Consider the following 57,671-nt stretch of genomic DNA (forward strand, 5'->3'; position numbering starts at 1 on the left):
TACTAGAGAAGATCATTTAACTGCTGCGAATAGAATTTTTGAAGTATCAAGATATATAAAAGGTGATTATTATATTCAAATTAATGGTGATGAACCCTTGGTGGATGCGAATTTGATTGATTTGGTTATTCCAAAAGATATACCACAAGATATTGAATTTGGAACAAATATTATAGCTAGGATGATGAATCCCGTGGAAGTTGTAGATCCTAGTAATATTAAAGTTGTTTGCGATACTCACGATAATATAGTGTATATGTCTCGTACCCCAATTCCGTATCCTTATAAGTATTTACAATTTGATTACTATAAACACATTGGTATTATAGGTTTTAATGAGAAAATGTTAAGTTTTTATAACAATTCAAAGCCCTTGATTTTAGAGAGTATAGAAGGTATTGATATGTTAAGATTTACCGAATATAATAAAATATTCAAGGCGATATTGGTGAAGAAAAATATTCATACGCTTTCAGTAGATACAAAAAATGACTTGGAAAAGGTATTAAAAATTATAGAAAAGAAATTTAAAACCAATAAACTTGATTATATTAGAAGGGTATTATGAGAATTGGTGTGTTAGATTGTACTCTTAGAGATGGCGGATATTTAAATAATTGGAAATTTGGAAAAGGTGTTATTGCTAATATTGTAGAAAGACTAGGATTGTCTAAAGTTGATTACATAGAACTCGGTTTTTTAAAAAATGATTCCTATTTAGATCTTGATAGTAGTCATATTACAGATATTAGGAATATTATGTTAAAACCGAATAATTCTTTATTTGTCGCTATGATAGAAATAGGCGAATACGATATATCAAATATTCCTCAACGTGATAATAATATCTTAATTTTTGGATTTAGATTGATGTTTAGAAAAAAACAATTGATGGAAGCGGGAGGGATCGCAGAAAAATTGCAAAGATTGGGATATAATGTTCTTTTGCAACCAGTTAATATTATGGATTATAATTTACAAGAGTTGACAATGCTGATTCAGCTTTCTAATAAAATTAATCCTTATGCTGTTTATATCGTTGATACATATGGCTTTATGAATAAATACGATTTAATGGAAAAATTTTTTATCTTGGATAGTAACTTAAATAAAAATATAAAGTTAGGTTATCATTCGCATAATAATCTACAATTAGCTTATTCAAATTGTGTTGAGCTGATTGAGCATAATACCCAAAGAGAAATTATACTAGATTCGTCTGTGTTTGGAATGGGAAAAGGTGCGGGTAACGCTAATACAGAATTAATACTATCGTATCTAAATGAAAAATTTGAAGCCAATTATGATATTGATCAAATATTAGAGATTATTGATATTTATATCTCAAAAGAAAAAGAACTAAATCCTTGGGGATATTCGTTATTGTATTATTTGGCTGCTATAACTAAGACCCATCATTCTTATGTGAGATTTTTACTCAATAAAAAAACATTGTCAATTAAATCTGTTAAAGAAATTCTTATATCGCTTGCAGAAGATAAGAAAATGGTTTATGATGAAGAATATATTAGTCAGAAGTATTTTCAATATCAATCTAAAAATATTAATAGCGAAGAAGATTTGAAAAAATTAAAAAAAGAAATTGAAGGTTTTGAAATCTTGCTGTTAGGATTGGGATTAAGTACGCAAGAAGAAAAAAGCAAAATAGTAAAACTAAAAAAACAAAATTGTAAATTTAAAATCATTGCAATTAATTATATACCAGAAGATATAAAAGTTGATTGCGTATTTATTAGCAATGCGAAAAGATATGGTCAAATAATAAGTCCTGTAAGTGATATTAAAATTATTTTAACATCAAATATAAATCCCGGAGTTTTAAAACCAGATTTTGTTTTAAATTATAGTAGTATAGTTGATGAAGTAATTTTGTCTGATTTTGGCGGTATTATGATGCTTAAATTATTGGTGCAAATGGGTGTGAAAAAATGTTTTATAGTTGGTTTTGATGGTTTTAAAGGTAGAAATCTTTATATAGACAAAGCATATGATTTTAATAATCATGATAATAATATTGAAAGTAAATTTGAGACTTCGTTTAAAGAAATTGCCAAGCAAATTAATATTATAAATATTGCAGAATTAAATGAGAATAATTTATGATTGTAATTTTTGATTCAGATAAAACATTAAATTAATTCTAATGAATTAGAAGTTAGATGTAAGGAATAAGTTACTTTCTAAATTATTTCACAAAATCAAATTTAATTTCTAAGGTAAGGTTTATAATCTTTTGTAAATTAGACTAATAAAACTTGATATAAGGATGAATATGTTAAATTTTTATCTAAAGTTTGGAAGCAAGAAAATATAATATATTAATTTATATTAAAAATATTGCAGTGTGAGTAAGTATGTTAAAAATAGCCTTAATTGCTGATGAATTAACCTATGCTTCTTTAAAAGTAGAGGATGGGGTAATTATAAAAAATATCACTCCATTAAATTATAAATTAGTATTTTATTTTTGGAAACCTGATTTTTTATTTGTTGAGTCAGCTTGGCATGGTTTTAAAAATAAATGGAAATATAAAATTGCTTCATATCCTGATTATCCAAAGAGAAATAACAGAAAATTACAAAAGCTTGTTAATTCTGCAAAAATGTTAAATATTCCTACGGTATTTTGGAATAAAGAAGATTATGTGCATTTTGATAGATTTATCAATAGTGCAAAATTGTTTGATTTTATATTTACTGTTGATGAAAATTGTATATCAAAATATAAATCTTATGTAGGAAAAAATTCTTATGTAGGTGTTTTACCTTTTGCTGTTCAATCTAAATTTCATAATTTTACTGGATTTAATTTTATATCAACTAAGGCGAATTTTGTTGGAAGTTATTCAAAGCATATACATGAAAAAAGAAGATTTTATCAAGATATGATGTTTAAATTATCATCCAAGATAAATAACCTTGATGTTTATGATAGAAATTCAAATAGAAAATCTATAAATTATAGATATCCAAATTTTAAAGGTATGCAAATTTATCCTTCAGTTGAGTATGAAAAAACTGCAGAAATATATAAAAAATATCTAATTTCTTTAAATGTTAATACTATAGAAAATTCCCCTACCATGTTTTCAAGAAGACTTATAGAGATTATAGCTTGTGGAGGTGTAGCTATTACTAATCATACGCCAGCTGTTGAAAAATATTTCAAAGACTATTGCTATTCATTTCAAACCGAGGAAGAATTAAAAGATTTACTATATAGGTTTAAAAAAGATGGTTTAAATGAAGATGATAAGATAAGGTTGAAAAAAGGAGTAGAATTTATTGTAAAAAATCATACGTGGAAACAAAGATTAGAACAAATTATAGATGCTATAGGTATAAAAAAGTGCTAAATGGTTATTGTTTTTATATAAACAATTTTATTCAAATATTTTATAAAAAAAAATTCACAGGATGGGGAAGAAAACGCACTGGCAGATGGGCTTCTTTTTTATATAAAAAATTTAATGGTTCTTTGATTTTGCTAGAGGACGGCTTTTTGCGCTCATTAAATTTAGGTGTAGAAAAAAGTCCAAGTTTTTCTATCGTCAAAGATGATGTAGGAATTTATTACGATGCAACTGCACCATCTAAGCTTGAAAATATTTTAAATACCTATGAATTCAGCTATGAGGAGTTAGAGCAAGCAAAAAAGACCATAGAGCTTATAAAAAAAGAAAAGCTTAGCAAATATAATAATAACCTTTGCATACCAAAAGAGCTTTTTGGTACTAATGAAGAACGCGTATTGATCATCACTCAAGTAGCAAATGATGCTTCGTTAAAATTTGGTTTAGCTGGTAGTTTTTCAACTCAAGATATGATAAATGAAGCTATTAAGGAAAACCCAAATACTAAAATATATATTAAAATTCATCCCGATGTATTAAGTGGTAAAAAACAAAGTGATTTTGATGTGCAAGATTTGCCAAATAATTGTGTAGTTATAAAAGAAAATTATAATCCCATAGAACTATTAAGTTATTTTAAAAAAGTCTATACTAAGACTTCTGGTATGGGTTTTGAAGCTTTGATGTTGGGATGCGAATGTGTGTGTTATGGCATGCCATTTTATGCAGGTTGGGGTTTAACGCAAGATAAACAAATATGCAAAAGAAGGCTTAAAAAAAGAACTTTAGAAGAGGTTTTTTATGCTGCTTATATTTTATATAGCGAGTATTTTAATCCTTATTTAAATCAAAAAAGTGATATTTTTGATACTATTTATACCCTAGCAAAATATAAAAAGATAGAGCAAGCTAATTCAAATACTTTGTATTTTTTAGGTTTTTCTAAATGGAAAAGAGAGTTTGTAAAACCTTTTTTTAAAGCTAAAAATAATAAAGTCATTTTTTTAAACTCACTTGATGAGCTTTATAAAGCTAAGTTAAATTTTGAAGATAAAATTTTCATTTGGGGTAAAAAGTATGATAAAACTTCACTGGCTAAAGATTTTAATAATGAAATTTTCTTAGTAGAAGATGGCTTTTTACGCTCTGTTTTTTTAGGTTCAGATCTTACACGTCCTTTTTCTTTGATAGTAGATAGCAAGGGTTTGTATGTAGATCCAAGCAAGCCAAGTGATTTAGAAGATATTTTACAAAATTATGTTTTTGATGAAAATCTAAAACAAAGAGCCGAAAAACTCATTACTACCATTACACAAAATAAATTTTCAAAGTATAATGGTTTAAAACATGAAACATTAAATTTTAATACCAATAAAAAAATCATCTTAATCCCAGCTCAAGTAGAAGATGATGCTTCTATGATCTTAGGTGGTGCAGGTTATGATACTTTAAAACTTTTACAAAGTGTAAGAAAGGCCAATGAAAACGCCTTTATAGTTTTTAAACCCCATCCTGATGTTTTAAGCGGTAACCGTAAGGGTTTAAAAGATAAAAGCATTATTTTAAAATACTGCGATGAGATTATAGAAAATGTTAGCATAGATAGCGCTATAAATGCATGCGATGAAGTGCATACTATAACTTCTACAAGTGGTTTTGACGCTCTTTTGCGTGGTAAAAAAGTAGTGGTATATGGTAAACCTTTTTATGCTGGCTGGGGCTTGACAAGCGATTTATATGAAATTCCAAGACGCACAAGAGTGCTTAGTTTAGAAGAGCTTGTTACGGGGGTTTTGATCCTTTATCCAAGATACATCCATCCAAAAAGTAAAAATTTATGTGAAGTTGAGCTTGCTTTAGATATAATGTTAAAAATGCAAAAAGATTATTTTTCTAAATTTTATTTACGTTGGTTTATAGATATAAGAATTTATATATTAAGAAAAATAAGAAGATTAATAGAATTTATTTTGATTAGATGAATTTAAGTAAGAAATTAAAAAAATTTTCTGGTAAAAATGTTTTATTGCTCCAAGGGCCCGTGGGTGGATTTTTTCGTAAAATTGCTACAAAAATCCCAAAAGCTAAGGTTTATAAAGTAAATTTTAATGGAGGAGATTTTTTATTTTATCCTTTTAAAAGTATTAATTATACCAAAAGCTTAGCCGAGCTTGAAGACTTTTATAAAAAGCTTTTTGAAGAAAAGCAAATTCAAGTTATTTTGATGTATAATGATTGTAGAAAAGTTCATGAGATAGCCATCAGTGTAGCCAAGCAAATGGGTATTGAAGTATGGATTTTTGAAGAAGGTTACATAAGACCAAACTTCATTACTTTTGAAAAAGATGGAGTGAATGCAAACTCGACCCTACCAAGAGAAAAAGAATTTTATCTAAGTCAGAAAAAATTTGATAAAGATTTTAAATTTAAAACTTTTTCAAGTACTTTTAAAAATATGGCTTTTGCTTCATTTTTGTATTGGTTTTTTGCTTTTTTATTTTCTTGGTATTTTAATAATTCTTTACACCATAGAAGTTTAAAATTATTTGACTTTTTGCCTTGGTTTTGCTCAGTATATAGAAAAAACAAATACAAAATCACAGAAAAAAGTTTAAACGAGAAAATTCTTTCTTTAAAACAAAAGTATTTTTTAGCTATTTTGCAAGTGCATAATGATACTCAACTATCCCATCACTATAAAAAAAGTACAGAAAAATTTATAGAAGAAGTGATTGTTTCTTTTGCTAATCATGCTAAAGCAAAATCCTATCTAGTTTTTAAGCATCATCCTATGGATCGTGGTTATAGGGATTACACAAAACTTATAGAAGATTTGAGCTTAAAATACAATGTTGAGGGTAGAATTTTATATGTACATGACTTACACTTACCTACACTCTTAATCAATGCAAGAGGTACTATAGTCATAAATAGCACAGTAGGACTTTCTGCTTTATATCACAACAGCCCTTTAAAAGTTATGGGAAAAGCCTTTTATGATATAGAAGGTTTAACTTATCAAAAAAGCTTGCATACTTTTTGGAAAGAGTGTAGAGCATATAAGCCTGATGCGGTTTTGCACGCTAAATTTAGAAATTATGTGATATATAAAACCCAAGTCAATGGAAATTTCTTCAAAAATACTAGTTTAGATTAAAACTTCTTTTTATAATTTTTTGCAATTTTTTTAAGTTTAAAAGGCAGGGTGAGATAACCTAATTTAAAAGGAGTCTTTGAAGCTTGCAAAAGAGCATTGCCTAAAAGATAAGGTAAGTGTGTTTTGGCTATTTGAGCGTGCTTATAGTCTGCATAAGCTTTTAGCGGTGGTAAATTTTTTTGATCTTTTTGATTTTTAAAATGCTCTTTTTTGACTTTTCTTAATTCAAAAGGTATTTTAAAATATCCTAGATAACTTTTACTATTTTTCATGATAGCTTCTCCAAGCTTATAGCTTAATCTTTCTTTTATCCTTAAACTAGCTCCATAAAGTTGATTGTTTTCATGGATAAAAATTTCATATTCATTTTTTAAGCCTTTGTGATTTAAAAAACGCAAAAGATTATGATTTTGACTTTGTAAAAATGTTTGTGTGTCAAGTTTTACTAGTTCATGATATTCTAGTGCTAATTCTTTATAAAATGCTATAGGTGGTATTAAAAGTTCATGGGTATTTATAAGATGATTTTTGTATTCTATTCTTTTGTCGCTATCATTTTCTAAAAGCAAAATTCCTATTAAATCTACATAATTAAGCCTTAATGTTTTTTCATTTGCCATGTTTAAGCCCGAACTTTCCTCACTTTGTTTGATAATTTGTGTATTAACATACAAAAAGGTTTGCTCATCACAAATTGCTTTTTCATTTTGTATATCTTGAAAAGTATTGATAAGTCCAAAATTTTTTACTAATTTAAAAGATGAGTTTTCAATGCTTATAGATGATATAGCATGGGTTGATGAGCTAGTGTGATTCCAGGTGTGTATACCTAAAATTTGACAGCCTTTTAGCTCTTTTGGAAAAATGATTTTTTCTCCGACTTTAATCTTTGTGATTTTTTCACAAAAAAATGAGTTTTTATGCTCTATTTTAGTTAAATTTGAAGGTGCAAAGATGTGATATTTTCTTTTTGAACAAATAATATTTTCTTTAGATTTTTTGAAGCTGTGTAAATTTTTAATGATATTTTTACCAAGCTCTTGCATGGCTAGTGGCATAGGGTGGAATTTGTAATTTTGATCAAAATTATAAAGATTATTTTTTTGGTAGTAAAGATCTACATCAATTAGATTAAAACCATAATAAGCACAATTTTTCCTATGAGCTTCATTGATAGCTTTTGATTTATCATTACAAGCTGGTATAGGGAGTGTAAGTACTATGGTGGTTTTATTTGCTTTGTAAAGTTCTTCGTAAAAATAATCAATATTTCTAAGTATAATATTTAAACTCATAGGGCTTAAATAATCATTGATATTTGATTCACTAATGATAAAATCACTTTTATTTATAGTATTTTCATGGCGCATTAGCTCATAAAGATTTTGCAAAGAAGTGCTAAGTCCTAAAGCATAATTATGTAGCGTAATGTCTTTATTTTCAAGACCTATTCTAAGACCATTTTTAACTACACTATTGCTGCCACCTAGTAAGATTACATCCATAAGCTCTTTCTTGATTTTATAATTTTTTATTTATTTTATAAAATATTTTTTAATGAATAATTTCAGAGTAAAAACCCCTCATTTTGCCTTTAAATAAGTATTTGACAAAGATAGCAACTTTAGCTATATTTTTAAATTCATTTTGAGTTTATTTGGGATTTTAATGGATAAATTGTGTCAAAAAAGAGATGTTTTTTATATAGCTGGTTATGATCCTAGGGGATATAGGCATTATTATGCTATGTTTAAAAAAAATTTAGCCGAGCAAAATACACTTTTAAATTATGATTATACTTTATCAAAAGCTCAAGTTAACACTTATCCTTTTTGGCAAATTCAAACTATGCATACAAACACCACTTATACTTTTTTAAATTGGAATGATATAGTTAAAAAAAACTGGTCAGAGGGTATAAAAGATGCATTGAGTGATTGCTATAGTTTTTTTAGAATTTATACTATCACAGGACTTTTTTTAAAATTTGGTAAAGAATCCCCACATCAGCTCATTACAGGCTATTATCCATTTTTTTATGTACTTTTGAGTTTGATTTTTACTTTATTTTGTGCTTTTGGAAGCTTATTTTATTTGCAAAATTTTCATATTGTTTTAGGAACTTTAGCTTTTATTTTATCTTTAGTATTTTTACCAAAAATGTTTTATAAATTAGGCAAGAAATTAGCTGTTTTTTGGATAGCTAGAATTTGTTCTTTTTGTGCAAACTGGGAGAAAAATTCTCAGGGCGAGCTTGAATTAAGAATGGATGATTTTGCTAGGGTTATTTTTGAAAAACTAAAAGAAAATACAAATGATAAAAATTATGAGCTCATCTTAAGCGCACATAGCGTAGGAACAGTACTTTGTATAAATGTTTTAGCAAAAGTGCTTAGAAAATGTGAAAAAGAAAATATATCTTTTGAAAATTTAAAGGTTTTAACTTTGGGTGAATGCATACCTTTAGTAAGCTATCAAAAAAGATCTTTTGAGTTTAGAAAAGACTTAGAGTATTTAGGAAGTAAAAATTTAATATGGTATGATTTTACTTCTATTATTGATGGAGCTTGTTTTGCACAAGTTGATTTCATACGCACAAGTGGAGTAAAAGCACAATTTAATCCAAAATACCTTTCAGCTAAATTTCATACCTTATATAAAAGTAAAGATTATAAAAAAATCAAAAAAGACAAATATAAAGCACATTTTTTATATTTATTTGCCACACAAATTCAAGGGGTATATAACTTTTTTGAATTTATCATAGGTAAAAATAGATTAGAAGAAAAAATCAAATAGGAGAAAAACATGGGTCAGTGTCCTTTTCATCCAAAGCCTTATAAAAATAAAGCTTCTACATTAACTACTTTTTTACTAAAAAGAAGATCATGGCTTGATGGACTTTATGAGCGAAGTTATAAGATGATGATGGGTAGAGTAAAAATGCCCGGATTTGATCTATATGTGGTAAATGATCCAAAAGAAGTTAGACGCATTATGGTAGATGAGGTTAGAGAATACCCAAAAAGCCAACTTTTACACGAGCTTTTAGAGCCACTTTTAGGTATAAGCATTTTTACAACTAATGATAGAGTATGGGAAAAGCAAAGAGAGCTTTTAAGACCTTCTTTTGAAATGACAAGGATTTCTAAGGTTTTTAATTTAATGAGTGAAGCAGCTTCGGATATGATGGCAAGATTTGCAAAGTATGAAGATAAAGCGATTGTAGAAGTAGATGAAGCTATGACTTTTGTAACTGCAGATGTGATTTTTAGAACTATCATGTCATCAAAACTTGATGAGCAAAAAGGTAAACTTGTTTTAGATGCTTTTGTAACTGTGCAAGAAGAAACAGTTAAAACAGCTATGCGAAGAATGTTTCGTTTCCCAACTTGGCTGTCAAATCTTTTAGGTGAGAGAAAAAGACTTAAAGCAGGTGGAGTTATACGCAAGGTTTTATCAGATATTATAAAGCCAAGATATGATAATGCTACAAATGATCAAGGAAAATATGAAGATATTTTATCATCATTGCTTATGGTAGTAGATGCAGATACTAATGAGAGATTTTCTTTTAATGAAATTTTAGATCAAGTTGCCATGCTTTTCTTAGCAGGACATGAAACTACTGCAAGCTCGCTAACTTGGACACTATATATTTTAAGTATTTCTCCAAATGAGCAACAAAAAGCTTATGAAGAAATCATGCAAGTTGCGGGTGATGAGGAGTTTAAAATAGAGCATATTAGAGCGATGAAATATCTTACCAATGTGTTTAAAGAAAGTTTAAGACTTTATCCACCGGTTGGTTTTTTTGCTAGAGAAGCAAGAAATGAAAGTAAAATGAGAGATAAGCTTATCAAAAAAGGTTCAGGCGTAGTTGTAGCTCCATGGCTTATCCATAGACATGATAGTTTTTGGGAAAATCCACATGAGTTTGATCCAAGTCGCCATGAAGATAAAAGCAAGATTAAAAAAGACACTTACATGCCTTTTGGTATGGGAGAGCGTGTGTGTATAGGGCAGGGCTTTGCCATGCAAGAGGCTGTTTTGATTTTAGCTAATATTTTAAGGACTTATAAGTTAGAATTAGAAGAAAATTTTGTGCCTGATATTGTAGGAAGATTAACTATAAGATCAGCAAATGGTATGAATATAAGATTTATAAAAAGGCAAAAATGAAAGAAAAATTAGCAGGAACTATACTACTTTGTGCTATTGTTCCTTTAGCGGTGATTAGTTATCTTTTTATTGTTATAGTGGGTACTTTTGGTAATCCTGCTAGGGTAAGACAAGGCGTGAGAGCACTTGATCATTTTGTCAATGCAACTTTGTTTAATGGTTATGCTTGGGAGTCTTTATCATCTCATGCTTGGAGAGAGCGCGATAAAAGATGGGCTAAAATAGTTATTAAAATCACAGATTTTTTTGATAAAAATCATTGCCAAAAGGCAAATAAAAGAGAACAACCTATAGTAGATTTGGTTTTAGAAAGAAAGCTTACCGAACAAACTGTCGGTAAGCAGCTTTAATTTTCTCCAAATAAAGCTTTAAGGTTTTTAAATGCTTCTTCTTGGTTGCTAGTTTTATCTTCATTATTTACTTCATTAAGTTCTATTTCATATCCAAGAAGCATGCTAGCTAAACGTATATTAATACCACTTTTTCCTATGGCTTTACTTTTTTGCTCACTATTTAGCGTTACAATAGCTTTTTTATCTTCAATACTAACTGAGTTTATAATGGCTGGAGCTAAGCTTCTAGTGATTAAAATTGCTATTTCATTAGAATACTCAATACAGTCAATATTTTCATTTTTTAATTCTTTGCTTACAGCATTGATTCTGACTCCTTTTATACCTACGGTTGCTCCTACTGCATCAACACTTGGGCTATTAGCTTGTAAGATGATTTTTGCTCTCTCGCCCGGAATTCTTGCACTTGCATAAATATTTATAAGACCATCTTTGATTTCAGGAACTTCAGCTTTTAATAAAGCTTCTAAAAATTTAGGGCTAGTTCTACTAAGCTCCATTCTCATGCCTGATTTATCAATATATACATGTCTAATAACAGATTTAATCACATCGCCTACTTTAAATTTTTCACCTTTGATACGGTTTTTTCTAGGTAAATATGCACGAAACTCATCAATTTCCACATAAGTGTTTTCTTCACTATCTACTCTTACGACGCTACCAAAAACCATATGTCCTACCATTTTTTGGTATTTTTCATAGATTTTTTCTTCTAAGAGTTTTTGTATATTGTACTCTAATTCTTTATGTAAGATATTTACAGCGGTGCGGCCTAAATTTTCCAAAGAACATTCATAAGTTAGCTCATCACCAATTTCTACATCTTTAGCTTCAGCTCTTGCTTTACTTAAAGCAATAAAATGCTCATTTTCATTTTCTAATCTTTCATCATTATCAGCTACTACGATGATTTTTTGATAAAGTTGCAAATTTTTACCTGAATCAACAAAAAATTCATACTTATCGCCGTAAATTTTCTTAGCAGTATTAATAAGTGCTTTTTTAACTCTTTCTCTGACATCTTCTATTTGTAAATTTTTCTCATTAGCAATGGATTCAATTATATCTGTGATTTTTTCCATAATGACAATACAACCTTAATTTTGGATTTTAAAAGTTTGAAGAATAAAATTATATCTTTAATAAGTTTAATTAAAAGTAAAATTTGCTATAATTTCAGATTAAAAAAAACTTGAGGATGATGATATGGATTTAAAAATAGCAAGAACCTCTGTTGATGAAAAGCCAAAAAGTATAAGTTTAGAAAGTATTGAAAAGGCTGTGGATAAAGAAGGTCAAAAATTTTTCTATTTTGATAAAGATAATGCACATAAGCAATTAATTGCTTTAGTAGAGCATTTTGAAAAAAAAGGAAAATGTGTTTATCATAGAACGATCAAATATGGTTTAGATGATACAGATTTTATGTATGAGGTACACATTCTTTGAGTAAAAAACTTTTTATACAAACTTTAGGTTGTGCTATGAATGTGAGAGATTCAGAGCATATGATAGCCGAACTTAAAGAAAAAGAAAATTACGAATTAACTCAAGATGCAAAAGAAGCAGATTTGATTTTAATCAATACTTGCTCGGTGCGTGAAAAGCCTGTACATAAGCTTTTTTCAGAAGTTGGAAGTTTTGAAAAAATCAAAAAAAATGGAGCTAAGATAGGAGTTTGCGGTTGCACTGCTTCGCATTTAGGAGATGAAATTTTTAAGCGCGCTCCTAATGTGGATTTTGTTTTGGGTGCTAGAAATGTTTCTAAAATCACAAAGGCTGTAAATACTCCAAAATTTTTAGGTAATGATATAGATTTTGATGAGAGTAATTATGCTTTTGCAGATTTTAGAAATAGCCTTTATAAAACCTATATTAATATTTCTATAGGTTGTGATAAACATTGTACTTATTGTATAGTGCCTCATACAAGAGGGGATGAAATTTCTATACCTTTTGAGATTATTAAAAATGAAGCATTAAAAGCTGTTTCTAAAGGTGCTAAAGAGATTTTTTTACTAGGACAAAATGTTAATAATTATGGTAAAAGATTTTCTAATGCACATGAAAAGATTAATTTTTCAGATCTTTTGGAAAGACTAAGTGAAATTGAAGGTTTAGAGCGTATCCGTTTTACAAGCCCACATCCATTACATATGGATGATAGATTTTTAGAGGTTTTTTCTAAAAATCCTAAAGTATGTAAGTCTATGCATATGCCTTTACAGAGCGGTTCAAGTGAAATTTTAAAGGCTATGAAACGCGGTTATACTAAAGAGTGGTATTTGGATAGGGCATTGAAACTTCGTTCTATGTGTAAAGAAGTGAGTATTTCCACTGATGTGATTGTAGCTTTCCCAGGTGAGAGCGATAAAGACTTTGAAGATACTATGGATGTGCTTGAAAAAGTGCGTTTTGAGCAAATGTTTTCTTTTAAATACTCTAAAAGACCACTAACTAAAGCTGCAACTATGCCAAATCAAATTCCTGATGATATAGCTTCAAAACGCTTGAGTATTTTACAAGCTAGACATACAGAAATTTTAGATGAAATTGTTGCAAAACAAAAAGATAAAGAATTTGAAGTTTTATTTGAAGAATTAAGAAATGAAGGTTTTGTAGCAGGTAGAAGTGATAATAACTTTTTGATTCAAGTTAAAGGTAGTGAAGAGTTATTAGGACAAATGAAAAAAGTAAAAATCACCAATCCTAGGCGTATGGTGTTAAATGGCGAAATCCTTTAAGATTAATCTTTTAGCTTTTGGAATTTTTTTACTACAATGGCTGATTTTTCTAACTTGTAGAAAGGTTTATTTAGGGCAAAAGCTTCCAAAAAGATCATGTGTAATACTTTTTTGGCATGGGCGTCTTGCTCTAATGCCTTTTGCATATCGTAAAATGGGTATTAAAGGAAAAAGAGCCTATGTGATGATTTCACATCATAAAGATGGAGAAATCATTGCTAGGAATATTGCTTTTTTTGGTTTGGATACTTTAAGAGGTAGTACAAGTAAAGGTGCTTTGGCTTTATTAAAACAATCTTTTAAAATTTTAGACCAAGGCGATGATGTGATTATTACTCCAGATGGACCAAGAGGACCTTATCATAGTGTTTCAGACGGTTCTGTGATGATAGCTTTGAAAAAAAATACTCCACTTTTTTTGCTAAATTATGAAGCAAGTTCTTTTTGGGAATTTAAAAGTTGGGATAAAATGATCTTACCTAAACCTTTTTCTAAGATTACTTATAGACTAAGTGAAGAAATCAAAATACAAAATTTAAATTTAGAAGAAGCTAAAGTATTGATAAAAGAAAAATTTGATATGATAAGTCAAATAGACAAAGGATAAACACTATGTTATCTTTTTTTAGAAAGTATATTTTACAACTTTTAGTTTGTATTTGCTATGATGAAAAACAATATATCATAAGATGTCATACTTGGAAAAAATCCCAAGCTGTTGATACTTTTGAAAAAAGTTTTGAAGATAAAGAAAAAGCTATAGAATATGTGAAAAATTTGACTAAAGATTTTCAAATTTATTATATATGTACTTTTTTCACTCCTATTGCTCAAGGTGTTGTGCCAAGCTCAAATTTTAAAGATCTTTCCAATTTTGGTGTCGATGTAAGTAGTGTTAAGTGTATTTCTTTTAATAATGGTTTATTGTATGCTTCTAATCATTCTTTAAGTTCATATGAGCAAGATTATGAGGCTTTTGGTGGTTTAGATTTGCTTTATTCACCTTTTTCTTTACTTTATCATTGTATGACAAATAGAGGTTTTGAAGAAAAAATCGGCCTTTATGTATATAGATACCATGATTTTGTTGCGATGTTAATTTGCAAAAATGAGGCTATATTATTTGGAAGTTATTTTAATATAGCTAGTCAAAATTATGATGAAGATGATTTTTTTGATGATATTAAAGAAGAATTTGACTTACAAATTGATGATGAAAATCAAGAAGAAGAAAATGAACAAAATTATGATTTAAAAAGTTTAGAAGAAATGAGTCAAGAGCTTGATAAACTTGAGGAATTAGATGAAGAAAAAGAAGAGCTTCCTATTGAGTCTTTAGAAAATTTTAGCTCAGATATGAAAATGATAGAATACATCATCTCAAGCGTAAAAGAGTTTTATCAAAATCCTTTGTATGATAATAGTTTTTTAGAAGAAATTGTGATTTTTGATGAGGAAAGTTTTAGTCCGACCTCGCTTGATTATTTAGAAAATGAGCTTTTTATAAAGCCTAAAATAGAACTTATAGATACTTTAAATTTGATGAATGAACTTATGGTGAAGGACTTAAAATTATGAGATATAGTCTAATCAAACCTAAGATAAAGCCTGTTTTTAATCTTTTTACTAGAATTTGGATTTATTTTACTAGCATTAGTGTTGCTTTGATTTTTGTAGTATTTATTGTGGTAGTTTTTAAAAGCTATTATGCTTCTGTGCAACTTGATAATAAAAAAGAAGAGTTAGCTCAAATTACCGCACAAATTAATGCCAATAAGCTTAAATATCAAGAATTAGTAAGACAAAATGATAAAGCAGAGTTGATTTTGGGAGATTTAGAGCAGGAGCAAGAAAATGGTAAAAATAAAGTTTTATTAAAAAGTATTCAAAATCTTTTTACCTTAGTACCTAAAAATATATCTTTAGATGAGGTTTTAATGGAAGATAGATCTCTTATTTTAAGAGGCATTACACCTACTAAAGAGATGTTTGCATTGTTATTAGAGGCTCCATTAAGAAGTATTTTTTCCAATTCTCAAACAAGTTATTATCAATTAGAAAATGGGTGGTATCGCTTTGTAAGTGTAAATATCACTATACCAGAGGAAATGTATGAGCAAAAACGATAAGAGTTTAGAAGAAGCTGATGTATTAAAGATATTGATTTATTCTTTTTCATTTGTTGCACTTTGTGCAATTTTGATTTTATTTTTAATCGTACCTTTTTTGAAAGATTATAAAATCGAACACTCAAAATTAGCAACCCAGCAAATTCAAAACACTAAAGCAATAAATGAGTTACAAGCTTTAGAAAAAGTTATTGATGAGTTTCAAAAGGTGAATGCGCAAAATTTAGCTCAAATCAATACAGAATTTTCACAAAAAGAATTACTAGAATTTATGAAAAATTACTTTGATGATGTTAAAATTAATCTCATTCCTATTAAAAAACAGCAAGAATATTTAAAATACCAATTTGAAGCTAACGTAAAGATGAAAAATCCTCAAGCTTTTTATTCTTTTTTAAATGATTTGCAAAGATATAAAAATTTAATAGAAATTAGTACTCCTGTAGAGTTTAAATCCGAAGAAAAACACATCAATCTTAAATTTAAGATCAAAGTGTTTTATGCGCAAGCTATTCAAAAATAATTACTTCATTATTTTGATAAGGAGTAATTTTTTCTTCTTTTTTATCATCTTGTTTTACATCTTGAACTTCTGAGTTTTCTTGTGTTTTTGTTTCTTCTTTGATTTCTTTTATACTAGTTTTTAAACTAGATGTGATTTCTTTATAAAAAGCAACAAAAACTTTATCAATTTCTAAAGCACTAGCTGCAAGAGTTTCATTAACTTGAGTTGGAACAGCGCTATAAACTTGTCTAAAACTTTCTATGCTTGCTTGTCCTTTTATAGGATAATTTAAAATAATAGGATCGTTTAATTTTGCCGAGCTTGTTGCACTTTGGAAGGTATCTTCTTGGTGTAAATTATTTAAATGACTTTGAGCTTCTAAAATGATCATAAAAGAAGATTCCACACTATCGCCTCCAAGACTTGAATTTCTTGTAACCTTATCTTCATATAAACTAGCATTGATGACTATATTAAAAGCATAATCAGGATTTTCATTATCTATAATATACCCTTTACTTTGAAGCAATGCTTTGCTATCTTCTAAAAGTTGTTTTTTGAGTAATTCTAAACTTTTATTAATTCTTTGATTTAGAGTAGATTGCTCAAAATATGAACTATAAAAAGTACTTTTTATAATTTCTACATCATTGATTTTAACTTTAGGGTTGTTAGTGTTTGTGTGGTTGTATTCTTCAAAAGTACTTTTAAAATTTGGCATAGAAATATAATAAGTTTTTTGATTACCAGTACAAGCACTTAAAAATAAAATTATGCTAAAAAATAATAGTATTTTTTTCATTTTCTCTCCTTGCGATTTTTATAATTATAACAATTTTTTGCTATATTATATGTTTTATAATAAGGGCTTTTTATGGAATTTTGGCAAAATATTTATGCAAATTTTGATGTGGTAGCTTTTGAAATTTTTGGTTTAAAAGTGCATTGGTATGGTATTATGTATGTGCTAGCTTTGCTTGTTGCCTTAATGGTTGCAAAATACTATGCGATTAAAGACAATATGGGAATTTCTAAAGCTATGCTTGATAGTTATTTTATATGGGTAGAAATAGGGGTGATTTTAGGCGCAAGAATAGGTTATATTTTAATTTATGATGCACATACTTTATGGTATATTACTCATCCTTGGCAAATTTTTAATCCCTTTTATAATGGAGAATTTGTGGGGATTAGAGGTATGAGTTACCATGGAGCTGTTGTGGGATTTTTAATAGCAACTTATGCTTTTTGTAAAAAAAATAAGCAAAATTTATGGAAATATTTAGATTTGGTTGCTATTAGTGTGCCATGTGGATATATTTTTGGTCGTATTGGAAATTTTTTAAACCAAGAATTATTTGGTAGAGCTACAGAAGTACCTTGGGGTATTTATGTAGATGGGATATTGCGTCATCCATCACAGCTTTATGAAGCATTTTTAGAAGGTTTTGTAGTTTTTGTTATTTTATTACTAATAAAAAAATATAAAAAATACAATGGAGAATTGATTGCTTATTATACGATTTTGTATGCTCTAGCGCGCTTTGTATGCGAGTTTTTTAGAGAGCCTGATTTTGGCATAGGCTTTGTTGCTTTTGGTATGAGTATGGGTCAGATATTAAGCTTATTAATGTTTTTATTAGGACTATTTTTATCTTTTTATTTAAGAAATATTAAAAAAAATTTATAAATTTTTATTTATTTTAAGAATAAAAGTTCTATAATTGCTCCGATATTAAAACTTATCAACTTTTAAAAGGAGTAAATATGAGCCAACTCATTGAAGGTTTTTTAGGCAAGAGTATTGATGGCAAAAAAAGCAAAATGCCAGCAAAACTTGACTATATTCAAAGTGCAACAGGCTTAATTTTAGGCTTGTTTATGTGGGCACATATGTTGTTCGTTTCTACCATTTTGGTTAGTGATGATTTTTTTGATTCAGTAGTTCACTTTTTGGAACTAAAATTTATCATTAATAGCCCTATGATGAGCTACATCACTTCTTTCTTAGCTGCCTGTGTTTTAGTTATTTTCTTTGTGCATGCGGGTCTTGCAATGAGAAAATTCCCTATTAACTTCAGACAATATCAACTTTGTAGAACGCACTTAAAATATATGAATCATGGTGATTCTTCTTTATGGTGGGTTCAAGCTGCAACTGGTTTTGTAATGTTTTTCTTGGGTTCTGCACACTTAATTTTTATCATTACTAATGCAGATAAAATCAGTGCTGATATGTCAGGTGATAGAGTAGTGAGCCATTTTATGTGGTTATTTTACATTGCCTTACTAATCTGTGTTGAGTTGCATGGTAGTATTGGTCTTTATAGATTATGTGTAAAATGGGGTTGGTTTGAAGGTAAAGATGCAAAAGAAAGTCGTAAAAAACTTAAAAAAGCAAAATGGTTTATTAGTATTTTCTTCTTAGTTTTGGGTGTATTAAGTTTGGCTGCTTTTGCAAAAATAGGCTTTAATAATTACCAAAACAACTCTGTAGCGCAAATAGTAAAAACTTATGATGGAGCTAAATATGAACATACAATATAGTGATGCTTTAGTTATCGGTGGTGGTCTTGCAGGTTTAAGAGCTGCTATTGAAGTTGCAAAAAGTGGTCAAAGTGTAACTTTATTAAGTATTTGTCCGGTTAAAAGATCTCACTCAGCTGCTGTACAAGGTGGTATGCAAGCGAGTTTAGGAAATAGCGTTAAAGGTGAGGGAGATAATGAAGATGTACATTTTGCTGATACAGTAAAAGGATCTGACTGGGGCTGTGATCAAGAAGTTGCAAGAATGTTTGCACAAACTGCTCCAAAAGCTGTGCGTGAGCTTGCTGCTTGGGGTGTACCTTGGACTAGGGTTACAAAAGGACCTAGAACTGTAGTTATCAATGCTCAAAAAACTACTATTGAAGAAAAAGAAGAAGCACATGGTCTTATAAATGCAAGAGATTTTGGTGGTACTAAAAAATGGAGAACATGTTATATTGCTGATGCAACAGGGCATTGTATGCTTTATGGTGTAGCAAATGAAGCGATTAAACATCAAGTTAAAATCATCGATAGAATGGAAGCGGTAAGAATTATTCATGATGGTAAAAAATGCTTAGGAGCTATTGCTAGAGATTTAACCAATGGAGAATTAATCGCTTATGTTGCTAGAGGAACTATGATTGCAACAGGTGGTTATGGTAGAATTTATAAACAAACTACAAATGCTGTTATTTGTGAAGGTACAGGAGCTGCTATTGCTTTAGAAACTGGACTTTGCAGACTTTCAAATATGGAGGCAGTGCAATTTCACCCAACTCCAATCGTACCAAGTGGTATCTTATTAACTGAAGGCTGTAGAGGCGATGGCGGTATCTTAAGAGATGTTGATGGATATCGCTTTATGCCTGATTATGAGCCTGAGAAAAAAGAACTTGCAAGTAGGGATGTTGTAAGTCGTAGAATGATGGAGCATATTAGAAAAGGAAAAGGTGTAAAAAGCCCTTATGGAGATCATTTATGGCTTGATATTTCTATCCTTGGTCGTGCTCATGTTGAAAAAAATCTTCGTGATGTTCAAGATATTTGTAAAACATTTAATGGTATTGATCCTGCTGATGAGGGTCCAAAAGGTTGGGCACCAGTTTTACCTATGCAACATTACTCAATGGGTGGTATTAGAACTAAACCAACCGGTGAAAGCCAATGGCTAAATGGTCTTTTTGCATGTGGTGAAGCGGCTTGTTGGGATATGCACGGATTTAACCGCTTGGGTGGAAATTCATGTTCAGAAACTGTTGTTGCAGGTATGATCGTAGGAGATTATTTTGCACAATATTGTAAAGAAAATGGTAATGATATTGATACAAATATCGTTAAATCTTTCCTTTCTAAAGAGTATGATTACTTAAAATCTCTTGTTAGCAAAGAGGGAAAACATGATGTATTTGAAATCAAAAACAGAATGAAAGATATTATGTGGGAAAAAGTAGCTATCTTTAGAACAGGTCAGGGCCTTGAAGAAGCGGTTAAAGAGCTTGAAGAATTGTATCATAAATCACTTGATCTAAAAGTACATGATAAAGAATTAAAATGTGCAAATCCAGAGCTTGAAGAAGCTTATAGAGTTCCAAGAATGCTAAAAATTGCTTTATGTGTTGCTTATGGTGCATTTTTAAGAACAGAAAGCCGTGGGGCTCATTATAGAGAAGATTATCCAAAAAGAGATGACTTAAATTGGATGAAAAGAACAAATACTTACTGGGTAGAAGGTGAAAGTATGCCTAGAGTTGAGTATGAAGATCTTGACATTATGAAAATGGAAATTCCACCTGCATTTAGAGGTTATGGTGCTAAAGGAAATATCATTGAAAATCCATTGAGTGAAAAACGCCAAGCTGAAGTAGATGCGATCCGTGAAAAAATGGAAGCAGAGGGCAAAGGAAGATATGAAATTCAACATGCTCTAATGCCTTATGAATTGCAAGCTAAATTTAAAGCACCAAATCAAAGAATAGGAGTTGATTATGAGTAGAAAATTAACAATAAGAGCATTTAAATATAATCCATTAAGTAAAATTTCTAAGCCTCATTTTGTTACTTATGAGCTTGAAGAAACTCCATTTATGACGATTTTTGTGTGCTTAACTCAAATCAGAGAAAAAATGGATGCGGATTTGAGTTTTGACTTTGTATGTAGAGCAGGGATTTGTGGAAGCTGTGCTATGATGATCAATGGTAAACCAAAACTAGCTTGTAAAACATTGACAAAAGACTATCCAGATGGCGTTATAGAGCTTATGCCTTTACCTGCATTTAGACATATTAAAGATTTGAGTGTTAATACAGGTGAGTGGTTTGATGGTATGTGTAAGCGCGTTGAAAGCTGGGTGCATAATGAAAAAGAAACAGATATTTCTAAACTTGAAGAACGTATTGAGCCAGAAGTTGCTGATGAGACTTTTGAACTTGATCGTTGTATAGAGTGTGGAATTTGTGTTGCTTCTTGTGCGACTAAGTTAATGAGACCTGATTTTATAGCAGCTACTGGACTTTTAAGAACAGCTAGATATTTACAAGATCCACATGATCATAGAACTATAGAAGATTTTTATGAATTAGTGGGTGATGATGATGGTGTATTTGGATGTATGTCTTTACTTGCATGTGAAGATAATTGTCCAAAAGAACTACCTTTACAAAGTAAAATCGCTTATATGAGAAGACAGCTTGTCGCTCAAAGAAACAAATAATCCTAGCCCCCAAGAAAAGGGGGCGCTTAAAACCTTACTAAAACAAATTTGGCAAAATCATAGTGTTTATCTTGACACAAATACACTTTTTGATGAAAGTTTAATTGACACTCAAAAAGCAGCAATTATTTTAAGTGCTAATATTCATAATTATGAAAGATTTAGTGCTTTAAATGAATTTAAAAGTTTGATGAAAAGTTTAAATTTACGCTTAGACCTTTATGGTATTCAGTATGCGCAGGTTTGTTTTATTAACGCTTTAAATTTGGGAATTCTAGACAAAAACGAGCTTTTAAAATCCTTGGAAAAACTTCAAAAAATCACTGGTAATACTTTAATGTATGCTTTTGTATCTAGGCAAAAAGTTATTCAAAAAGATTACAAGCAAGAAGTTAAAAACTCACATCAAACACTAGATCTTATTAACAAAAAATTACAAGAGCTTTGCGAGGATGAAAAAGCACAAAAACTCTTACAAGAAGCTTTAGTTAAATTTAGTAATATTGATTTTTCTATTGCGGTAACGGGTGTAGTAAATGCAGGTAAATCAAGTATGTTAAATGCACTTTTAAAAAAAGATTTTTTAGGTGTATCTAATGTGCCTGAAACTGCAAATTTGAGTGTTTTAAAATACGGTAAAGAGCAAAAAGCTAAGATATATTTTTGGAATGAAGAAGAATGGCAAGATATTTTAAAAAGCTCTAAAGATAATCAAGATATGCAAGAACTTATAAAGCAATTAGAGCAAAATTTTAACCTAAATAAATATATCGAAAAAGAAAATAAAAATATAGAAATAAAAATTGATGAATTAAAAAATTACACTAGTGCAAAAAATAAAATTTCAGCACTTATTAAAAAAATAGAGCTTTTTTCATCGCTTGATTTTTTAAAAGATAATGTTTGTATAGTTGATACTCCAGGACTTGATGATGTGATTATCCAAAGAGAGCTTTTAACAAAAGCTTATATAAGCAAGGCTGACTTTTTAATTCATCTTATGAATGCTTCTCAAAGTCTTAGTCAAAAAGATTGTGATTTTATTATACAATGTTTGCTAACTTCAAGAGTAAGTAAGCTTTTGATTGTGCTTACTAAAGCTGATTTACTTAGTCAAAAAGACTTGCAAGAAGTAATTAACTATACTAAAAATAAGCTCAAAGAAAATTTAGTACAAAAGCAGTTGAGCCAAGAATTATTAGATAGTGTAGATTTTGTGAGTATTTCTTCAAAACTAGCTAATGATTTTTACCAAAAAAGAGGTGGAAATTTAGAACAAAGCAATATTTTAATACTAGAAGAACTTATAGCTAAAAGCTTATATGATAAAAACAAAATCGCTCTAAGTGCTTATAAAAAAGAATTGTTATTGCATTTAGAAAAAATAGAAGAAAAAATTAAATTTTCTAATAAAATACTAAATTACGAAAGCTTTGAGCTTGATAAGCAAAATCAAGCTATTATCAATGATTTTAAAGCAAAAAAAGAAAAATTAATACAAGTAAAAGCAGAGTTAAGTGCTATTTTTAACACAAAAGATGAAAATACTCAAGAAATTTTAACGCTTTTGCATTTACTAGCTAAGAAATTAAAAGAAAAACTCATAGATGAGTTAAAATATAATCAAAATAATAAAACCAAAAATAACACTCAAAGATTAAATATCATTATCGATACGACTTTAAAAGATGGAATTTTTGATCTTTTAAGAGAGTTAAAACAACAAAGTGAGTATAAGATCAATGAGCTTAAAAATACACTAAGTGTGAAATATGATTTTTTAAAAGCTATTTTAGAGCAAAATTGTGATGATTTTAAAAGTAAGGTTGAAATAAAAATAGAAAGTATTTTTACTAATGATCTTTTTATGACATTAAAAGCTGAGCTTTTAAAAAATTTAGAATCCACGCAAGATATTTATAAACTAGAAAGTTCTTTAGAAAATCAAATTTTAAAAAAATTACAAACATTTAATATAGAAAAAATCGCTTTAGAATTAAAAAATAACCAAGAATTTTTTGCTAATTTAGAGCTTAGCTTGAATTTATACGAAAAAGAGCAAGAAGAGCAAATCAAAGACTTAAAAGACTTGATTTCACAAATAGAACAAAATGAACAAAATTCCAAAGAGTTTTTAGAAAAAAACAATACAAAATTACAAGGTTTAAAGACTTTAAAAACGGAGCTTTTAAGTGCAAAATAATTTGATTAATGATTTTTTAAAAGCTTATGAAAATGCTTATTGTAAAAATTTTGATGATAGTTTTGAAGGAAAGATTTTAGCAATTAAAAATGCATTTTTAGAGCCAAGTCTGCATTTAAATGATGTATTTTTAAAAGATCTTGAAATGATCATAGCTAGTTATAAAAGAGCCATTAATGTGGCCATTATAGGGCAATTTTCCAGCGGTAAATCCACGCTTTTAAATTTGATTTTACAAAAAGAATGCCTGCCAACAGGCGTGGTACCAGTAACTTTTAAGCCTACTTTTTTACGCTATGCTAAGGAGTATTTTTTAAGAGTTGAATATGAAGATGGTAGTGATGAGATTGTTGATATAGATGAGCTTTCTAAATTTAGCGATCAAAGAAATGAGCTAAAAGAAACTAAAAGTTTGCACCTTTTTGCACCTATTGAGCTTTTAAAAAATATCACGCTTATAGATACTCCAGGTCTAAATGCAAATACCATCGATACGCTAACTACTTTTAAAGAGCTTTCTTTTATGCATAGTGCTATTTGGCTTAGTTTGATTGATAATGCAGGCAAAAAAAGCGAAGAAGATGCTATAAAAGCAAATGCTAAGCTTTTAAAGCGTGGCGGGATTTGTGTACTTAATCAAAAAGACAAGTTAAGTCAAGATGAGTTAGAAAATGTTTTAAATTATGCTCATTTGGTTTTTGATAAGTATTTTGAAAAAATCATTGCAATTTCATGCAAAGAAGCAAATTTTGATTTACAAAAGTCAAATTTACCTTTGCTTTATAAGTATTTAAATGAACTTGATTATGAGTATATTAAAAAAGATTTTATTAAAGAAAAACTTAGCGATTTATGTGAACTTTTGTCAAATCAATATGATTTATTTCAAAATGCGCTAGAGCAATTAGAACTTAAATTTAATACTATTTTGCAAACTTTCAAAGTAAGCAAGCTAGAGCAAAAAATCAAAATTTTAAATCATGATTGTTTAGATAAATTAAAACTTGTTGGAGAAAAAATTGCTCAAGAAATTTTAAAATTTATCAAAGAAAAAGATAGTAGTTATTATAAAGAAGCTAAGGGTTTGTTTAAGAAAAATCTTTATGAAAAAGTCGCTTATAAGGCGCCATATCTTTCAAGTGATGATGCGTTTTTGGCTATGTTTTATAATTCTGAAGCAATGAATAAGGAATTTAAAAGATTAAAAAATGAAATCGCTTTAGAATTTAGTCAAATCAAAGATGATTTTTCCTTATTTTTTACTCATTTAGAAGAGCAAATTTTGCTTTTTAAAGCTCAATTTTCAAATTTACAAAAAGAAAATGCCTTAGAAAGTGAAAAAGAATTTGCTAGCTTTAGAAGTTTTGCTAGTGCTAGCGAGGAACTTTTTTTGAAAGATTTTAAGCAATTATTATTTAAAAGCCAACTTGAACTTGATTTATTTTTAGAAAAGCTTAATCTAAAAGCTTTAGCAAATTATGAAAGTGCTACTAAACTTACTTTGGGATTTTTTAGTACCAAAATGAATGCGAGTAAAGAATTTTATGAGCTTGATAGTACCGAGTTTAGCTTGTATCATCCAAAAGCAAGTGAAGTACATCAAAGAGTATTAACTGAGCTTAATGTATATGAATTTGAAGATTTGCTTTTAAATAAGCCTGTAGTTTTAAAAATTTATAAAAATTATATGCAAAGTTTTGTTGATTTTATCGAAGCTAAAAGACAGATTATTTTGAATTTAAAAAGTGAATTTGAAGCCAAAAAATCAATGATTTCTAGCATCAAATCCCAAATTTCTAAGCTTTAAAAATCTTTTCTAAGTGCGCTTTGTAGTTTGTGAAATATTCTTGTACTTGAGGATTTTTGATTACATCATTTGCTATGAAAGTAGGCAAAGCACTCATTCCTAAAAACTCATGTGCTTTGTGAAAGTGTAAATACACTCCATCAACCCCAGCTCCATTAAAGAATTCATTTTCATCATCAAATGCTTGCATTGGAGCATTCCAAGTTAGTGAAAGCATGTATTTTTTATTTTTTAAAAGCCCACCTGTGCCGTAATTCTTAGTAGGTTCATTATGACTTCTACCATCGTTTTTATAAAATACTCCATGTCCTGCTGTGAAAACATCGTCAATGTATTTTTTCACTATCCAAGGCTCTCCCATCCACCAACCAGGCATTTGCCAAATCAAAACATCAGCATTTAGAATTTTTTCTACCTCATCGTTTGTATCATAGCCTTGATCTATATGTGTTTGTTTGGTTTGTAAACCAAGTTCTTGTAAAGTTTTAAGTGCAAGCTCATGTAAGCTTGTATTTAGTCTTCCTCTGGAGTGTCCAAAGGCTTTTGCACCATTTAATAATAATGCTTTTTGCATATTTTATCCTCTTGCGTTTTTTGAAATTATAATTTAACTATAATTTTATTTCAATACTGAAATTTATGTAAGATACTATACTATAGAAAAGTTTAATATACTGCTATGTTTTTTGAGTTATTAAGATGTAGTATATAGAAATTTTATTTTTTGATTTTAAAACAAAAATATCTTATAAAATAAATCAATGTGAAGCTTTTTGCTTCACGTACTATTTTTTGCTACTATCTTTTTCTTTTTTCTTTTTCCACAAGTGAAGTGCAGCTCCACATGCACCACCAACAATAGCAGCAATGATAAGATTTGTGATAAAATCCATCGAAAACCTTTTTAATGTATTTTCATTTTGATAAAAAATGATTTTGGATTATAATATAAAAAAGCATAATACTATATAAAAGGAAAGTATATGGAAGAAAAGTGTGATTTTACAGAATGTGGATTTAATTATACCTTGTCTTTGATTTCTGGAAAGTATAAGATGAGTGTTTTGTATTGTTTATTTCGCTATGAAGTTGTAAGATATAATGAGCTTAAAAGATATCTTGGCAATATTTCTTTTAAGACCTTAACGCATACTTTAAGAGAGCTTGAAAATGATGATTTAATCACGCGTAAAGAATACCCGCAAATCCCTCCAAAAGTAGAATACCGCCTTGCTAAAAAAGGACAAAGCTTGATCCCTATTTTGCAAGCGATGTGTGATTGGGGCGAGGTAAATCAAAAGGAAGAAAAATGATAGAATTATTAGATGGTATAAATTTAGAAAAATACATGGGTACATGGTTAGAAATGGCTAGAAAACCTGCATTTTTTCAAAAAACTTGCAAAAGTGCTAAAGCAGAATATGAGCTAGAGTATGAAGGCTCTACGCCTATAATCAAAGTCAAAAATATATGCACAAAAGAAAATGGAGAAATCTCTCAAGCAAATGGCAAAGCTAGGGTAAAATCTCCAAGAGCTTTGGCGGTTAAATTTAGTATTTTTATGAATATTTTTAACAAGCCAAATTATGAGATTATTTACATTGATACAAATTATCAAGTTTCTATTGTAGGTAGTCCTGATAAAAAATATTTATGGATTTTATCAAGACAAATTTTAACAAAAGAGCAAATAAATTCTTTGCTTGAAATAGCCAAGCAAAGAGGTTTTGATATAAGTGATGTGATTTTTGATGAGTATTAATCCTCCGCGCTCATATCGATTACATAGCGGAATTTGGCTTTTCCTGAAGTGAGATTTTCATAAGCTTTATCAATCTCACTTGGTTTGATGAGTTCAATTTCAGGATAAATTCCATGTTCTAAAGAAAAATCAAGCATTTCTTGAGTTTCTTTAATGCCCCCAATCAACGAGCCATATACTTTTTTACCTGCTTTAAATACAAAATGAATGATGTTAATGCTAGGACTTACTTCATGTGGAGGTAATCCTACTATAGCCATTTCACCACCAAATTTTAATAAATCCATATAAGCTAGCGGATCATAAGGGGTTGGTATGGTAGAGATGATGAGGTCAAATCTCTCTTTTACTACGCTTTTGTCCGTACTAGTATAAAAATTACTTACACCCATAGCTAGAGCTTCTGCTTTTTTGTTCTCATTTCTTGCAAAAATACTTACTTTTGCACCCATTTTTACAGCATATTTTACTGCCATCATACCAAGCCCACCAAAACCTGCTACGGCTACGCTTGAGCCTTCTTTGATATTTGAAAATTTAAGTGGTGAATAGGTAGTAATACCCGCACAAAGTAAAGGCGCTACTTTGTCAAGTGGAGCATTTTTTGGTACATTGATAGCAAATTTTTCACTTACTACGATGTTGTTTGAGTAACCTCCGTAGGTGTTTTCATTATCATGAAACACATCTTTGCAATTATAAGTGTAGATAGTTTTTCCATTTTCGCAAAATTGCTCTTGAGATTTTTTGCATGCTTCGCATTCTCCGCATGAGTTTACCATGCACCCAACCCCAGCAAAATCACCTACTTTAAATTTACTCACATTTTCACCCACAGCGATAACTTCCCCTGCTATCTCATGGCCAGGTACGCAAGGGTAGGTTGCCTCGCCCCATTCGCTTCTTGCGGTATGTATGTCACTATGACAAATTCCTGCGTATTTGATAGCGATTAGAATGTCGTTTTTGCCTACTTTATGGCGTGTAAATTCAAAAGGTGTGAATTTAGAATCCTTGCTAAGCATAGCATAACCTTTACTTTTAACACGACCATTTTCTAAAAAGATTTTTGAGTCCATTTTCTCTCCTTTGTGGTTTTTGAAATTATATTAAAGCTAGGTTTTTATTGCAATAGGGAAAATAAAGTAAGATACTATACTCAAGGTGCGTTTGTAGGTTTTTATTTGATTTTTATGGTATAATTATTTAAATTTTTTACCAATAAGGAAGCTATGGAACTTAAGCATTTTTCAGAAGATGATACTAGAGTTAAACTCATAGATGTAAAACTCCACGCTAGCTCTTGGAGTGAAGAAAATATCATAAGAAATTATTATTTTACTGATGGGCGTAAGCTTATAGGAAACAAAAGAGGCGAAAGAAAATTTGCAGATTATTTGCTGAAATTTCAAAACAACAATCTTGCTATCATAGAAGCTAAAAAATTTAGCAAAGATCCTTTAGATGGCCTGTCTCAAGGCATAGAATATGCTAAAATTTTAAATGTAGCATTTGTATATAGCACTAATGGCGATAAAATTTATGAATACAACCTAAAAACTTCAAGCGGTGAGTATATAGAAAAATTTCCAACCCCAAATGAGCTTTTTGCTAGGATTTATGGAAATTTAAAAGAATGGCAATACAAGCTTTTATCACAGCGAGAATTATACATACCCCAAAAAGAATTAAGATATTATCAAAAGATCGCAGTTGATAAAGTCATAGAAGCTTTGATCAACGGTAAAAATAGAATTTTACTCACTCTTGCTACAGGCACAGGTAAAACTACCATAGCTTTTGCTTTGTGTTATCGTTTGCTTGAAGCTAGGTGGAATAAAACAAATCAAGACAAAAAACCTAAGATATTATTTTTATGTGATAGAGTGAGTTTGAGAGATCAAGCTTTAGGAGAGTTTAATCCTATAGAGGGCGATTGCGTGGCAGTGAGTGCGCAAGAGCTGAGAAAAAATAATGGCAGAGTGTCTACAAGTGCAAATGTGTTTTTTGGAATTTATCAAAGTCTAGCTTCAAATTCAAAAGAACAAGAAAACGCTAATGAAGAGCAAGAAAGCAAATTCTACTTACAATACCCCAAAGACTTTTTTGATCTTATCATCATCGATGAATGTCACAGAGGTGGAGCGAATGAAGAGGGTAGCTGGGCAGGGGTGCTAGAGTATTTTTCATCGGCTACGCATTTAGGACTTACTGCTACGCCTAAAAAAAGCGATAATGTAGATACTTATAGGTATTTTGGTGAGAGTATATATGAGTATAGTCTTAAAGATGGTATAGAAGATGGCTTTTTAACTCCTTATAAAGTTAAGCGTGTTACGACTACGCTTAGTGAAGGCTATGTGTATAATCCTGATGATATCATAGAAGGTGAGTTAGAAAAAGGCTTTTATAAGATCAATGAATTTGAAAGAAATATTCACTTACCTCAATACAACGATTTTCTAGCTAAAGAAATTTTAAAGCTCATCAACCCTATGGACAAAACCATCATCTTTTGTGCTAACCAAGCCCATGCAAGTGAAGTAAAAAGAGCTATTGATAAATTTAAAAGTGTAAAAAGAGATGACTACTGCGTGAGGGTTACAAGTGATGAGGGTAAAATAGGGCTTGAGTACTTAAAGCAGTTTCAAGATAATGACAAAAGCTACCCTGTGATACTCACTAGTTCTAAAATGCTAACCACAGGAGTAGATGCTAGAAATGTCCGTAACATAGTGCTTTTGGCAAATATAGGTTCTATCATAGAATTTAAGCAAATCATCGGAAGAGGCACTAGAGTGTATGAGGGAAAAGACTTTTTTGCTATACTAGATTTTACCGGAGTAACAAGACTTTTTTATGATCCTAAATGGGATGGTGAGCAGATCAAAGATGAAGAAAAAACCGAAGTAAAAACTATACAAAACAAAAGAGAACAAAGTAGCCCTAAAGAAGTAACCAAGCAAAAAGAAGTCACTGTGTATTTAAAAGGCACAAAGCTAAAAGTACTTGATATAACGACAAGCTATATAGGAGATAGCGACAAGCCACTTAGCACAAAAGAATTTTTGGAATTTTTAGTAGGAAAACTAGCAGAATTTTACAACGATGAGACAAGGTTACGCGAGATTTGGAGTAACCAAGCAAGTAGAAAAGAATTTTTACAAAAACTTGAAAAAGACCGCATAAGTGAGCAGGTTTTGGAAGAATTGACAGTGATTTTTGAGCAAAAAGACTGCGATGTGTATGATGTGCTAGCACACTTAAGCTTTAATAGCGAGATAAAAACACGCCATGAACGCGTGCTAAATGTAAAAAATAGCGCATTTTTAAAACGCTTCCAAAAAGAAAAAGCCTTAAAGCTTGTGGAATTTTTACTAGATAGGTATCAAGAGTATGGCATAAAAGACTTTGATAGTGGGTTAAAAACACTTATAGATCTTAGCTCTTTAGGTAGCGTAAAAGAGCTAGTGGGTGAATTTGAAGGTATGGAGAATTTAAAACAATGCATTGATGATTTACAAAGGGAGATTTATGCGGGGTGAAAAATGAAAATTTTAAAATTTAATGAAATAAATTTTGGTTCTTATGAAAATTTCAAATGGGATGTTAATCTTGAAGAATTTAAAATAATTAATATTTTTTATGGTAGAAATTATTCAGGTAAAACTACACTTTCAAGGATAGCTAGAAGTTTTGAGCTTAAAAAAAAGAATGAAGATTTTTTAGAAGGAAAATTTACAATAGAGTTAGAAAATGGTAGCTCCCTCAACCAAGATGATGTAATAAATTCTAATTTAGACATTAGGGTTTATAATAGCGATTTTGCAAAGGAAAACTTAAATTATTTATATGATAAAAAAGGTAATATAAAAGGTTTTAAAAGTATAGGGGTGGAGCAAAAAAATATAAAAGAAGAGATTGAAAAAAGAGAAGAAATTTTAGCAAAAAGATGTGAGAAGTTAAAAAACATACAAATAAATCAAGATGATATTTCTAAAAAACAACAAGATAAAATGAAAACTTTAAATGAAAACCTTACAAATAAAGCTAAAGTTATAAAAAGTAGTTCAAATTTGACAAAACAAGGTAATGACTATAATAAGAGAAATTTAGAAAAAGATTTAGTTGTAATTAAAAATGATGTAAATATCTATATTCTTAACGATGAAACACAAAATAAACTTGTAAAAATCTTAGAAGACAAAGAAAAGCAAAATATAAATTTTACAATTAATTTTAATAAAAATAATTTTCAAAATATTTTAAAACATTCATCAGAAATTCTTGAAAAAGAAATTATCATTAAAGAAAATTTAACAAGCGAATTAAGACAATGGCTGGAAGAAGGTTTAAAATTTCATACAGAGCATTCATCTGCACAGCAATGTAAATTTTGCAATAATCCTTTAACATTAGAAAGAATAGCTTGGATTGAAAACAACACAAAAGATGATAGTGGAGAAAAAGAACAGATTGAAAAAGAATTAAAATATTTATTAGATAATTTTGAAAATTATAAACTAGAATTAAAAAAAATATTGCAAGATATTGAATATGAAAATTTTTATTCTAATTATAAAGATAGTTTTATTGTCTTAAAAGAACAACTAGGGGTAATTATTGCGAATTATAACAAAGAGCTATTAAAAATAGAAGAAAAATTAAAAGAAAAACAAAAAGATGTTTTTACTCCCATAAAGTTAGAGAATATTAATGATTTTTCAGATGAGATATTTTTAATATTAAATAAAATTGAAAATTTATGCAAAGAAAATGATGAATACACAGAAAAATTATTAACAAATCAAAATGAAGCAAGAGAAAGATTAAGATTGAATGAAGTAGCAAAGTTTGCTAAAGATAGCGATTATTTTGCTATACAAGATGAAATTGAAACCTTACAACAAAATATAAATACTTTGGAGGAAAGTATTAAAATACAAGACAACAAAATAAACCTTTTAAATAAAAGAATAGAAAATTATAAGGCAAAGCTTAGTAATATAGAAACTTCTACAAGCAATATAAATAAATATTTAAAATCATATTTTGGACACAATTTATTAGAATTAAAAGCAAAAAAAGACGATAAAGGACAATTAAATGGAGAGTTTGAAATTTTAAGAAATGGCAAACAAGCTAAGAATTTAAGTGAGGGTGAGTGTAGCTTGGTAGCTTTTTGTTATTTTGTGGCAAGTTTAAAAGATATAAATACAAAAGATAAAAATTCTATCATATGGATAGATGACCCTATCTCCAGTCTTGATAACAATCATATATTTTTTATTTTTTCTTTGATAGAAAATGAAATAATAAAAAAAGATTCTTTTGAGCAATTTTTTATATCTACTCACAATTTAGATTTTTTAAAATATATAAAAAGATTAAAGAAAAGCAAACCCAAACAAAATAAAAACGATAAAACAGAGTACGAGTTTCCACAATACTATTTTATTGAAAGGGGTGTTAAAGAAAGTATAGAAACAAGCGAAATTAAAAATCTATCAAGATATTTGAAAAAATATACAACAGAATTTAATTATCTTTTTGAACAAATTTATAAGTTTAAAACCATCGATACTATAGGCGATGAAGATTTAAAAACTTCTCTTGTCTATAATTTTGGAAATAATTTAAGAAAATTTCTTGAGATTTACTTGTTTTTTAAATATCCAAATAATTTTGAGAGTTTAGATCAAGAACTAATCGAAAGATTTTTTAATGATACATATCAAAGTGATAAAATTGATGAAAATCATCAAAAAATGGTAGCAGGTATTATAAATAGATATCAAAATGAGTATTCACATTTAAGAGAGATACTTAGCAGAGGAATGCAACCTATTGATATAGAGGAAAGCAAAAAAATAGCTGATTTTGTTTTAACAATGATGAAGAAAAATGATAAAAATCAATTTAAAGCACTTGTAAGAAGTATAAGTAATGACAGATAAAATAAGTTATTTAATAACAAATTTACCGCAGGGTTGGAAAGTTAAAACCATAGAAGAAGTTTGTAAAAATTCAAGCTCTAATTTAGCATTAAAAGATATTAAAGATAAAAATGGACAATATCCTGTTTTTGGTGCTAGCGGTATTGTTGGTTATGTGGATTTTTATCATAAAGATAAAGAATGTTTAGGTATAGTAAAAGATGGAGCCGGAGTAGGAAGAGTTTTTGTATTGCCAAAAAATACTTCAGTTATAGGAACTTTAAATTATTTAGAAACTTTTGAAAATACTAATCTTAAATATTTGTTTCATTTTCTTTGTAGTGTTGATTTTTCAAAATATGTTTTAGGTTCAGCTATACCACATATTTATTTTAGAGATTATAAAAAAGAGCAAATTCCACTACCACCCCTTAAAGAGCAAGAAAGGATAGTGGAAATTTTAGATGAGAGTTTTGCAAAGATAGATGAGAGTATAAAAATCTTAGAGCAGGATTTGCTAAATTTAGATGAGTTAATGCAAAGTGCCATGCAAAAAGCTTTTAACCCTTTAAAAGATAATATTAAGGAAAACTACAAACTCCCACAAGGTTGGGAATGGAAAAGCTTAGGGGAAATATGTTTTATTACAGATGGAACACACAAAACACCTAATTATATAAAAACAGGGATTCCTTTTTTATCTGTTAAAAATATTTCTAAAGGTTTTTTTGATTTAAGCGATATCAAATACATTTCATTAGAAGAGCATAACAAACTTATAAAAAGAGCTAAGCCTGAATTTGGAGATATTTTAATTTGTCGCATCGGAACCTTGGGAAAGGCTATAAAAATTTCTTTAGATTTTGAATTTAGTATTTTCGTTAGTTTGGGACTTTTAAAACCAAAAATTAAAATTATAAGTGATTATTTGGTTTATTTTTTGAATTCTTATTTTATTGAAGGGTGGATTGATAATAATAAAGTTGGTGGTGGAACGCATACTGCAAAATTAAATTTAAATATTTTAGAAAAATGCCCTATCGCACTTCCCTCACTCAAAGAGCAAGAGCAAATCGTTTCTTATTTAGATGAGTTTTCTTCTAATGTAAAAAATTTAAAGCAAAACTATCAAATGCAGATAAAAAACCTACAAGAGCTTAAAAAGTCCTTGCTAGATAAAGCTTTTCAAGGAAGATTATAAATGTTAAAATTTTTATCAAATTTTAACATAAGGACTAGATATGTTAAAAATTTTTGATTTTTTTAACATATTTTTTTATAATGTTAAAAATTTTAAAAAATTTTAACATATGGAAAAATTATGAAAGAATTCATACCACCAAAACTTCCTTTAGATATAGAATTAAATGCAAATATTTATGGTCTCATCATTAGGGCTTCGAGAAAATTAGCGGAGTTAAATGGACTTAGCAAAAGCATGCCTAATCCAAATATATTAATCAATGCTTTGATCTTGCAAGAAGCTAAAGATTCTAGCGAGATAGAAAATATTATTACCACTCACGATGAACTTTTTTTATCTCAAATCGATGAAAGTAAACTTACAAGAGCGGCAAAAGAAGTAAAAGACTATGAAAATGCTTTAAAAAAAGGATATGAGCTTTTAAAAAAAGAGCAATTATTAAGAAATGCACATATTTTAGAAATTCAAAAAAGACTAGAAAGAAATAATGCAGGTTTTAGAAAACAAAGCGGAACTACACTGATAAATCCTACCACAGGAGAAATCAAACACACACCCCCGCAAAATCCTAGTGACATACAAGAACTTATGGGAAATTTGGAGCGATACATCAACGATGATACTTTAGATGAACTTGATTTTTTGGTAAAAATGGCAATCATTCATTATCAGTTTGAAAGCATACATCCATTTTACGATGGTAATGGTAGAACAGGCAGGATTATCAATATACTTTATTTAGTTTATAAAGGCTTGCTTGATTTGCCTATCTTGTATTTAAGCGCTTATATAGTAAATAACAAAGAAGAGTATTACAATCTTTTACAAAAAGTACGTGATGAAGGTGCAATTTTAGAATGGATAGAATACATACTCAAAGGTGTAGAGCAAACTGCCATAAAGACAATTGAAACTATCATTATAATAGAAAAAATGATGATTGATGTAAGCGATATTTTACAAAATAAAACGAATTTTTACAGCAAAGACTTTGTGGAGCTTTTGTTTTCTCATCCTTATACAAAGATAGACTTTTTGATAAATAAATTAGATATTTCTAGGCAAAGTGCCTCAAAATACCTTAAAATTTGTGAAAATTTAGGGGTGCTAGAGTGCATTAAAATGGGTAGAAATAATTATTATATTAATATAGAACTTTTAAGACTTTTTAGAAAGGGAATTTTTTAAATGCAAAGTAAAATCGATAAAATCACAGATATTCTAAGACGCGATGATGGCATAAGCGGTGCTATGCATTATAGTGAGCAGATTAGCTGGGTGCTTTTTTTGAAATTTTTAGATGATTATGAAGAAGAGTTAAAGCTAGAAGCTGAGTTAGATGAAAAGCCTTATAAGGCTATTTTGCAAGAAAAATTCAGTTGGAGGGCTTGGGCAGCACCTAAAACAAACGAAGGAAAGCTTGATGTAAAAAATGCTTTAAGCGGAAGTGATTTACTAAGCTTTGTTAATGATGAGCTTTTTCCATACCTAAAAAGTTTTAAAGATAATGAAAATTTCAAAAGCATAGAGTATAAGATAGGCGGAATTTTTGAATTTATAGACAACCGCATAGCTAATGGCCATACTTTAAGAGAAGTTATAAATTTAGTCGATGAGCTAAGTTTTAGCAAAGAAAGTGATGTATTTGCTTTAGGTGAGGTTTATGAGAAGCTTTTAAAAGACATGGGAAGCGATGGGGGAAATAGCGGGGAGTTTTATACCCCAAGACCTTTGGTTAGAGCCATGGTGGAGGTGCTAGACCCTAAAGCAAAAGAGAGAATTTATGATCCTGCATGTGGGAGTTGTGGGTTTTTAGTAGAGAGTTTTTTGCATATTCTTTATGAAGATAGGGCAAAAAAGAAAAAAGCAAATTTGAGTGTGGAAGAACTTGAATTTTTACAAAATGATGCCTTGTTTGGCAAAGAAAAAACTCCGCTAAGTTATGCAATGGGCGTGATGAATATGATCTTACATGAGGTTAAGTCCCCAAATATCATCAAAACCAATACTCTAAATAAAAAAATCACAGACATAACTGAAAATGAAAAATACGAAGTGATTTTGGCAAATCCTCCTTTTGGTGGCAAAGAAAAAGATCAAATTCAAAATAACTTTCCTATAAAATCAAATGCTACCGAGCTTTTATTCTTACAGCATATTTTAAAGTCTTTGAAAAACAATGGAAGATGTGCCATAGTAGTGCCTGAAGGAGTGCTTTTTCAAAATTCAAATGCCTTTGTGAGTGTAAAAAAAGACTTGCTAGAAAATTTTAATCTCGAATGTGTTTTAAGCTTGCCAAGTGGGGTATTTTTGCCTTATAGTGCAGTAAAAACTAATGTGCTTTTTTTCTCTAAAGGACAAAGAAGTATTTGTGGTGAAAATGATGAGAGTGTGTATTACTATGAGCTTGTACCACCTTTTAAATTGACTAAAAACAAACCTTTAGAATACACACATTTGCAAGAATTTTTAAAATGTTATAAAGAAAGAAAAATCACAGCTAATTCTTATTTGGTAAGTAAAAAAGAACTTGAAGAAAGAAATTATGATTTAAGTGCTAAAAATCCAAACGTAAAAGAAGAAAAAACTTTGCGTGAAGTAGAGGAAATTTTAAGCGAATTAGAGCAAAATCAAAAACAAGCAAAAATGCTTTTTGAGAAAATTCAAAAAGCACTTGTTTAAGGCATAAAAATTATATCAACCAAATCATTTTCTTTTATATCATCATGTGCTATCATAAGTGCAGCTTTGTGGTTAAGGTTGTTGATGATGGCACTTGAGCCTTGTTTTTTGCCTTTTAAATTGGCGTAAATTTTTCCATCTTTAAATTCTATATTACAAGCTACAAATTCTAAATGCAAACTTTTTTTCTTATAGTCAGTATTTGCAAATGCCTTAAATACATAGTCTTTTTCTTGTAAAAGCCAAGCATTTAAAAGTTCTCTCACATATAAATTAAACATCACCATAGCCGAGTATGGAAAACCCGGTAGGGCAAAGATGAATTTATCTTCAAATTTGGCTATTTTGATGTGTTTACCAGGCTTTACATTGACTTTGTCTATGATGATTTCATACTCTTTAACGGCTTGTTTTAAAAAGTCAAAATCCCCCATGGAAACTCCACCAGTGGTAACTAAAATATCACACGCATTAAGTGCTTGTTTTAAAACACTCGGGGTTTTTTGCATATCATCTTTTAAAAGTGGAAAAATTCTAGCTTCAGCACCAAGTTTTTTTGCCATATTAGCTATGGCTATATGGTTTGATGAGCGAATTTGTGCAGGGTGCTCTAAGCTTTCGCCTAAGTCTTTGATCTCACTTCCGCTGCTTAGCACGCCTATGATAGGTTTAGCAAAAACGCAAATATGAAAATATCCAAGTTCGGCTAAAAGTGCTATCTCGCTATAGCCTATTTTTGTGCCTTTAGTGAGTAAAATTTCACCCTCGGTGTAGCTCTCACCCACCTTTCTCACAGCAAAGCCTTGCGGGACTTTTTCTTTGATGCAAACCACACCATTTTTAATTTCTACTTTTTCCACAGGCACTAAGGTATCACAACCATCACTCATTAAAGAGCCTGTAAAGGTTTTAACACATTCTTTATTTTGTATTTTAAAGCTTGGGAAAACTCCCGCAGGTACTTCGCCTATGATAGACAAAGGCTCATCTTGCTCGCTAAATTTGATCGCATAGCCATCCATAGAAGCTGTGGGAAATTGAGGATTATTGGTAGAAGCTTTGATGTCTATGGCTAAAATTCTATCTAAGCACTGTGTTAAAGCAATGTTTTCTATTTTTTCATATGTTTGTATGTGTGAATAAAGTATATCTAAACTTTGACTATAAGAAGTTAGCATTTTAGTCCTTAGTGCTTAAAATTCCCGCTCCTTGAAGTTTCAAAGAGCGTTCTTTAGCATAAATTTTTTCGCCATTAATGATATCATATTTCCATATAGGCGCACTTGCTTTAAAATCTTCTACAAAATCATTAATTAGTTTTAATCCTAGTTTTCTTTGCTTGCTTAAAACTCCAGCAAAATAAGAACTCTCATGTACCTTAACCTCACCAATAGAGTGAGCAAACATTAAGCTTACATTTTCATTCGCAAGTTTTTGGCACCATTTTTCAAACCAAGTTCTCAATAAAGGCTCATATATATCAAAACTCAAAGCCTCAATCTCATCTTCAGCTCTCACTATACCGCAAAATGTGATCAAAGCTCCGCAGTTTTTATTTTTAGCATATTCATACCATCTAGTATAAATGCTAGGAATTTCTAAGGCTCCTTGGTGTAATTCAAACATAACTCAACCTCCACAAACCGGTGGTAATAAACAAATTTTATCCCCATCTTTTAAGGTGGTTTCATCATCAAAAACCATTTCATCATTTAAAGCAACCGCACAAAGCTCAAGCCACTCTTTTAAGCTTTCATCTTGCCCTAAAATTGCTTTTAATTCTTTAAGATTGCTTACATTTAGTTCTAAGCTTTCTTTGTTAATTGGCCCTAAAAATTCAACTTTTACCATTTTTTTTACCTTTATTCTTTTATTTCTAAAATTCCCATCATTCCAAGATCTTCATGCTCTAAAATATGGCAGTGAAACATTCTAATACCGGTAAATTTTTGAATCATTCTAAGTCTTAATTCTTCTTTAGGTCTTACATTAATCGTATCTTGCAATGCTCTGAATTTTGCTTTTGTTGTTTTACCCTTAAATTTAGAAGATATGAGTTCAAATTGTGTTCCGTGTATATGGAAAGGATGATCCATATGTGAAGAATTTTTTACCACCCATTCTTCTACTTCATTTAATTTTGAGATTAAATCTGTTCTATTCATATCAAATGTTTTACCATTGATTAAAAACATAGAGGCAAGGCTTTTTTTGATTTCTTCTTCACTTTTCTTACTAATACCATGCATTTGCATGTGATCTTCACTCATAATCACTTCTTTAAAGCTTGTAGCTTCTTTTAAAGGTGGAAATTCGCGTAGTTTTTCAGGTATATTTTCTATAGTTTTTTCTACTTTAAGATCAGCTAACATAAGAGTGTAAGGTTCTTCTTTAATAAGCATTTTATCGCGGTCATAATAAGTACTTTCAAGTTTAAATTCACCCTTACTTGCTTTGATTAGCACTTCTACTCTTGAAGCAGGACTTAAAAATAACTCATCTAATTCAATACCTTTTTCTATAAGCCCTCCATCAGTTCCTACTAAAATAAATTTAGCACCTTTAATGCGTAAATTTAAATATCTTGCAGCACAAAAATTATAAATACGAATTCTTTGAGCTTTGTCAAGTGTTATTTTTGGTTTTAATTGTCCATTGATAAGAACTAAATTTCCTTCTCTACCATTTAGCCAATCAAATAAATTATTATCAGGAATTTGTGCATTTTCATCTAAACGCAAATCACTAATCACCCAATCTTGCTCTTGTAAATGCGACAACGCATCTTTTTTAGCTTTAACTACAAATACCCCTGCTAAGCCTTTATAAACTTGCTTTGCTGTGGTGTAGTGTGGGTGTGGATGATACCAGTAGGTTCCTGCTGAATTTTCTCTAAGTTTAAAGCGATAAATTCTTTCTCTACCCGGCATGATAGGATCATGTGGGTTACCATCTTGTTCAGGCGGTATATCAAGTCCATGCCAGTGGATAGTAGTTGGTTCTTTTAAACTATTTTTTACCAAAATTTCTACAGTATCACCTTCATAAACTTCTATTTTAGGTCCAGGTATAGAGCCATTGTAAGTAAAGCATTTTGTTTTTTTACCTTTAACAAGTTCTATTTGACTTTCTTTGATTTCTATACTTGATCTAAAGAAATTTTTCTTTGTGCTTGTGTTTTTTAGAAGTTTTAAATTTGCTAATGTTTGTCCGCTAGGAAAGTCTTTTTCGTTGAGTAATTTAATGTTTGGATTTTCTAGTTTAATAAAAGAAGTATCAATTTCTTTTGTATCTTTTTGTGTGTGTTTTGAATGCATATTGTGATGAGAATGATCTCCCATTGCATAAACACTGCTAATACTTGCTAAACTTAAAGCATTAAATTTTAAAAATAACCTTCTATCCATTAAATTTTTACTCCTAAATTAATTTTGATTTGGATTTTGATTATAGCTATTATTTGATTAATGATTGTAAATTATAAAAACAAGGTATAATTTTAATATGATTTGTTATACAAGTGGTTTTAAATCAAAAAATTAAGGAAAGATATGCTAATTAAAAATCATCTAGATAAAGACTTTCAAACCCCTGCTTATATTTTAGAAGAAGATAAACTTAGAAAAAATTGTGAGCTTTTAGCTAAAGTGAGCGAGCAAAGTGGAGTAAAAGTTTTGCTTGCTCTAAAGGGTTTTGCCTTTTCAGGTGCTATGGATATAGTGGGTGAGTATTTATCAGGTTGTACTTGCAGTGGGCTTTGGGAAGCTAAATTTGCAAAAGAATATATGGATAAAGAAATTCATACTTTTTCACCTGCTTTTAAAGAGGATGAAATAGATGAAATCATTGATCTTTCACACCATATAGTATTTAACTCTTTTAATCAGTTTAAAAAATTTAAAGACAAAGCAAGTTGCAAATCTCTTGGTTTGCGTTGCAATCCAGAGCTTTCGGTAGCTCCAAAAGAACTTTATAATCCTTGTGGTAGATTTTCAAGATTAGGAATTCGTGCGATTGATTTTGAAAATGAAGATTTAAGTACTTTAAGCGGACTTCATTTTCATGCTTTATGTGAAGAAAGTGCACATTCTTTAGAGCTTGTGTTAAATGCTTTTGAAGCTAAATTTTCAAAATTTATTAAAAATATGAAATGGATTAACTTTGGTGGGGGTCATCATATCACAAAAGAAGGTTATGACACGCAAAAACTAATTAATCTTTGTAAAAAATTTAGCGATAAATACGGTGTACAAGTGTATCTTGAGCCAGGTGAGGCTGTGGGTTGGCAGTGTGGGACTTTAGTTGCAAGTGTGATAGATATAGTAGAAAATGAGAAAAAAATAGCTATTTTAGATACTTCAAGTGAAGCTCATATGCCAGATACTATCATTATGCCTTATACAAGCGAGGTTTTAAATACTAGAATTTTATCAAGTCGTGATGGGGAAAAATATAGTGAGTTAAAAGAAGATGAATTTGCTTATTTACTTGGTGGTAATACTTGTTTAGCAGGGGATATCATGGGCGAGTATGCTTTTAATCAAGAGTTAAAAATAGGGCAAAAAATAGCATTTTTAGATCAAATCCATTATTCTATAGTCAAAAATACTACTTTTAATGGAGTAAGACTTCCAAATTTAATGTTCTTAGACAAGAATGAAAATTTATCTATGGTAAGAGAATTTGGTTATGAAAATTATTCAAAAAGAAACTAAAAATTGAGTTTTTTTGTAGTTTTTTGCAAATTTATGTTTTTTAAATAAAACTTTTTTTAAAATAGAAATGGAAACTGAAAATTAACAAAACTACAACGCTAAGCTTTTTCTAGTGTGTAATGTTTAGGAGTAATTTATGCATAGGGTTATACTAGCTATTTTAGCCTGTTTTAACTTTCTATTTGCTCAAGAAAATTTTGAAGTTAAAAATACTCAAATTTGGGATGTACAAAGAGTAATGAATATAGAAAGTTATCAAAATTTTGGTGCTTTGTGGACTAAACTACAAGGTGAGTATATTGCAAGTGCTGTTTTGATTATACTTATAGTGGTAATTTCAGCTTTTGCTTTACACTATATGGTCATAGGTCCAAAGAAATTTTCTCATGATGGTAAGAAAATTTATGCCTTTTCAGTATTTGAAAGATTGTTTCATTTTGTAGCAGCAATTTCTTGGATTATCCTTGTGCCAACCGGACTTATTATGATTTTTGGATCATATTTTGGTGGTGGATTTTTTGTAAGAATGTGTAAAAACTTACATGGTATTGCTACTATTTTGTTCATCATTTCTATCATTCCTATGCTTTTATGTTGGATTAAAAGAATGCTTCCTGCAAGTTATGATTTAAGATGGATGATGATGGTTGGTGGATATTTAAGCAAAGAGAAAAAACCTATACCTGCGGGTAAGTTTAACTTTGGTCAAAAATCTTGGTATTATATAGCTGTTTTTGGTGGCTTTTTGATGATAATCACTGGTGCGTTTATGTTTTTCCTTGATTTTAATTCTACTTCTTTACAGTCTATTTTTGGAATTTCTCATATAGATATTTTAAGAGCTTCAGCTATCATCCATAATATTTTGGGTATTTTATGTGCAGTATTTTTTGCTATTCACATTTATATGGCTGTATTTGCTATTAAAGGAAGTATCCACTCTATGATTAGTGGTTATAAAGAAGAAGAGGAAGTTTATATTTTACATTCTTATTGGTATAAAGAACTAAGCGATAAAAAACAAATCAATCCATCATTTACTTACGATTCTAAAACAAAATTTTAAAATCTCACTTGATTTTTTTAAATTTTCCTTGTTATAATCAAATAAAAATAACAAGGAAAATTAATGATACAAGATATTGATCTTTCGCGTAAATATTTCTATGAATTTTTTTCAAAAGCTTTTAATTTTATCAATGAAAAAGAGTTTAAAATTTGGCATGAACAAGTTTTAGTTTTAGCTCAAAGTCCTTTGGATGATAGTTTAAAGTCTGATTTTGAAAAACTTAGTGCATGTGATTTTGTAAGTTTTAAAGAAGAACAAAATGCGGTATTTTTTGATTTTTCTTATGTGAATGTGCCTATTAGCGCTTCTTTTTATGATGAGGGTAGAGATGATGGTAAAATGAAGCTTCAAGCTTGTGAAATCATTAGAAAAACCAAATTTAGAAAAAAAGAAGATTGCAGACAAAGCGAAGATGAATTTGGCTTTTTGTTTGCTTTTATGGCAAGTATTATTGAGCATGATTTAAAAGTTGCACAGCAATTATTTCGTTTTGTGATAAACCCTGTAATAGATGAGTTTATAGAAAAATTACAAATCCATAAAAACTCAAATTTTTACATTGCTATTGCTAATATTATGAAAGTCTTTTTTACAAACGAAAGAGCTTATTTAGAAGTACAAGCGCCTATGAGAAAGGAAGGTAAAAGTATAGCAGATGAGGCTTTGCAAAGACTTCCTTACGAACCAAGACTTCCTACCAAATTTAGTAAAACAAATATAGAAGAACTTAGTAAATTATAAAAATAAATATATATTTTGTTACCAAAATACATATTATCAAAATCATCTTTTTATGAAAATAGAATTTAAATAAAATCTTAAGTGAAAATATGCAAAAGTTATAATGTTTAAGTGTGTAAATACTTTGAAAATAAGTATTTATAGTTATTCTTTACTTTTATTTCAAAGGAGAGAACATGGAGGCCAATCAAAGAAGGGATTTTTTAAAAAAATCTTTGAAAATTGGTGCTTTAGGGGTAGTAGCTGGAGCGAGCGTTAATGCTTTAGCTAAAGATGATTACCAAGAGCAAAATACTGTAGTTTTAGGAAAAAGCACTAAAAAAGAAGTGCTTTATAAAAAAACTATGCATTGGGAAAAATATTACAAAATAGCTTACTAATTAAGAAAGGAAGAAGATGGCATTAGCAAGAAGAAATTTTCTTAAGCTTGCTGGTATTGCTGGTCTTGGAAGTGCGGCTTTTGGTAGTGAAAACAAAGCTATTAGAGCTGCAAGTGAACAAGAGGTAGCAAATCCTTATCCAGATTCTAAGATTGTTAGAACAATCTGTAGTATCTGTAGTGCAGGCTGTGGAATTAAAGCAGAAGTGCAAGATGGAGTTTGGGTGCGTCAAGAAAACGCTATAGAACATCCTATTTCTCAAGGATCACACTGCTGTAAAGGGATAGATCAAATCGATCTTACTAAATCAAAACAGCGTATTAAATATCCTATGAAAAAAGAAAATGGCAAATGGATACGTTTAACTTGGGAGCAAGCTATCAATGAAATTGGTGATAAAATGCTTGAAATCCGTAAAGAAAATGGACCTGATAGCGTTATGTTCTTAGGTTCAGCTAAATTTAATAACCAACAAGCTTATTATTTTAGAAAATTTGCAGCATTTTGGGGTACTAACAATATAGATCACGTTGCTAGAATTTGACACAGCGCAACAGTCGCCGGTGTGGCGAATACATGGGGTTATGGCGCTATGACAAATCATTTTGGTGATGTGACTAAACACTCAAAAATGATGATTATTTTTGGTGCAAATACTGCTGTGGCTAATCCTATTGGATTTAAACACTTATTGCAAGCAAAAGATCGTAATAATGCTAAATTGGTAGTTGTAGATCCTGTTTTTACAAAAACTGCAGTACATGCTGATGAATACGTAAGAATTCGTCCGGGTACAGATATAGCTTTAGTTTATGGCATGCTACATTTGATCTTCAAAAACGGTTGGGAAGATAAAGAATTAATCAAAACTAGAACTTATGGGGTTGAAGAAATAAAAGCAGAAGCTGCTAAATGGACTCCTGAGGTTGTAGAAGATGTAACAGGTGTTCCAGTTGCTCAACTTGAAAAAATCACAAGAATGCTAGCTACAATCAAACCTGCTACGCTATTTTGGGCTTTAGGTATTACTCAACACTCAGTAGGTAGTTCTAATACAAGAATTCTAGCTATCTTGCAACTTGTTCTTGGTAACATAGGCAAACCAGGTGCAGGAACAAATATCATCAGAGGACATGATAATGTTCAAGGTGCTACTGATATGGGTTGTTTGGCTGATACTTTACCAGCTTATTATGGGCTTGATGATAATGCTTGGAATCATTTTTCTAATGTATGGAATGTTGAAAGAGAGTATTTAAATTCGAGATTTTATTCTAAAGAATGGATGCATGAAAAAGGCTTTTCACTAGCAAAATGGTGGCAAGGCGTTTTACATGAAGAAAAAACTTATTCTAACTCACCTATACGCGTACTTTGGGTGCAAGGAACAGGTATTACTTCTATGGCGCATACGGTAAAAATTCAAGAAGCACTTAAAAAACTTGATATGATCGTAATTGCTGAGCCTTTTGTAAATGAAGTAGCAGTTTTAGCAGATCGTCCAGATGGTATTTATATCATCCCAGCTTGTACTCAATTTGAAACAGAAGGTTATGTAACAGCGACTAACCGTGCTATGCAATGGCGTTCTCAAGTAGTAAAACCAATTTATGAAAGTAAAGAAGATCAAGAGATTATGTTTGCTTTTGCTAAAAAATTTGGTTTTTATAAAGAATACACTCGTGGTATGAAAATGGAATTAAAAGATCATAAACTTGTACAAACAAGAGATGATAGTGATGATAATTTTGTATGGCCTGATGATGCTACAAGAGAAATGAGTAATGGTCTTTTAAGTATAGGCTTAAGAGGTATTTCAGCTGAACGTCTAAGAAAACACCAACAAAATTGGGAACATTTTGATCCTGATACCCAAAGAGGTATTGGCGGTGAAGTTAAAGGCGAATATTATGGTTTACCTTGGCCTTGCTGGGATAAACAACACCCAGGTACCTCTATTATGTGGAATACAGATATTCCTTATGAAGAAGGTGGTATGGGCTTTAGAAATCGCTTTGGTTTAGAGCATGATGGACATTCTCAATTAGCAGATGAAGCCTTTACTCCAAAAGGATGTAAAGTTAAAGGTGGCTACCCACAAATTACTAAAGAAAATATCGAAAAAGTGTTTAATATCAAACTAAGCGATAAAGAAAAAGAATTAATGGGTGCTAGCTGGAGCACAGATATTTCAGGTATTATCTTAGAAAAATGTAGAGAAAAGAGTGCTTGCTGTTTAGGTAATGCAAGAGCGAGAATGAAAGTTTGGGAATTTGCTGATCCTATTCCACTACATAGAGAGCCTATTCACTCGCCTCGTTGGGATTTGGTTAAAAAATATCCTACTTGGGGTGATCAAGAGAAAAACTTTAGGGTTGAGAGTAAATTTATTAGCGAGCAACAAAAAACAGATTGGAGCAAAGAGTTTCCAACTATTATTTCAAGTATGCGTTTAGTAAATTTAAGTGGTGCGGGTATGCTTGAGCGAACTAGTAAATATCTTGCTGCAATTACACCTGAGATGTTTGCTAATGTGCATCCTGAACTTGCTTTAAAATATGGCATAAATGATGGTGATATGATGTGGATTCACTCACCACAAGGCACTAAGATCAAAGTAAAATGTGTCCATAATCATTCAGTTACACCAGATAGAATTTGCTTGCCTTATAATTTTGCAGGTATTATGCAAGGAGTGGATTTAAGTTACAATTATCCTGAAGGTACTAAACCTTATACTATAGGGGAAAGTTCTAACACGGTTACTAACTATGGTTTTGATATAAATACGCAAATTTCTGAGTTTAATGCAGGACTTTGCAGACTTGAAAAGGCTTAAGGGGTAAGTTATGGCTAGAATGAAATTTTATGTAGATAATAATCGCTGTATTTCTTGCTTTGCTTGTCAAGTAGCTTGTTCAAGTGCGCATGAAGTGCCAGTGGGAATTAACAGAAGAAAGGTAATCACTCTAAATGAAGGTATAGAAGGCAAAGAGTTTTCAACAACTCTTGCTTGCCAACACTGTACAGACGCTCCATGCGAGCAAGTTTGTCCTGTAAAATGCTTTTATATTAGAGCTGATGGTATTGTTTTACATGATAAAAAAACTTGTATAGGTTGTGGGTATTGTCTTTATGCATGTCCTTTTGGTGCTCCACAATTTCCAAGAGATGGTGCCTTTGGCATTAAGGGTGAAATGGATAAATGTACTATGTGTGCAGGTGGTCCTGAGCCTACTAACTCTCATGAAGAAAGAGAACTTTATGGGCAAAATCGTATCGCAGAAGGTAAAGTGCCTATGTGTGCTGCAGTTTGTTCTACAAATGCACTTTTGGTTGGTGATGCAGCTGAAGTTAGTGCAATGTATAGAAAAAGAGTTTTACTTAAGGGTCAAAATTTAGGACTTGATGTAAAATAACTCAAAGGGTGTTTGCAAACACCCTTTTTACTACTTATAATCCAAGGTTAATTCATGGAAGAGCTAATTTTACAAATTCAAAAAAATCTTGATGAAAATAATAAGCTTACTTGTAAAAAAGCACTAGAACTTTTAAAACAATACTCTAAAGAAGATTTTCAAGCTACTATAAAAGAATTAGGTATAAAAATTTCAGATTGTGAGCTAGGTCAATTTGGCAAGTTAAATAAAAATATAGCAAAAAGTGAAATTTTAGAAAAATTAGAAACAAAATTAGATTCCAAGCGTCGCATATCATGTAAAGATGCTTTAGAATGCGCTAAAGACTTTAATATGGCTGATATGAGAGCTACGCTTAAAACCTATAAGATTGATGTTAAATATTGTGAACTTGGTTGCTTTGAAGAAAAAAAGGGTAAAAAATTTCATATAAAAAGTAAAATTTGGGTAGAAAATTCTGATGGAGAATTGCTTTTTGGTAAAGGTAAAACAGATATTTTAGAATTAGTGGGAGAATGTGGAAGTATTTCCCAAGCGGCCAAACAACTAGGGATTAATTATAAAAAAGCATGGCTTTATATACAAGATTTAGAAAAAAATATGAAAGAAGAATTACTTATTGCTAAAAAAGGAAGAGGAAGTGAATCGGGTAGCAAACTTACTCCAAGAGCTTATGAGTTAATTCAAAATTTTAAAATTTTACAACAAGATATAGAAGAATATACTAATAAACGCTTTAAAGAATTATTTTTCAAGAAAAATCAAGAAAAAGATAAAACTTAATTTGAATACAAGTTATAACAATATATCATTAAATAAAAAAGGCAAAAGATGAAAATTGATTGTAGAGATTTAGCTTGTCCACGTCCTGTGATAGAAACAAAAAAAGCTTTAGAAGAGTTAAAAGAAAATGAAAATTTAGAAATTCTTTTAAATTCTCAAGCTTCTAAAGAAAATGTAATGAGATTTTTAAAATCTTTAAATTTGGAATTTAATGTTAAAGATTTAGATGATGAGAGTATTATTAGCATTGTAAAAGATGGCAATATAGTTCATAATCAAGAACAAAATTTACAAGAATATAATGTGTTGTTTTTAAAAAGCGATAGAGTAGGCGAGGGAGAACTTGGAAAAAATTTAATGCTAGGCTTTTTAAAAACATTAAAAGATTTACCTAATAAACCTGTAAAAATTCTTTGTGTTAATGATAGTGTTTTGATGAATACTGATTGCTCTCATATGGCATTTGAAGCCATGAAAGAACTTGAAAATTTAGGAGTTGAAATTTATAGTTGCGGGGCATGTTTGGAATTTTTTGGTAAAAGCAAAGAACTTAAAATAGGTAAAATAGGTAATGCTTATGAAATTTTAAATGAACTTTTTGGAAAGGCAAAGATTATTTCTTTATGACATATAAAGATCAAAAACTAACTCAATATGTAAAAGCTGCGGGTTGAGCTGCCAAATTAGACTCGGTGGGTCTTGACAAAATTCTTGGCATTTTAAAGCCGCATAAAAACATTTTAAGTGGTATTGATAATAACGAAGATGCAAGTGTTTATAAGCTAAATGAAGATTTAGCTTTAGTGCAAACTCTTGATTTTATCACACCTGTGGTTGATAGTGCGTATCATTTTGGCGCTATAGCTGCTGCAAATGCCTTAAGCGATGTATTTGCTATGGGTGCTGAGGTGATTAATGCTTTAAATATTGTAGGCTTTGATGCTTGTCATTTTAATAATGAAATTTTACTTGAAGTGTTAGAAGGTGCTAGAGTTAAGGTTGAAGAAGCTGGTGCTGTGCTAGTAGGTGGGCATACTATAGAAAATGATGAATTTATTTTTGGTCTTAGCGTAACAGGTGTAGTTCATCCTAAGAAATTTATAGCCAATAATAGTGCAAAAGATGGTGATGTGATTTTACTTACTAAACCTATAGGTAGTGGTATTATTAGCACTGCTATCAAGGCTAGTTTGCTAGAAAAAGAAAAGATTTTAAAAGCAATAGAGCAAATGAGTTTTTTAAATCTTTATGCAAGTCGTATTTTGAGGGAATTTAAAAGTCTTAGTGCTTTAAGTGATGTGACAGGTTTTGGTCTTTTGGGACATTTAAAAGAAATGTTAAATAAAGAGATTATGATAGAAGTATATAAAAAGGAAATTCCTTTAATGGATGGAGTTTTATCAATGGCTAATATGGGGATTATCCCAGCAGGAGCTTATAAAAATAAAGATAGTCTAAAAATTTGGGTTAATAATTTAAATGAAAAAGATGAGGATATAGTGTATTTTGATCCTCAAACTTCAGGTGGACTTTTAGCTAGCATGAGTGAAAATGAAGCAATTGAAGCTTTAAAAATCTTGAGGGATCACAATATAGAAGCAAAGATTATTGCTAGATGTGTAAGAAATATTCATAATTATTTATTATTGTACTAATATTTTATTTACAATTAAAAATATATGTTTATATTTGTTACTTTTTTACATAAAAAAATAAATTACAAATAAATATATGTTGATTTTCGTTGCAATTTTTGTATCATAAATACATATTAACTATTAAAGTGGAGGAAAAAATGATACAAAAAGCTTTGCAATTAGCTGAAGAATTACAAAGAAAGATAGAAAGTAATATCTCTCAAAGCGAAAAAGAATTTCATGCCAAAATGCAAAAACTTTTAAACAATCCTAAAAATAAAGTAATGTTAATCGAGCTTTTAGATCGCTCTTTTAGATGTAAAGATAAAAGTGCGAGTTTTGAGCTTATAGAGCATACTTTAAACAAATATGGTATAGCTGATTTTTTTAGTGCTTTTGAAAAATTTTTACTTTTTTCATTTTTAAATTTTGGAAAATTTGCACCAACACTTAGTGTGCCATTTTTCATTAAGCATTTAAGAGAAGATACTAAAGCTATGGTTTTAGATGCAAATCCTAGTGTTTTAGAGCCTCATATGCGTAAAAGAAAAGATGAAGATAAAATCACTTTAAATGTAAATTTAATCGGTGAAGAAGTTTTAGGTGAAGCTGAGAGTGCTTATAGGATGAAAAAATACGAAGAAGCATTAAAAACAAGCTATATTACTTATATTTCTATTAAAATTACTACCATTTTTTCCCAAATCAATATCATTGATTTTGAATACTCTAAAGATGAGGTGGTAAAAAGATTGGATAAATTATATGCTCTTGCTTTAGAAGAAGAAAAAAAGCAGGGTGTGTCTAAATTTATTAATCTTGACATGGAGGAATTTAGAGATTTAGAATTAACCGTTGAAGCTTTTATGGAGAGTGTTGCAAAATACGATATTAAAGCAGGTATTGTTTTGCAAGCTTATTTACCTGATTCTTATGAGTATCTGAAAAAACTTTTTGCTTTTTCTAAAGAAAGAGTTTTAAAAGGTATGAAGCCTATAAAAATTCGCTTTGTTAAAGGAGCGAATATGGAAAGTGAAGAAACTATAGCTTCACAAAGAGGTTGGGCTCTACCTACTTTTTATAAAAAAATTGACACCGATAGTAACTATAAAAAAATGCTTGATTTTGTCTTAGAAGGAGATAATCATAAATATATTAATGTAGGTATTGCAAGTCATAATTTATTTGAAATTGCTTATGCTTATACTAGAATTTCACAAGCTGGAGCTTTATCATCTTTTACTTTTGAAATGCTTGAAGGTATGAGTCTACAATGCTCTTATGAGCTTTCTAAAATGCACGATCTTATACTTTATGCACCAGTTTGTGATGAAGCACATTTTAACAATGCTATTGCATACTTAGTAAGAAGACTTGATGAAAATACTAGTGAAGATAACTTCATGAGATATTTTTTCAATCTTAAAATTAATGATAAAAATTGGCAAACGCAAAAAGAATTATTTATAAAATCCTTAGAAGGTGTTGCTAGTTTGGATAATTCTACTCATAGAACTCAAGATAGAAATAATGAAACAAAGGCTATTAGTTCTTATGAGAGTAAAGAATTTAAAAACGAACCTGATACAGATTTTATCTTAAAAGCAAATAGAGAATGGGCTAAGGGTATAAGAGCTAAGTATGAAAATTTAGAAAATTATAATGTCTATCCAGTTGCAAAAGAAGAAATTAAAAACGAAAATTTACAAGTAGTAGAAGTTAAAGATAAAATCAAAAATCGCACTATAGGTAAGGCACATCTAGCAGGACAAAAAGAGATTAAATACGCTTTAGATGTAGCTAAGAGCTCGAATTTTAGTGATTTAAGTCATGATGAAATTTATAAGATTTTAGCAAAAACTGCTCAACTTGTTAGAGATCGTAGAGGAGATTTAATAGGTATAGCAGCTTTAGAAGTAGGAAAAACTTTCTTAGAAATTGATCCTGAAGTTAGTGAGGCTATAGACTTTTTAGAATTTTACCCACATTCTTTAGAAAAATTAAAAGAGCAAAATCCAAATACTGTTTTTAAAGCAAAGGGTATAGGTGTGGTAATTGCGCCATGGAATTTCCCAGTGGGTATTTCAGTAGGAACTATAGCAGCACCTTTGGCTGCAGGAAATAAAGTGATATATAAGCCATCATCTTTATCGATGTTAACAGGTTATATGCTTTGTAAATGTTTTTGGGATGCAGGAATTCCTAAGGATGCTTTGATTTTCTTACCTGCTAAAGGTAGCGATATATCAAAATACTTGCTTGTTGATCAAAGTGTGAAATTTTCAGTATTAACCGGTGGAGAAGAAACTGCTTATGCAATGCTCAAAGCTAATCCAACCTTACTTTTAAGCGCTGAAACAGGTGGTAAAAATGCAACTATTGTTTCTAAATTTGCTGATCGTGATAGTGCGATTAAAAATATCATTCACTCAGCATTTTCAAATTCAGGTCAAAAATGCTCTGCTACTTCTTTATTAGTTTTAGAAGAAGAAGTTTATAATGATGAAGAATTCAAAAAGACCTTAGTAGATGCTGCTAGTTCTATGGCAGTTGGAAATCCATTTGTGTTTAAAAATAAACTTGGAGCTTTAGCAGATAAACCAGATGTGAAATTACAAAAAGCTTTAGATGAGTTAGCTCCGTATGAAAGTTGGGCTTTAAAACCTAAATTTATAGATGATAATCCTTATCTTTTAACTCCAGGAATTAAATATGGTACTAAAAAAGGTGATTTTACGCACATGAATGAGCTTTTTGCGCCAATCTTAACTGTAATGAAAGCAAAAGATTTAAAAGAAGCTATTGATATAGTAAATTCGACAGGTTATGGACTTACAGCAGGATTTGAAAGTTTAGATGAGAGAGAATGGGAGTACTTCCATACTCACATAGAGGCAGGAAATATTTACATTAATAAACCAACAACGGGTGCTATAGTTCTTAGACAGCCTTTTGGTGGTATTAAAAAATCAGCCATTGGTTTTGGTAGAAAGGTTGGAATTTATAATTACATCACCCAATTTTTAGATATAGAGCAAAGTCAAGCTGATCAAAATGTTTTAGACAATGAATTAGTATCAAATTTAAATGCTTTAAGCTTGGATTTAAATGAAAAAGATAAAGCCGATTTTGAAGTCATTAAAGCTATGGCAAGAAGCTATACTTATCATGCAAAACATGAATTTGCAGGTGCGAAAGATTATGTTAATATAAGAGGTGAGGATAATCTTTTCTCTTATACAAAGGTTAAAAATATCGCTTATAGAGTACATAAAGATGATAGCTTAAAAGATATTTTAGGAGTTATTTTAGCAGCTAGTGTGCTAAATATTGATCTTATTTTAAGTTACGATGAGCATGAAAAAATAGATCTTGTGCAAAAGATTAATCAAAAAATTAGTTCAAAAACTTTATTCCTTAAAGAAAGTAAAGAAAATTTCATTAGCAAACTAGCTGATTATGAAAGAATTCGTTATTTTGCTCCATTAGATGTTAATGATGAAATTTTCATAAAAGCAGCAAGTTGTGCAAAAATCATCGCTAATGCTAAGCCTTTAATGAATGGACGTTTTGAGTTGCTTTTATATCACAATGAAAAAGCTTTAAGTATATCTTTCCATCGTTATGGAAATCTAGGCATTCGTGCTTTAAAATAATACAAACAAGGAGATAAAATGGAGGTTGTTCAAATTAATACTCAAATTGCGATAATGTTTGTCGCATATTCAGCATTAATGCTTTTTATCGGATTTTATTTTTATAAACAAAATAAAAATTCAGAGGACTATTTTTTAGGCGGTCGTTCTATGGGGCCTGTAGTTTCTGCACTTAGTGCAGGAGCTTCTGATATGAGCGGATGGCTTTTGATGGGTTTACCAGGAGCTTTATATGTCAGTGGTTTAGCTGAAAGTTATATTGCAATAGGTCTTAGTATAGGAGCGTTTTTAAACTGGGCTTTTGTAGCAAAAAGACTTAGAATTTATACTAGCGTGATTGCAAATTCTATTACCATTCCAGATTATTTTGAAACAAGGTTTGATGACGATAAGCATATATTAAGAGTGGTTTGTGCTATTGTTATTTTGATTTTCTTTACTTTTTATGTTTCTTCAGGACTTGTAGGTGGAGCAAAACTTTTTGAAGCAACTTTTGGAATTCAATATGATTATGCTTTAACCACAGGAACTGTGATTATAGTTGCTTATACATTTTTGGGCGGATACAAGGCAGTTTGTTGGACGGATTTGATTCAAGGTTTATTGATGATGAGTGCTTTGATTATCGTGCCTATAGTGATGGTTTATCATTTAGGTGGTTTTAGTGAAGCTGTTAATATAGTCAAAGAAATCAAGCCAAATACTTTTTCTATGGGAGAAGGACTAAGCTTTTTAGGTATAGTTTCAGCACTTTCATGGGGGCTTGGGTATTTTGGTCAGCCACATATTTTAGTGCGCTTTATGTCTATACGCTCAACCAAAGACATCCCTACTGCTACTTTTGTAGGAATTTCTTGGATGGTTATATCTTTAATTGGCGCTTGTTTGATAGGTGTTTTAGGCATAGCTTATGTGAGTAAATTTGAACTTAGTTTGCAAGATCCTGAAAAGATTTTTATCGTAATGTCACAATTACTTTTTAATCCTTGGATAGCAGGTATTTTATTAAGCGCTATTTTAGCAGCTATTATGAGTACAGCAAGTTCACAATTGCTTGTTTCAAGTTCGACTATAGCAGAAGATTTTTATAAAAGAATTTTCAATAAAGAAGCATCTAATAAAATGGTAATGACTTTAGGTAGATTTGGTGTTTTAGCAGTGGCTGTGATAGCTTTTGTTATTTCTACTGATAAAAACTCAAGCGTATTAAGCATAGTAGCTTATGCTTGGGCAGGGTTTGGAGCAAGTTTTGGTTCTGTAATGCTCTTTTCATTATTTTGGTCAAAAATGACTAGATATGCTGCTATTGCAGGTATGATTACTGGTGCAGTTGTAGTTGTAGTATATAAAAATTTCTTAGCTGAGTGGCTTAATTTTCCTATTTATGAAATCATTCCAGGATTTTTAGCTGCATCTATTGTGATTGTTTTAGTGAGCTTGGTAACCAAAGTTCGCCCAGGAACTAAAGCAGCTTATGAAACAATGTTAAAACATCTTTAGATTGGATAAACTAATCTTTTTTAGATTAGTTTATCTATGATATCATTTGCTGTATTTTCTACAAAAAATTTAAGCTCTATATCTTGAATCCATGGTGTAAAAATTTTTAAAAGTTTTTCAAAAATAATATTGAATGAGTTTTCAATATCAAAATTATCATTAAATATTGTTTGTGAAAAAGACAACAGTTTTTCGTTTTGTAAATGTTGTTCAATTTCTTGCGGAAATATTATTTTCTTATAAAAATTGTTTAAAAACATTTTTATAGAGAAACATTCTATTATATTGTGTATATTATAATCGTATGATTGTGTGTTTATATTTATTAAATCAATCATTTTTCAAATGTTCTTTTAGTTGATTATTTATGCATTTTTTTTGTATATATGTAAAGCTGTTAATATAATACTTAGATACCAAATTGCTAATATTGTTTGATTCACCATGATTTAATTTTTGTTTTAATTAAAAATATTAAGATATAATATCTTTTGGAAGGTTAGCTTATCTGGTGATGGCCACTGACTTCAAATCAGATGAAAGGGTAGTTGACTACTTTTTGGGGAGTTCGATTCTCTCACCTTCTCGCCAAATTTAAGTCAAAATGGAGTTTTCATGAGTAAAGCAGATATTGTCGTTGGTATCCAATGGGGTGATGAGGGTAAAGGTAAGATAGTTGATAAACTATGCGAAAATTATGATTATGTTTGCAGGAGTGCAGGCGGACATAATGCAGGTCACACTATATGGGTTGATGGTATAAGATATGCTTTACATTTAATGCCATCAGGTGTTTTAAATAAACAATGTATTAATGTTATAGGAAATGGTGTTGTAGTTAATCCTGATGTATTAATTAGCGAAATGGCTCAATTTGAAAATTTAGAAGGAAGATTATTTATAAGTGATAGAGCTCATTTAAATTTAAATCATCATGCTTTGATTGATCAAGCAAGAGAAAGACTTAAAGGCGATAAAGCTATAGGAACAACAGGCAAAGGCATAGGACCAAGCTATGAAGATAAAATAAGCCGCAATGGACATAGAGTAGGGGAATTGCTGGAGTCTGAAAAACTTTGCGAAAATTTAATGAAAGACTTTGAGCTTAAAAAAACTTATTTTGATGTTTTAGGTATTGCAATGCCTAGTTATGATGAAATTTTAAAAGATTTAAAACGCTTTAAAGAAGTTTTAGCACCATATATTACAGATACCACAAGAATGCTTTGGAAGGCTTTGGATGAGGATAAAAAAGTATTGCTAGAAGGTGCACAAGGATCAATGCTTGATATTGACCATGGAACTTATCCTTATGTTACTAGCTCAACGACTATTTCAGCTGGAGCTTTAAGTGGTTTGGGTTTAAATCCAAAAGAAATTGGAAAAGTTATAGGTATAGTAAAAGCTTATACAACAAGAGTGGGAAATGGAGCTTTTCCAAGTGAAGATTTAGGTGAAGATGGTGAAAAAATAGGACTTATTGGTAAAGAAATCGGTGTAAGTACAGGTAGAAAAAGAAGATGCGGTTGGTTTGATGCGGTTGCGGTAAGATACACTGCAAGATTAAATGGCTTAGATACTTTATCATTAATGAAACTTGATGTATTAGATGGTTTTGAAAGTGTTAAAATTTGTAAAGCTTATGAGTATAAGGGGCAAGAAATAGACTATGTGCCTTGTGATTTAGAAAATGCTAAACCTATTTATGAAGTAATGGAAGGTTGGGACAAAGTTGCAGGGATTAGAGATTATGATTTGTTACCTGAAAATGCTAAAAAATATATTAAACGTTTAGAAGAATTAAGTGGTGTTAAAGTAGGTTATATCTCTACAAGCCCTGAAAGAGAAGATACTATCATTTTATGAAAAGCAAATATTCTTCTGTAATTAAGCTTAGAAAACAACAGCTTGATAAAGCAGAAGCAAACTTAACTAAAACAAGACAAAAGCTTTTACAGTGTGAAGAAGAGTTTAAGGAAGCCTCAAAAACTTGTGAAAGCTTAACTTTAGCCGATAAGGGCTCGATAGCTTTGTTAAGATCGTCTTTAAAATTGCAGGAAATTGCAAGAGAAGGTAAGCAAAGGGTTAAACAAAAATTGGATTTAACCAAAAAAGAATTAGCGCATCATCAGTATTTGTATAAAAAAGCTCATTTGGAATTTGAAAAAATCAAAGTTTTAGAAAATGAAGAATTAAAAAAAATCCAAAAAGCTTTACAAAAAGAAGAAGAAAAATTTATAGATGAACTTGCTATAACAAGGCATTTTAATAAGGATAAATGATGAAAAAAATGATATTTTTATTAGTTTTTTTAAATTTTGTAAATGCGCAACAAAATTGTGAGCAATATTTTGAAGCAAGAAAAGAGCAAATGCAAGAGCAAATTAGAGAATATGATGAGGCAAGACAAAGTTTAGAGGCATATAGAGCATCTTTTGAAGCTTTACAAAAAGAAAAAATGCAAGCTTTGGTGCAAAAAGAAGCTGATAT

General features: G+C 30.0%; 51 protein-coding genes and 1 tRNA gene (2 of these 52 cut by a window edge). 42 read left to right on the forward strand and 10 right to left on the reverse strand.

Annotation, left to right across the window (positions count from 1 at the left end; genetic code table 11):
• The 5 genes from CLCT_RS01570 to kpsS all read left to right on the forward strand — a co-directional run.
• Nucleotides 1–568: the 3' portion of a 3-deoxy-manno-octulosonate cytidylyltransferase gene (locus tag CLCT_RS01570; protein ID WP_149062050.1), read on the forward strand. Its footprint begins 203 nt before the window's first position; the window shows 568 of its 771 coding nt (coding positions 204–771); its start codon lies off the left edge, out of view; its stop codon occupies nucleotides 566–568.
• Nucleotides 565–2,124 carry an aldolase catalytic domain-containing protein gene (locus tag CLCT_RS01575; RefSeq protein WP_149062051.1) on the forward strand — a complete coding sequence of 520 codons (1,560 nt, stop codon included), beginning with the start codon at nucleotides 565–567 and terminating at the stop codon, nucleotides 2,122–2,124. The genes CLCT_RS01570 and CLCT_RS01575 overlap by 4 nt, the downstream gene beginning before the upstream one ends.
• Before the next feature lie 251 nt (nucleotides 2,125–2,375).
• Entirely contained in the window at nucleotides 2,376–3,377 is a 1,002-nt protein-coding gene (locus CLCT_RS01580) for a CgeB family protein (protein ID WP_149062052.1), read from the forward strand.
• A complete protein-coding gene (locus tag CLCT_RS01585) occupies nucleotides 3,371–5,356 on the forward strand; it encodes a capsule polysaccharide biogenesis protein (protein ID WP_149062053.1) in 1,986 nt (661 codons plus the stop codon). Before CLCT_RS01580 ends, CLCT_RS01585 begins: the two co-directional genes overlap by 7 nt.
• On the forward strand, nucleotides 5,353–6,531 hold the full coding sequence (gene kpsS / locus CLCT_RS01590; protein ID WP_149062054.1) for a capsule polysaccharide modification protein KpsS: 1,179 nt from the start codon (nucleotides 5,353–5,355) through the stop codon (nucleotides 6,529–6,531). The genes CLCT_RS01585 and kpsS overlap by 4 nt, the downstream gene beginning before the upstream one ends.
• Here the strand turns inward: kpsS and CLCT_RS07705 are convergent.
• Nucleotides 6,528–8,036, reverse strand: coding sequence for a DUF8374 domain-containing protein (locus tag CLCT_RS07705; RefSeq protein WP_211352619.1), 1,509 nt, complete (start codon nucleotides 8,034–8,036; stop codon nucleotides 6,528–6,530). The two genes, kpsS and CLCT_RS07705, sit on opposite strands and share 4 nt — an antisense overlap.
• Before the next feature lie 163 nt (nucleotides 8,037–8,199).
• Between CLCT_RS07705 and CLCT_RS01600 the strand changes: the two genes are divergently transcribed.
• From CLCT_RS01600 to CLCT_RS01610, 3 genes are read left to right on the forward strand one after another with little or no spacing between them, the layout of a single operon-like run.
• Nucleotides 8,200–9,330 carry a DUF829 domain-containing protein gene (locus tag CLCT_RS01600; protein WP_149062055.1) on the forward strand — a complete coding sequence of 377 codons (1,131 nt, stop codon included), beginning with the start codon at nucleotides 8,200–8,202 and terminating at the stop codon, nucleotides 9,328–9,330.
• A gap of 9 nt (nucleotides 9,331–9,339) precedes the next feature.
• Nucleotides 9,340–10,713: a cytochrome P450 gene (locus CLCT_RS01605; protein WP_149062056.1), complete on the forward strand. Its 1,374-nt coding sequence runs from the start codon at nucleotides 9,340–9,342 to the stop codon at nucleotides 10,711–10,713.
• Entirely contained in the window at nucleotides 10,710–11,063 is a 354-nt protein-coding gene (locus CLCT_RS01610; RefSeq protein ID WP_039627957.1) for a M14 family metallopeptidase, read from the forward strand. The genes CLCT_RS01605 and CLCT_RS01610 overlap by 4 nt, the downstream gene beginning before the upstream one ends.
• On the opposite strand, the gene nusA is transcribed toward CLCT_RS01610, so the two are convergent.
• Entirely contained in the window at nucleotides 11,060–12,151 is a 1,092-nt protein-coding gene (gene nusA / locus CLCT_RS01615) for a transcription termination factor NusA (protein WP_149062057.1), read from the reverse strand. The genes CLCT_RS01610 and nusA overlap by 4 nt on opposite strands.
• A 124-nt stretch (nucleotides 12,152–12,275) precedes the next feature.
• Between nusA and CLCT_RS01620 the strand changes: the two genes are divergently transcribed.
• The 6 genes from CLCT_RS01620 to CLCT_RS01645 are packed head-to-tail and all read left to right on the forward strand — an operon-like array spanning nucleotide 12,276 to nucleotide 16,465.
• Nucleotides 12,276–12,518: an HP0268 family nuclease gene (locus tag CLCT_RS01620; protein ID WP_039617566.1), complete on the forward strand. Its 243-nt coding sequence runs from the start codon at nucleotides 12,276–12,278 to the stop codon at nucleotides 12,516–12,518.
• A complete protein-coding gene (gene miaB, locus CLCT_RS01625; RefSeq protein WP_149062058.1) occupies nucleotides 12,515–13,813 on the forward strand; it encodes a tRNA (N6-isopentenyl adenosine(37)-C2)-methylthiotransferase MiaB in 1,299 nt (432 codons plus the stop codon). The genes CLCT_RS01620 and miaB overlap by 4 nt, the downstream gene beginning before the upstream one ends.
• Nucleotides 13,797–14,420, forward strand: a complete 624-nt coding sequence (locus CLCT_RS01630; protein ID WP_039668042.1) for a lysophospholipid acyltransferase family protein — start codon at nucleotides 13,797–13,799, stop codon at nucleotides 14,418–14,420. Before miaB ends, CLCT_RS01630 begins: the two co-directional genes overlap by 17 nt.
• A 5-nt stretch (nucleotides 14,421–14,425) precedes the next feature.
• A complete protein-coding gene (locus CLCT_RS01635; RefSeq protein WP_039668043.1) occupies nucleotides 14,426–15,391 on the forward strand; it encodes a DUF8341 domain-containing protein in 966 nt (321 codons plus the stop codon).
• Nucleotides 15,388–15,942 carry a hypothetical protein gene (locus tag CLCT_RS01640; protein WP_039668044.1) on the forward strand — a complete coding sequence of 185 codons (555 nt, stop codon included), beginning with the start codon at nucleotides 15,388–15,390 and terminating at the stop codon, nucleotides 15,940–15,942. Before CLCT_RS01635 ends, CLCT_RS01640 begins: the two co-directional genes overlap by 4 nt.
• The gene (locus CLCT_RS01645) at nucleotides 15,926–16,465 is read left to right on the forward strand and encodes a hypothetical protein (RefSeq protein WP_149062059.1); all 540 of its coding nucleotides are present in this window, start codon (nucleotides 15,926–15,928) and stop codon (nucleotides 16,463–16,465) included. The genes CLCT_RS01640 and CLCT_RS01645 overlap by 17 nt, the downstream gene beginning before the upstream one ends.
• Here CLCT_RS01645 and CLCT_RS01650 read toward each other — a convergent pair.
• On the reverse strand, nucleotides 16,452–17,249 hold the full coding sequence (locus tag CLCT_RS01650) for a membrane lipoprotein lipid attachment site-containing protein (protein WP_149062060.1): 798 nt from the start codon (nucleotides 17,247–17,249) through the stop codon (nucleotides 16,452–16,454). The two genes, CLCT_RS01645 and CLCT_RS01650, sit on opposite strands and share 14 nt — an antisense overlap.
• 72 nt (nucleotides 17,250–17,321) lie before the next feature.
• Between CLCT_RS01650 and lgt the strand changes: the two genes are divergently transcribed.
• The 6 genes from lgt to CLCT_RS01680 all read left to right on the forward strand — a co-directional run bounded on the left by lgt (nucleotide 17,322) and on the right by CLCT_RS01680 (nucleotide 25,697).
• On the forward strand, nucleotides 17,322–18,137 hold the full coding sequence (lgt, locus tag CLCT_RS01655; protein WP_039668047.1) for a prolipoprotein diacylglyceryl transferase: 816 nt from the start codon (nucleotides 17,322–17,324) through the stop codon (nucleotides 18,135–18,137).
• Between the two features lie 77 nt (nucleotides 18,138–18,214).
• Nucleotides 18,215–18,994 carry a fumarate reductase cytochrome b subunit gene (locus tag CLCT_RS01660; RefSeq protein WP_012661076.1) on the forward strand — a complete coding sequence of 260 codons (780 nt, stop codon included), beginning with the start codon at nucleotides 18,215–18,217 and terminating at the stop codon, nucleotides 18,992–18,994.
• Nucleotides 18,978–20,969 carry a fumarate reductase flavoprotein subunit gene (locus CLCT_RS01665; protein ID WP_149062061.1) on the forward strand — a complete coding sequence of 664 codons (1,992 nt, stop codon included), beginning with the start codon at nucleotides 18,978–18,980 and terminating at the stop codon, nucleotides 20,967–20,969. The genes CLCT_RS01660 and CLCT_RS01665 overlap by 17 nt, the downstream gene beginning before the upstream one ends.
• A complete protein-coding gene (locus tag CLCT_RS01670) occupies nucleotides 20,962–21,687 on the forward strand; it encodes a fumarate reductase iron-sulfur subunit (protein WP_012661078.1) in 726 nt (241 codons plus the stop codon). The genes CLCT_RS01665 and CLCT_RS01670 overlap by 8 nt, the downstream gene beginning before the upstream one ends.
• The gene (locus tag CLCT_RS01675; RefSeq protein WP_149062062.1) at nucleotides 21,665–23,890 is read left to right on the forward strand and encodes a dynamin family protein; all 2,226 of its coding nucleotides are present in this window, start codon (nucleotides 21,665–21,667) and stop codon (nucleotides 23,888–23,890) included. Before CLCT_RS01670 ends, CLCT_RS01675 begins: the two co-directional genes overlap by 23 nt.
• Nucleotides 23,880–25,697: a dynamin family protein gene (locus CLCT_RS01680; protein WP_149062063.1), complete on the forward strand. Its 1,818-nt coding sequence runs from the start codon at nucleotides 23,880–23,882 to the stop codon at nucleotides 25,695–25,697. The genes CLCT_RS01675 and CLCT_RS01680 overlap by 11 nt, the downstream gene beginning before the upstream one ends.
• On the opposite strand, the gene CLCT_RS01685 is transcribed toward CLCT_RS01680, so the two are convergent.
• Nucleotides 25,687–26,271 carry an NAD(P)H-dependent oxidoreductase gene (locus tag CLCT_RS01685; RefSeq protein ID WP_149062064.1) on the reverse strand — a complete coding sequence of 195 codons (585 nt, stop codon included), beginning with the start codon at nucleotides 26,269–26,271 and terminating at the stop codon, nucleotides 25,687–25,689. The two genes, CLCT_RS01680 and CLCT_RS01685, sit on opposite strands and share 11 nt — an antisense overlap.
• 409 nt (nucleotides 26,272–26,680) lie before the next feature.
• On the opposite strand from CLCT_RS01685, the gene rrpA reads away from it, so the two are divergent.
• Nucleotides 26,681–27,010: a MarR family transcription factor RrpA gene (gene rrpA, locus CLCT_RS01690; RefSeq protein WP_039617585.1), complete on the forward strand. Its 330-nt coding sequence runs from the start codon at nucleotides 26,681–26,683 to the stop codon at nucleotides 27,008–27,010.
• Nucleotides 27,007–27,459, forward strand: coding sequence for a lipocalin family protein (locus CLCT_RS01695; RefSeq protein WP_149062065.1), 453 nt, complete (start codon nucleotides 27,007–27,009; stop codon nucleotides 27,457–27,459). The genes rrpA and CLCT_RS01695 overlap by 4 nt, the downstream gene beginning before the upstream one ends.
• Here CLCT_RS01695 and CLCT_RS01700 read toward each other — a convergent pair.
• Nucleotides 27,456–28,538, reverse strand: a complete 1,083-nt coding sequence (locus CLCT_RS01700) for an NAD(P)-dependent alcohol dehydrogenase (protein ID WP_149062066.1) — start codon at nucleotides 28,536–28,538, stop codon at nucleotides 27,456–27,458. The two genes, CLCT_RS01695 and CLCT_RS01700, sit on opposite strands and share 4 nt — an antisense overlap.
• Before the next feature lie 153 nt (nucleotides 28,539–28,691).
• Between CLCT_RS01700 and hsdR the strand changes: the two genes are divergently transcribed.
• From hsdR to CLCT_RS01725, 5 genes are all read left to right on the forward strand, one after another.
• A complete protein-coding gene (gene hsdR / locus CLCT_RS01705; protein WP_149062067.1) occupies nucleotides 28,692–31,004 on the forward strand; it encodes an EcoAI/FtnUII family type I restriction enzme subunit R in 2,313 nt (770 codons plus the stop codon).
• Between the two features lie 3 nt (nucleotides 31,005–31,007).
• Nucleotides 31,008–33,416, forward strand: coding sequence for an AAA family ATPase (locus CLCT_RS01710; protein ID WP_149062068.1), 2,409 nt, complete (start codon nucleotides 31,008–31,010; stop codon nucleotides 33,414–33,416).
• Nucleotides 33,406–34,596, forward strand: a complete 1,191-nt coding sequence (locus CLCT_RS01715; protein WP_149062069.1) for a restriction endonuclease subunit S — start codon at nucleotides 33,406–33,408, stop codon at nucleotides 34,594–34,596. The genes CLCT_RS01710 and CLCT_RS01715 overlap by 11 nt, the downstream gene beginning before the upstream one ends.
• A 120-nt stretch (nucleotides 34,597–34,716) precedes the next feature.
• Nucleotides 34,717–35,787 carry a Fic family protein gene (locus tag CLCT_RS01720; RefSeq protein ID WP_149062070.1) on the forward strand — a complete coding sequence of 357 codons (1,071 nt, stop codon included), beginning with the start codon at nucleotides 34,717–34,719 and terminating at the stop codon, nucleotides 35,785–35,787.
• On the forward strand, nucleotides 35,788–37,281 hold the full coding sequence (locus CLCT_RS01725; protein ID WP_149062071.1) for a class I SAM-dependent DNA methyltransferase: 1,494 nt from the start codon (nucleotides 35,788–35,790) through the stop codon (nucleotides 37,279–37,281).
• Here CLCT_RS01725 and CLCT_RS01730 read toward each other — a convergent pair.
• From CLCT_RS01730 to CLCT_RS01745, 4 genes are read right to left on the reverse strand one after another with little or no spacing between them, the layout of a single operon-like run.
• A complete protein-coding gene (locus CLCT_RS01730; protein ID WP_149062072.1) occupies nucleotides 37,278–38,459 on the reverse strand; it encodes a molybdopterin molybdotransferase MoeA in 1,182 nt (393 codons plus the stop codon). The two genes, CLCT_RS01725 and CLCT_RS01730, sit on opposite strands and share 4 nt — an antisense overlap.
• A 1-nt stretch (nucleotide 38,460) precedes the next feature.
• On the reverse strand, nucleotides 38,461–38,907 hold the full coding sequence (locus tag CLCT_RS01735) for a molybdopterin synthase catalytic subunit (protein WP_149062073.1): 447 nt from the start codon (nucleotides 38,905–38,907) through the stop codon (nucleotides 38,461–38,463).
• A 3-nt stretch (nucleotides 38,908–38,910) separates the two neighbouring features.
• On the reverse strand, nucleotides 38,911–39,132 hold the full coding sequence (locus tag CLCT_RS01740; RefSeq protein WP_039617593.1) for a MoaD/ThiS family protein: 222 nt from the start codon (nucleotides 39,130–39,132) through the stop codon (nucleotides 38,911–38,913).
• Between the two features lie 11 nt (nucleotides 39,133–39,143).
• The gene (locus CLCT_RS01745) at nucleotides 39,144–40,688 is read right to left on the reverse strand and encodes a multicopper oxidase family protein (RefSeq protein ID WP_149062074.1); all 1,545 of its coding nucleotides are present in this window, start codon (nucleotides 40,686–40,688) and stop codon (nucleotides 39,144–39,146) included.
• A 144-nt stretch (nucleotides 40,689–40,832) separates the two neighbouring features.
• On the opposite strand from CLCT_RS01745, the gene nspC reads away from it, so the two are divergent.
• The 11 genes from nspC (at nucleotide 40,833) to putP (ending at nucleotide 55,181) form a co-directional block, all read left to right on the forward strand.
• Nucleotides 40,833–41,996 (forward strand): carboxynorspermidine decarboxylase, encoded by a 1,164-nt coding sequence (gene nspC, locus CLCT_RS01750; protein WP_149062075.1) that lies wholly within the window; start codon nucleotides 40,833–40,835, stop codon nucleotides 41,994–41,996.
• 136 nt (nucleotides 41,997–42,132) lie between these two features.
• Nucleotides 42,133–43,062, forward strand: coding sequence for a formate dehydrogenase subunit gamma (locus tag CLCT_RS01755; RefSeq protein ID WP_039668057.1), 930 nt, complete (start codon nucleotides 42,133–42,135; stop codon nucleotides 43,060–43,062).
• Between the two features lie 63 nt (nucleotides 43,063–43,125).
• Entirely contained in the window at nucleotides 43,126–43,806 is a 681-nt protein-coding gene (locus CLCT_RS01760) for a TorD/DmsD family molecular chaperone (protein ID WP_149062076.1), read from the forward strand.
• A gap of 176 nt (nucleotides 43,807–43,982) precedes the next feature.
• Entirely contained in the window at nucleotides 43,983–44,186 is a 204-nt protein-coding gene (locus tag CLCT_RS01765) for a twin-arginine translocation signal domain-containing protein (RefSeq protein ID WP_012661099.1), read from the forward strand.
• 16 nt (nucleotides 44,187–44,202) lie between these two features.
• Complete coding sequence (locus CLCT_RS01775; RefSeq protein WP_240387423.1) at nucleotides 44,203–47,025, forward strand: formate dehydrogenase subunit alpha; 2,823 nt, start codon at nucleotides 44,203–44,205, stop codon at nucleotides 47,023–47,025.
• A gap of 10 nt (nucleotides 47,026–47,035) precedes the next feature.
• Nucleotides 47,036–47,605 carry a formate dehydrogenase FDH3 subunit beta gene (fdh3B, locus tag CLCT_RS01780; protein WP_039617607.1) on the forward strand — a complete coding sequence of 190 codons (570 nt, stop codon included), beginning with the start codon at nucleotides 47,036–47,038 and terminating at the stop codon, nucleotides 47,603–47,605.
• Nucleotides 47,606–47,659: 54 nt separating this feature from the next.
• On the forward strand, nucleotides 47,660–48,388 hold the full coding sequence (locus tag CLCT_RS01785; protein WP_149062079.1) for a winged helix-turn-helix domain-containing protein: 729 nt from the start codon (nucleotides 47,660–47,662) through the stop codon (nucleotides 48,386–48,388).
• Nucleotides 48,389–48,436: 48 nt separating this feature from the next.
• Nucleotides 48,437–49,015, forward strand: a complete 579-nt coding sequence (yedF, locus tag CLCT_RS01790) for a sulfurtransferase-like selenium metabolism protein YedF (RefSeq protein ID WP_039668061.1) — start codon at nucleotides 48,437–48,439, stop codon at nucleotides 49,013–49,015.
• Nucleotides 49,012–50,043, forward strand: coding sequence for a selenide, water dikinase SelD (gene selD, locus CLCT_RS01795; protein WP_149062080.1), 1,032 nt, complete (start codon nucleotides 49,012–49,014; stop codon nucleotides 50,041–50,043). The genes yedF and selD overlap by 4 nt, the downstream gene beginning before the upstream one ends.
• A 140-nt stretch (nucleotides 50,044–50,183) precedes the next feature.
• On the forward strand, nucleotides 50,184–53,681 hold the full coding sequence (locus CLCT_RS01800; protein ID WP_149062081.1) for a bifunctional proline dehydrogenase/L-glutamate gamma-semialdehyde dehydrogenase: 3,498 nt from the start codon (nucleotides 50,184–50,186) through the stop codon (nucleotides 53,679–53,681).
• A gap of 18 nt (nucleotides 53,682–53,699) precedes the next feature.
• Entirely contained in the window at nucleotides 53,700–55,181 is a 1,482-nt protein-coding gene (gene putP / locus CLCT_RS01805; protein WP_149062082.1) for a sodium/proline symporter PutP, read from the forward strand.
• Nucleotides 55,182–55,201: 20 nt separating this feature from the next.
• On the opposite strand, the gene CLCT_RS01810 is transcribed toward putP, so the two are convergent.
• Complete coding sequence (locus CLCT_RS01810; RefSeq protein WP_149062083.1) at nucleotides 55,202–55,519, reverse strand: hypothetical protein; 318 nt, start codon at nucleotides 55,517–55,519, stop codon at nucleotides 55,202–55,204.
• A gap of 155 nt (nucleotides 55,520–55,674) precedes the next feature.
• Here CLCT_RS01810 and CLCT_RS01815 point away from each other — a divergent pair.
• The 4 genes from CLCT_RS01815 to CLCT_RS01830 form a co-directional block, all read left to right on the forward strand.
• A tRNA-Sec gene (locus tag CLCT_RS01815) sits at nucleotides 55,675–55,772 on the forward strand.
• Nucleotides 55,773–55,796: 24 nt separating this feature from the next.
• Complete coding sequence (locus CLCT_RS01820) at nucleotides 55,797–57,047, forward strand: adenylosuccinate synthase (protein WP_039668065.1); 1,251 nt, start codon at nucleotides 55,797–55,799, stop codon at nucleotides 57,045–57,047.
• The gene (locus CLCT_RS01825) at nucleotides 57,044–57,463 is read left to right on the forward strand and encodes a flagellar FliJ family protein (RefSeq protein ID WP_039668066.1); all 420 of its coding nucleotides are present in this window, start codon (nucleotides 57,044–57,046) and stop codon (nucleotides 57,461–57,463) included. The genes CLCT_RS01820 and CLCT_RS01825 overlap by 4 nt, the downstream gene beginning before the upstream one ends.
• Nucleotides 57,460–57,671 carry the beginning of a MotE family protein gene (locus tag CLCT_RS01830; RefSeq protein WP_039668067.1) on the forward strand. Its footprint extends 307 nt past the window's final position, so 212 of the gene's 519 nt are visible here — the first part of the coding sequence; its start codon is at nucleotides 57,460–57,462; the stop codon falls past the right edge of the window. Before CLCT_RS01825 ends, CLCT_RS01830 begins: the two co-directional genes overlap by 4 nt.

The sequence above is a fragment of the Campylobacter lari subsp. concheus genome, from assembly GCF_008245025.1.
Classification (GTDB): Bacteria; Campylobacterota; Campylobacteria; order Campylobacterales; family Campylobacteraceae; genus Campylobacter_D; species Campylobacter_D concheus.

Excerpts from the sequence above, each read along its gene's own strand:
- kpsS (WP_149062054.1), top strand. The coding sequence starts at position 5,353 with ATGAATTTAAGTAAGAAATTAAAAAAATTTTCTGGTAAAAATGTTTTA.
- CLCT_RS01620 (WP_039617566.1), top strand. The coding sequence starts at position 12,276 with ATGGATTTAAAAATAGCAAGAACCTCTGTTGATGAAAAGCCAAAAAGT.
- CLCT_RS07705 (WP_211352619.1), bottom strand. The coding sequence starts at position 8,036 with ATGGATGTAATCTTACTAGGTGGCAGCAATAGTGTAGTTAAAAATGGT.
- yedF (WP_039668061.1), top strand. The coding sequence starts at position 48,437 with ATGAAAATTGATTGTAGAGATTTAGCTTGTCCACGTCCTGTGATAGAA.
- CLCT_RS01725 (WP_149062071.1), top strand. The coding sequence starts at position 35,788 with ATGCAAAGTAAAATCGATAAAATCACAGATATTCTAAGACGCGATGAT.
- CLCT_RS01735 (WP_149062073.1), bottom strand. The coding sequence starts at position 38,907 with ATGTTTGAATTACACCAAGGAGCCTTAGAAATTCCTAGCATTTATACT.
- nusA (WP_149062057.1), bottom strand. The coding sequence starts at position 12,151 with ATGGAAAAAATCACAGATATAATTGAATCCATTGCTAATGAGAAAAAT.
- CLCT_RS01760 (WP_149062076.1), top strand. The coding sequence starts at position 43,126 with ATGATACAAGATATTGATCTTTCGCGTAAATATTTCTATGAATTTTTT.
- CLCT_RS01800 (WP_149062081.1), top strand. The coding sequence starts at position 50,184 with ATGATACAAAAAGCTTTGCAATTAGCTGAAGAATTACAAAGAAAGATA.
- CLCT_RS01600 (WP_149062055.1), top strand. The coding sequence starts at position 8,200 with ATGGATAAATTGTGTCAAAAAAGAGATGTTTTTTATATAGCTGGTTAT.
- lgt (WP_039668047.1), top strand. The coding sequence starts at position 17,322 with ATGGAATTTTGGCAAAATATTTATGCAAATTTTGATGTGGTAGCTTTT.
- CLCT_RS01610 (WP_039627957.1), top strand. The coding sequence starts at position 10,710 with ATGAAAGAAAAATTAGCAGGAACTATACTACTTTGTGCTATTGTTCCT.
- hsdR (WP_149062067.1), top strand. The coding sequence starts at position 28,692 with ATGGAACTTAAGCATTTTTCAGAAGATGATACTAGAGTTAAACTCATA.
- putP (WP_149062082.1), top strand. The coding sequence starts at position 53,700 with ATGGAGGTTGTTCAAATTAATACTCAAATTGCGATAATGTTTGTCGCA.
- CLCT_RS01720 (WP_149062070.1), top strand. The coding sequence starts at position 34,717 with ATGAAAGAATTCATACCACCAAAACTTCCTTTAGATATAGAATTAAAT.
- CLCT_RS01635 (WP_039668043.1), top strand. The coding sequence starts at position 14,426 with ATGTTATCTTTTTTTAGAAAGTATATTTTACAACTTTTAGTTTGTATT.
- CLCT_RS01645 (WP_149062059.1), top strand. The coding sequence starts at position 15,926 with ATGAGCAAAAACGATAAGAGTTTAGAAGAAGCTGATGTATTAAAGATA.
- CLCT_RS01630 (WP_039668042.1), top strand. The coding sequence starts at position 13,797 with ATGGCGAAATCCTTTAAGATTAATCTTTTAGCTTTTGGAATTTTTTTA.
- CLCT_RS01580 (WP_149062052.1), top strand. The coding sequence starts at position 2,376 with ATGTTAAAAATAGCCTTAATTGCTGATGAATTAACCTATGCTTCTTTA.
- CLCT_RS01810 (WP_149062083.1), bottom strand. The coding sequence starts at position 55,519 with ATGATTGATTTAATAAATATAAACACACAATCATACGATTATAATATA.
- CLCT_RS01685 (WP_149062064.1), bottom strand. The coding sequence starts at position 26,271 with ATGCAAAAAGCATTATTATTAAATGGTGCAAAAGCCTTTGGACACTCC.
- CLCT_RS01605 (WP_149062056.1), top strand. The coding sequence starts at position 9,340 with ATGGGTCAGTGTCCTTTTCATCCAAAGCCTTATAAAAATAAAGCTTCT.
- CLCT_RS01820 (WP_039668065.1), top strand. The coding sequence starts at position 55,797 with ATGAGTAAAGCAGATATTGTCGTTGGTATCCAATGGGGTGATGAGGGT.
- CLCT_RS01745 (WP_149062074.1), bottom strand. The coding sequence starts at position 40,688 with ATGGATAGAAGGTTATTTTTAAAATTTAATGCTTTAAGTTTAGCAAGT.
- rrpA (WP_039617585.1), top strand. The coding sequence starts at position 26,681 with ATGGAAGAAAAGTGTGATTTTACAGAATGTGGATTTAATTATACCTTG.
- CLCT_RS01765 (WP_012661099.1), top strand. The coding sequence starts at position 43,983 with ATGGAGGCCAATCAAAGAAGGGATTTTTTAAAAAAATCTTTGAAAATT.
- fdh3B (WP_039617607.1), top strand. The coding sequence starts at position 47,036 with ATGGCTAGAATGAAATTTTATGTAGATAATAATCGCTGTATTTCTTGC.
- CLCT_RS01640 (WP_039668044.1), top strand. The coding sequence starts at position 15,388 with ATGAGATATAGTCTAATCAAACCTAAGATAAAGCCTGTTTTTAATCTT.
- CLCT_RS01670 (WP_012661078.1), top strand. The coding sequence starts at position 20,962 with ATGAGTAGAAAATTAACAATAAGAGCATTTAAATATAATCCATTAAGT.
- CLCT_RS01785 (WP_149062079.1), top strand. The coding sequence starts at position 47,660 with ATGGAAGAGCTAATTTTACAAATTCAAAAAAATCTTGATGAAAATAAT.
- CLCT_RS01755 (WP_039668057.1), top strand. The coding sequence starts at position 42,133 with ATGCATAGGGTTATACTAGCTATTTTAGCCTGTTTTAACTTTCTATTT.
- CLCT_RS01700 (WP_149062066.1), bottom strand. The coding sequence starts at position 28,538 with ATGGACTCAAAAATCTTTTTAGAAAATGGTCGTGTTAAAAGTAAAGGT.
- CLCT_RS01825 (WP_039668066.1), top strand. The coding sequence starts at position 57,044 with ATGAAAAGCAAATATTCTTCTGTAATTAAGCTTAGAAAACAACAGCTT.
- CLCT_RS01710 (WP_149062068.1), top strand. The coding sequence starts at position 31,008 with ATGAAAATTTTAAAATTTAATGAAATAAATTTTGGTTCTTATGAAAAT.
- CLCT_RS01665 (WP_149062061.1), top strand. The coding sequence starts at position 18,978 with ATGAACATACAATATAGTGATGCTTTAGTTATCGGTGGTGGTCTTGCA.
- CLCT_RS01650 (WP_149062060.1), bottom strand. The coding sequence starts at position 17,249 with ATGAAAAAAATACTATTATTTTTTAGCATAATTTTATTTTTAAGTGCT.
- CLCT_RS01730 (WP_149062072.1), bottom strand. The coding sequence starts at position 38,459 with ATGCTAACTTCTTATAGTCAAAGTTTAGATATACTTTATTCACACATA.
- CLCT_RS01740 (WP_039617593.1), bottom strand. The coding sequence starts at position 39,132 with ATGGTAAAAGTTGAATTTTTAGGGCCAATTAACAAAGAAAGCTTAGAA.
- nspC (WP_149062075.1), top strand. The coding sequence starts at position 40,833 with ATGCTAATTAAAAATCATCTAGATAAAGACTTTCAAACCCCTGCTTAT.
- CLCT_RS01695 (WP_149062065.1), top strand. The coding sequence starts at position 27,007 with ATGATAGAATTATTAGATGGTATAAATTTAGAAAAATACATGGGTACA.
- CLCT_RS01660 (WP_012661076.1), top strand. The coding sequence starts at position 18,215 with ATGAGCCAACTCATTGAAGGTTTTTTAGGCAAGAGTATTGATGGCAAA.
- CLCT_RS01715 (WP_149062069.1), top strand. The coding sequence starts at position 33,406 with ATGACAGATAAAATAAGTTATTTAATAACAAATTTACCGCAGGGTTGG.
- CLCT_RS01575 (WP_149062051.1), top strand. The coding sequence starts at position 565 with ATGAGAATTGGTGTGTTAGATTGTACTCTTAGAGATGGCGGATATTTA.